The organism is Paenibacillus sp. CCS19, assembly GCF_033239625.1.
GTDB lineage: Bacteria > Bacillota > Bacilli > Paenibacillales > Paenibacillaceae > Paenibacillus_T.
Map to the genome: position 1 here is coordinate 1 of NZ_BTCK01000049.1, position 49,151 is coordinate 49,151.

37 protein-coding genes and 2 pseudogenes are annotated in these 49,151 nt (G+C 49.9%); 3 read left to right on the forward strand and 36 right to left on the reverse strand.

Annotation, left to right across the window (positions count from 1 at the left end):
- The 13 genes and pseudogenes from SBI19_RS24615 to SBI19_RS24675 form a co-directional block, all read right to left on the reverse strand.
- Window positions 1-1,076 (reverse strand): annotated as a pseudogene (locus SBI19_RS24615) (hypothetical protein); the annotation flags it as partial.
- Window positions 1,077-1,083: 7 nt separating this feature from the next.
- Window positions 1,084-1,641: a hypothetical protein gene (locus SBI19_RS24620; RefSeq protein WP_317972177.1), complete on the reverse strand. Its 558-nt coding sequence runs from the start codon at window positions 1,639-1,641 to the stop codon at window positions 1,084-1,086.
- Window positions 1,638-2,231, reverse strand: a complete 594-nt coding sequence (locus tag SBI19_RS24625; protein WP_317972178.1) for a hypothetical protein — start codon at window positions 2,229-2,231, stop codon at window positions 1,638-1,640. Before SBI19_RS24625 ends, SBI19_RS24620 begins: the two co-directional genes overlap by 4 nt.
- A gap of 15 nt (window positions 2,232-2,246) precedes the next feature.
- Complete coding sequence (locus SBI19_RS24630; RefSeq protein WP_317972179.1) at window positions 2,247-3,569, reverse strand: type IV secretory system conjugative DNA transfer family protein; 1,323 nt, start codon at window positions 3,567-3,569, stop codon at window positions 2,247-2,249.
- An 85-nt stretch (window positions 3,570-3,654) separates the two neighbouring features.
- Entirely contained in the window at window positions 3,655-4,488 is an 834-nt protein-coding gene (locus SBI19_RS24635; protein WP_317972180.1) for a hypothetical protein, read from the reverse strand.
- A 191-nt stretch (window positions 4,489-4,679) separates the two neighbouring features.
- A complete protein-coding gene (locus SBI19_RS24640) occupies window positions 4,680-5,120 on the reverse strand; it encodes a hypothetical protein (RefSeq protein WP_317972181.1) in 441 nt (146 codons plus the stop codon).
- A gap of 70 nt (window positions 5,121-5,190) precedes the next feature.
- Window positions 5,191-6,591 (reverse strand): hypothetical protein, encoded by a 1,401-nt coding sequence (locus SBI19_RS24645; RefSeq protein ID WP_317972182.1) that lies wholly within the window; start codon window positions 6,589-6,591, stop codon window positions 5,191-5,193.
- Window positions 6,591-8,249, reverse strand: a complete 1,659-nt coding sequence (locus tag SBI19_RS24650) for a CFI-box-CTERM domain-containing protein (protein WP_317972183.1) — start codon at window positions 8,247-8,249, stop codon at window positions 6,591-6,593. The genes SBI19_RS24645 and SBI19_RS24650 overlap by 1 nt, the downstream gene beginning before the upstream one ends.
- 17 nt (window positions 8,250-8,266) lie before the next feature.
- Complete coding sequence (locus SBI19_RS24655) at window positions 8,267-9,202, reverse strand: NYN domain-containing protein (RefSeq protein ID WP_317972184.1); 936 nt, start codon at window positions 9,200-9,202, stop codon at window positions 8,267-8,269.
- A complete protein-coding gene (locus tag SBI19_RS24660; protein WP_317972185.1) occupies window positions 9,202-10,308 on the reverse strand; it encodes a serine/threonine protein kinase in 1,107 nt (368 codons plus the stop codon). The genes SBI19_RS24655 and SBI19_RS24660 overlap by 1 nt, the downstream gene beginning before the upstream one ends.
- Window positions 10,302-11,150 carry an FHA domain-containing protein gene (locus SBI19_RS24665; RefSeq protein WP_317972186.1) on the reverse strand — a complete coding sequence of 283 codons (849 nt, stop codon included), beginning with the start codon at window positions 11,148-11,150 and terminating at the stop codon, window positions 10,302-10,304. Before SBI19_RS24665 ends, SBI19_RS24660 begins: the two co-directional genes overlap by 7 nt.
- Window positions 11,151-11,175: 25 nt before the next feature.
- Window positions 11,176-12,588 (reverse strand): vWA domain-containing protein, encoded by a 1,413-nt coding sequence (locus SBI19_RS24670; protein ID WP_317972187.1) that lies wholly within the window; start codon window positions 12,586-12,588, stop codon window positions 11,176-11,178.
- Window positions 12,567-13,886, reverse strand: coding sequence for a PP2C family protein-serine/threonine phosphatase (locus SBI19_RS24675; protein WP_317972188.1), 1,320 nt, complete (start codon window positions 13,884-13,886; stop codon window positions 12,567-12,569). The genes SBI19_RS24670 and SBI19_RS24675 overlap by 22 nt, the downstream gene beginning before the upstream one ends.
- Window positions 13,887-14,681: 795 nt before the next feature.
- Between SBI19_RS24675 and SBI19_RS24680 the strand changes: the two genes are divergently transcribed.
- A complete protein-coding gene (locus SBI19_RS24680) occupies window positions 14,682-14,903 on the forward strand; it encodes a hypothetical protein (protein ID WP_317972189.1) in 222 nt (73 codons plus the stop codon).
- Window positions 14,904-15,719: 816 nt separating this feature from the next.
- Here the strand turns inward: SBI19_RS24680 and SBI19_RS24685 are convergent.
- The 10 genes from SBI19_RS24685 to SBI19_RS24730 form a co-directional block, all read right to left on the reverse strand.
- Complete coding sequence (locus SBI19_RS24685) at window positions 15,720-17,201, reverse strand: recombinase family protein (RefSeq protein ID WP_317972190.1); 1,482 nt, start codon at window positions 17,199-17,201, stop codon at window positions 15,720-15,722.
- The gene (locus tag SBI19_RS24690) at window positions 17,198-17,365 is read right to left on the reverse strand and encodes a hypothetical protein (RefSeq protein ID WP_317972191.1); all 168 of its coding nucleotides are present in this window, start codon (window positions 17,363-17,365) and stop codon (window positions 17,198-17,200) included. Before SBI19_RS24690 ends, SBI19_RS24685 begins: the two co-directional genes overlap by 4 nt.
- 16 nt (window positions 17,366-17,381) lie before the next feature.
- Window positions 17,382-18,287, reverse strand: coding sequence for an ANTAR domain-containing protein (locus SBI19_RS24695; protein WP_317972192.1), 906 nt, complete (start codon window positions 18,285-18,287; stop codon window positions 17,382-17,384).
- A 462-nt stretch (window positions 18,288-18,749) separates the two neighbouring features.
- Complete coding sequence (locus SBI19_RS24700) at window positions 18,750-19,451, reverse strand: CPCC family cysteine-rich protein (RefSeq protein WP_317972193.1); 702 nt, start codon at window positions 19,449-19,451, stop codon at window positions 18,750-18,752.
- Window positions 19,452-19,510: 59 nt separating this feature from the next.
- Window positions 19,511-21,118, reverse strand: coding sequence for a hypothetical protein (locus SBI19_RS24705; protein WP_317972194.1), 1,608 nt, complete (start codon window positions 21,116-21,118; stop codon window positions 19,511-19,513).
- Entirely contained in the window at window positions 21,087-21,698 is a 612-nt protein-coding gene (locus SBI19_RS24710) for a hypothetical protein (RefSeq protein ID WP_317972195.1), read from the reverse strand. Before SBI19_RS24710 ends, SBI19_RS24705 begins: the two co-directional genes overlap by 32 nt.
- Before the next feature lie 97 nt (window positions 21,699-21,795).
- Complete coding sequence (gene rlmD, locus SBI19_RS24715; protein ID WP_317972212.1) at window positions 21,796-23,358, reverse strand: 23S rRNA (uracil(1939)-C(5))-methyltransferase RlmD; 1,563 nt, start codon at window positions 23,356-23,358, stop codon at window positions 21,796-21,798.
- Window positions 23,359-23,804: 446 nt separating this feature from the next.
- Window positions 23,805-24,728, reverse strand: coding sequence for a diacylglycerol kinase (locus SBI19_RS24720; RefSeq protein WP_317972196.1), 924 nt, complete (start codon window positions 24,726-24,728; stop codon window positions 23,805-23,807).
- A gap of 3 nt (window positions 24,729-24,731) precedes the next feature.
- Window positions 24,732-25,562 (reverse strand): sirohydrochlorin chelatase, encoded by an 831-nt coding sequence (locus SBI19_RS24725; RefSeq protein WP_317972197.1) that lies wholly within the window; start codon window positions 25,560-25,562, stop codon window positions 24,732-24,734.
- Between the two features lie 3 nt (window positions 25,563-25,565).
- Window positions 25,566-25,856 carry a YerC/YecD family TrpR-related protein gene (locus tag SBI19_RS24730; protein ID WP_110046527.1) on the reverse strand — a complete coding sequence of 97 codons (291 nt, stop codon included), beginning with the start codon at window positions 25,854-25,856 and terminating at the stop codon, window positions 25,566-25,568.
- A 545-nt stretch (window positions 25,857-26,401) separates the two neighbouring features.
- Here SBI19_RS24730 and SBI19_RS24735 point away from each other — a divergent pair.
- On the forward strand, window positions 26,402-27,055 hold the full coding sequence (locus SBI19_RS24735) for a hypothetical protein (protein WP_317972198.1): 654 nt from the start codon (window positions 26,402-26,404) through the stop codon (window positions 27,053-27,055).
- A 141-nt stretch (window positions 27,056-27,196) separates the two neighbouring features.
- Here the strand turns inward: SBI19_RS24735 and SBI19_RS24740 are convergent, their stop codons facing one another.
- The 6 genes and pseudogenes from SBI19_RS24740 to SBI19_RS24760 form a co-directional block, all read right to left on the reverse strand.
- Entirely contained in the window at window positions 27,197-28,720 is a 1,524-nt protein-coding gene (locus SBI19_RS24740) for an S-layer homology domain-containing protein (protein WP_317972199.1), read from the reverse strand.
- A 375-nt stretch (window positions 28,721-29,095) separates the two neighbouring features.
- Window positions 29,096-29,794, reverse strand: a complete 699-nt coding sequence (locus SBI19_RS24745) for a response regulator transcription factor (RefSeq protein WP_317972200.1) — start codon at window positions 29,792-29,794, stop codon at window positions 29,096-29,098.
- On the reverse strand, window positions 29,791-30,315 hold the full coding sequence (locus SBI19_RS29695; protein WP_483312333.1) for a sensor histidine kinase: 525 nt from the start codon (window positions 30,313-30,315) through the stop codon (window positions 29,791-29,793). The genes SBI19_RS24745 and SBI19_RS29695 overlap by 4 nt, the downstream gene beginning before the upstream one ends.
- Before the next feature lie 180 nt (window positions 30,316-30,495).
- Window positions 30,496-31,452 (reverse strand): annotated as a pseudogene (locus SBI19_RS29700) (histidine kinase dimerization/phospho-acceptor domain-containing protein); the annotation flags it as partial.
- Between the two features lie 195 nt (window positions 31,453-31,647).
- Window positions 31,648-37,275: an alpha-amylase family glycosyl hydrolase gene (locus tag SBI19_RS24755; protein ID WP_317972202.1), complete on the reverse strand. Its 5,628-nt coding sequence runs from the start codon at window positions 37,273-37,275 to the stop codon at window positions 31,648-31,650.
- A 107-nt stretch (window positions 37,276-37,382) separates the two neighbouring features.
- Entirely contained in the window at window positions 37,383-37,715 is a 333-nt protein-coding gene (locus SBI19_RS24760; RefSeq protein WP_317972203.1) for a hypothetical protein, read from the reverse strand.
- Window positions 37,716-38,103: 388 nt separating this feature from the next.
- Between SBI19_RS24760 and cls the strand changes: the two genes are divergently transcribed.
- Window positions 38,104-39,549, forward strand: a complete 1,446-nt coding sequence (gene cls, locus SBI19_RS24765; RefSeq protein ID WP_317972204.1) for a cardiolipin synthase — start codon at window positions 38,104-38,106, stop codon at window positions 39,547-39,549.
- 305 nt (window positions 39,550-39,854) lie between these two features.
- Here cls and SBI19_RS24770 read toward each other — a convergent pair whose 3' ends face one another.
- The 7 genes from SBI19_RS24770 to SBI19_RS24800 all read right to left on the reverse strand — a co-directional run.
- Complete coding sequence (locus SBI19_RS24770; RefSeq protein WP_317972205.1) at window positions 39,855-40,856, reverse strand: inorganic phosphate transporter; 1,002 nt, start codon at window positions 40,854-40,856, stop codon at window positions 39,855-39,857.
- Between the two features lie 21 nt (window positions 40,857-40,877).
- Window positions 40,878-41,489 (reverse strand): DUF47 domain-containing protein, encoded by a 612-nt coding sequence (locus SBI19_RS24775; protein WP_317972206.1) that lies wholly within the window; start codon window positions 41,487-41,489, stop codon window positions 40,878-40,880.
- 191 nt (window positions 41,490-41,680) lie between these two features.
- The gene (locus SBI19_RS24780; RefSeq protein ID WP_317972207.1) at window positions 41,681-42,760 is read right to left on the reverse strand and encodes a DUF3048 domain-containing protein; all 1,080 of its coding nucleotides are present in this window, start codon (window positions 42,758-42,760) and stop codon (window positions 41,681-41,683) included.
- A gap of 834 nt (window positions 42,761-43,594) precedes the next feature.
- A complete protein-coding gene (locus SBI19_RS24785) occupies window positions 43,595-44,413 on the reverse strand; it encodes an alpha/beta hydrolase (RefSeq protein ID WP_317972208.1) in 819 nt (272 codons plus the stop codon).
- 1,307 nt (window positions 44,414-45,720) lie between these two features.
- Window positions 45,721-46,986 (reverse strand): phosphoribosylamine--glycine ligase, encoded by a 1,266-nt coding sequence (purD, locus tag SBI19_RS24790; protein ID WP_317972209.1) that lies wholly within the window; start codon window positions 46,984-46,986, stop codon window positions 45,721-45,723.
- 192 nt (window positions 46,987-47,178) lie between these two features.
- Window positions 47,179-48,726, reverse strand: coding sequence for a bifunctional phosphoribosylaminoimidazolecarboxamide formyltransferase/IMP cyclohydrolase (purH, locus tag SBI19_RS24795; RefSeq protein WP_317972210.1), 1,548 nt, complete (start codon window positions 48,724-48,726; stop codon window positions 47,179-47,181).
- 134 nt (window positions 48,727-48,860) lie between these two features.
- Window positions 48,861-49,151 (reverse strand): hypothetical protein (locus SBI19_RS24800; RefSeq protein WP_317972211.1); only part of this gene is annotated, 291 nt, incomplete at its 5' end.

The window sequence follows — 49,151 nt, forward strand, 5'->3', positions numbered from 1 at the left end:
GGTTCTGGTTCTGGTTCTGGTTCTGGCTCCGGTTCCGGTTCCGGCTCCGGTTCTGGTTCCGGTTCGTCCGGTGCTTCGGGCTTGGCTTCCGGCTCCGGTTCGTTTTCTGGCTCGTCCGGATCTTCGGGCTCGGGTTCCGGCTCCGGTTCGTTTTCTGGCTCGTCCGGATCTTTGGGCTCGGGTTCCGGCCCCGGTTCGTTTTCTGACTCGTCCGGATCTTCGGGCTCGGATTCCGCCTCCGGTTCATTTTCTGGTTCGTCCGGATCTTCGGGCTCGGGTTCCGGCTCCGGTTCATTTTCTGGCTCATCCGGATCTTCGGGCTCGGGTTCCGACTCGGGTTCCGGCTCCGGTTCGTTTTCCGGTTCGATTTCAGGTTCGTCTGACTCCTCAGCCTCAGGTTCCGACTCCTTCTCTTCCGCGTCAGCCTCCTTTTCGTTATTCTCTTCCTCTAAACTTTCTAGATCATCGAATTCAGTGAAGGAATCCCCTTCGCCCTTGGACTCGTCCAGTGCATCATCCAGCTTATCGGACTCCTTATCCTGATCCATCTTCTCAGGATGAAGCCTATTATAGTCATCCTGAACCTTTTCTCTTTCCTGAATCTCTTTACTTAATTTGTCGAGCTCGGCCTGCTTCTCTTCCGGGGACTTCTTCTCCCACTCTTTCCGATAGTGCTCCTTACGGTTGTTTTGGAACCATTTACCAACCGGAGATTCTTTAGCCTGCCCATACATTATATTGAATTGATTTTTTAGATCATCTTTAATTGTTGTCCCAGTAAAAGCAGGAGAAAAATTCGTAAAGTGGTTAACCCCTTGATATATGGCGTCCGGTGCAAACTTCGCTGCCAAGTCCATTTTATCATTCATTACTTCCAGCTTATGCTCGGGCATTCTACTCGGGTCGTTGATCACTTCTTTCATATGCTCTGTTCTAGCTTTGAATGCCTCGGGTGAGCCTCCAACCTTAAAATCTACGATTTTATCATGAATTCGATTGGCTACACTGCTCTTGAGCTGATGCGTGGCATCGATCGTCTGCCTCACCACGCCTGCAATTCTCGCTTTTATATTCATCGATTAATCACACCTGCTGTGCTCGGTCTAACGATATAGAACCATTGCTGATCAAATAAGGAATAGCTTCGGCCAGCATCTTTATAATGTTCTCTCTCGGCAAACCGATCACTTCAACCAGCCTGTCAACTAGCACATTCAGCGAATAAAGCGGGTTTGCCATCCGCCACACGGTTACCGCTGCTAACGATAATGTATTGGAAGGCGCGTTGTGGAACTCGGTGAACTCAAATTCCTCGTTCCCTTTTGCAACAATACTTCCTTTCGGAATCGCGACATAATCCGTATAAACGGACAACGAGAGAAGCTCGCTCGAATCAATGATAAGCCCCTGCTTCTTGAGTGTACTCACACACGCCTTAATCTCATCCAATCCCAATTCCAGAAGCTTCGTGAACTCTTCCAGTGCATACGATGCAAAGTTCGCCACCTGCCACACTTTATAGAGAGACTCGGCCAATACGATACGTTCTCTAGCAATTTTTACACCGTACACGAAGCTTCCATCCGCCTGCTGGAACTTGCCCAGCCCTTCACCTATGCCGACTAGAATTGTCTTCATCATTGTACCCCCGATTCGATTGCGTCAACATACTCGAATCCCCATAGAGAAAGCTTGTGCAGCTCAATGCCATGCTTAAGAAGCAGCGCATACGCTTCATCCAATGAAATACCTCGTTGATCCATTAACGAATCTACGACCTCAAGCAGCATTACCCTACCGGCCGCCGCATTCCATACGTCGTACTGGTCCTTCGTCAATTCGTAGCTTTTTTGTGCACGGCTGTCCGAAATCAACCACTTTTGATTGGCAAACCCATGCGCGTAGCCGAATCTGGACACTTGCAGCGTTATTAGATTTCTATCCTCGATACCGGAGAACGACCACGGCATTATCAACCTCTTATCGATCATTCGTAGAACGATCTTTGGCAGATCCACTTTCGATTGTTTACTCATTTTCTCAGTAATCGCCGTCATCCACGAATTCAACGTTTCGAAACGATGCATTTGCCCCCAGATCGTATATTCGAAACCGTTCAGTTCAAATTCGTCGAAGCCATTGGATACAACGAACACTTTTACTGACCCATTGGACGGGAACTCTCCCAGTCCTCTACCCACACGCACATACGATTGGTCTTTGTCCATCATCTGAGTACCCCCTCGTTAAGATTTGATCATAGCCGGATAGAATAGGAATGGTTCACCGTTAAAAGGCGAGACGATGCACTGACCGACCTTGAGCTCTGTCAAATTCCAATCCTCAATTACATTACCGTCGATAACGCTTTCTTGAACCCCTTTATTTGCATTCGAGGAAGCATAAGCGATCATTCTTTGATTTCGGCCGTGACGATTGATAATGAACTTACGACTCGGCTCATCGAACAGCCGGAATGCGAACACCGTACCGAAGCCGGCGAGAATACTGTCAGCTAATGCATCCGAATACACATGCTTAACTTGCCCGATATTTTGTATGCCGGCGATAATGCGTACCCCGAGGGAACGCCCAAAGTTAAGAGCGTTATCCATATAGTTTAGTTTTGGGATTAATGGAAACTCGTCCAGTACGAAAAACACGTTGCCTCTGCAGTTCTCTTCCTTGGTTCCCAAAATATTTTTCATCGCGATATCCAAAATCATCGTATAGATCGGCTTCAACACATTGGAGCTAGAAATATCGTACTCTAGGAAGATCGCCCTGCCGCTGCGCTCCTGAATCGCTCGCGTCAGCGAGAAATTCCCAGCTTCCCGAAACGTACCATTGAATACTCCGAACAAGTTCTGGTACAAGTGCATTAAGAAAGATTGGTTCGTGCTCTGGTTGTTATCCTTGCTGATATAGCTTCGCACCCATGCTAAGTCCTGATGGTTCAGCAGCAGGTTGCGAATATGTGCATCCGTCGCTGATTTAACCCACTGGATTAATGTTGAATGATCCTCCGACGTTCCTTCCTTCTCCATTACTCTTACTTTGGCACTTAAAATGGCAGCGAACAAATCCCGTGCTCCTGTCGCAAAGATCGGCGCAGAAGAGCGCTCCATATCTTCTTTGAACAAAGAAGAGGCTATCTCCCAGATGACTTCGTCCCGTTTCTCTACCGGCGTCGCAAGTATATCCTGGAAAATATTCCATCTAACGAGTCCATTTACGTTATGGCTTTCGTTTGTGAGTACATAGTCACCTTCTCGGTAAAATTTTTTGAGATAGTCGCCCTTCGCATCGAAGAAGACGAATACGTCGTCCTTCGTTGCTCCACCGCGAATCCCCCGAACGACGTGATCCATGGACACCGTTTTGCCACTTCCAATCGCGCCGACAAATAATAGATGGCGATGCATCAGCTGTGGATACAGCATGACGCCGGATCGATCGGCACCTGGAATGCCGTAGTTGGCATTTGTTTCGTTCACCCACTTCACTTCGTTCGTCTTTAACGTTTGCAACTCCTGCCCGTTAATAACCAGATTCTTAATGAGACTCACGATATTGCCTCCTCAGCAAAAAAAAGAGCCCAATGAGTGAACAATGGACGTCTTTTTTCTTCATTCATTCGAATTTGTTGTTACATTAAACTGCTCTTGCTCCGCATTGCGGGCAGAACACGTCATCCTTTTCGTAAGTCGAACCACAGTCACACGTATTTTTACGTTCATTCGAGAACGTACTATTTTCCTGATTGTTCAACTGTTGTTGCTTATGGGCAGTATTCACGGTCGTATCCTTCACCTTGGACACTGTGTTCTTCACCGCATCAATGGTAGACGCGAATTGCTCACTTACCGGCACTGCTTCAAAGGAACCACTGGTCATCGGGATATTGCGCCACTTGTCCAGCGCATGGTCGCCCATGATCTGTACATCCTGAATTAGCGCACCAAGCTCGCGCAGCATCTGTTCAGTGTTGCGTCCAGGACCGGCAGCGGTAACAGTCATGAGCGCATCATTGCCCTTCACCCGGGAAAAAAGCGTGCTCTTCTCGACGGTAACGCTAAGCGCAGAAGATGTTTGAGCACCTAGAATAGATATGTACATAAGAATACCTTTCGACCTCAAGCCATTGTATATGCAGATCGCCCCGACGACAAGCATCAACCAACTAATGATAGATGAATTATTAATGGTCATGATAAGACCAATCAATCCGAGGATCGCGCCAAAAATGAGTAATTTGAAGCTGCGGTGACGCATCAAGCCCGCCATGACGCCCGTGACGCTATCGATCTTGGCGTCGCGGATAATGAGTCCAGATCCCGTAATAGATTGCGAGCTGCCGGTAAAGATGACTCGTCTGTTCGTGACGATCACAAAGCCTTCTGCTTTAGGAACGTCCAAAGCGGAGGCTTCATACTGACGGATCACAACCTCATTATCAGCCAGTACAATTCCTTGTACCATTTTCATTGAGTTACCTCCATTAGGTTATTTGAATATAGCTGTTTTTTACTATTGAATAGTAAAATAGTAACAACCATTCCTAATACTATAATGCTTGGAGTAGCGTGTAAATAGATCCCATATTTTTTATATTATAAATTTTCTCTAAAGACATTCTCCGTTACTTGCTGCAATAGAACAGGCTTACTGGAAATACGCTAGAGTATAAACCTATAAACTACATATCCTGCAGCAAGCAAAATAATGATGCCTAGACAGCCGCCCTTCCCGCCACCTTCATTCCCTCGTTTTGCTCGCGGCCTTACTGGAGCCACCGGTGGTCTTACTAGCGGCCTGACTGGTGGTTCTTCTTTACGGCGTCTTCCCGGCTTCATCGATACCACTTGTACATGCTGGTTAGTGGCACTCGATTTCCGTTTCGCTTCCTGTATGAAATACTGTAAATGGTCATTTGAAAGCTTAAATTTAAAGATTTTGTTGCAGCGGCCGTTTTCATATTCAAGGATACAAGCAAGATCTACCTCATGCTTATAGTCCCGATTAAATTGATCCAGACAATCTCTCAGTTGATTCGCATGGTATTCTCTGGTCTTATATTCAGTGGAATAATCAATATAGACAACTTCGTACCGGTTCAATGTTTTCTCCCCCTTGGTGCATAAAACAACCTCCCCTTTCCAGCAGGAGAAGAGGCGTTTATGCGCTTCGCTATTTTGAATTACGTGTTAGACAAGCGAGTTCCCAGGCCAGGTTCGTATTCGGATATGAGCCCTCATACTCGAATTGCCCGGTCAAACGTTTCCGAATGGACTCAATGGCCCCGAAGCCCGTCATCATTATGCGAACCCTTCCAAAAGGGGAGAACCAGTTTTCCAGCATGCCGTTGATACGGATTGCAATCTCTACTTCCTGTTCAGCTGTGACGGTTAAATATGAGCACCCTTGAAGGACTCCCGAAACCATCGGGCCAGCAGCACGAACGGATATTTGTTTATCTTCCTCAACGAAGGTTAGCTGCACCCTGACACCCGTATTCGTTACATCAAAAAGAACCGGATAGACGGATTGCAGCTTAAGAAGTGCACTCTGACGAGTAATGATTGTCACCCTCGGCAGTTCTTCTGGTGATGGCTCCTCGTCAGCCTCCACAATGTAAAGCTTTTGCCACTGATCATACTCTGCTTGCGAGATGTTCAGCATTTTGACAATCTGACCCTCTAGCCAGTCGAAGTAGGATGTTACGCCACCTTCCCATTGATGAATGGACTCCCCGTTAATCATGAAGTACATGGGGCGGACCATTACATCATTTAATACCGTAATGTAGGAACTCCCTACTTTCTCTACCACAATTTGGAATAAGCTGGCAAATGAGCGCTCTATTTTGGCGCCCGCAATGATGTGAGATTGATCTATGCTGAACACTTCAGACAGGAATTGCCCTAAGCGTTCCTTGCTAAAGGAAGGCTCAGCTTCCTCCTCTTTGTCCTCCACGGCATGATCTGGGCTCTCATGATCTGTCGTTGGTTCATCCTCATTCTTATCTACTTCAGCCTGCGTTTCAGATTCCGGTTGAATGGATTCTTCGTAAGCCGACTCCTGTACAGCACCGGTGCTTTCAAATTGCACAGTTGCGGGCAGTGACGCTTCCTCTTCACCATCTCCTAAGATACTTTCCAGCGGAGCTTCCGCATCGTAGTCATCCGTAGATGATTCATCCATTGGTTCGGTCTCTTCCGGTCCAACCCACTCGACCAGCAAGGGTATGGAAAAGATCTGATTATCTTGACTAATGATTACCACATCATAATAATTGGACTGCATGACGAGATCTTCTCTATTCAACAGCTTTTCGGATATGTAAAGCAGCTTAGAGTCGTCTTCATGTGTAAAAGGATGAATGATCCCTTCGGACGGAGCGGGACGCATTCGTGAACTCCACAGTATATCGTTATCAAGCCCGATTTGAACAAACCAGTCTTCCAAGCGGTCGGCAGAGCGAATTACTACCATAGCCTGCTTCAATTCATCCGCATCCCAACTGATCGCCGGTATTAATGTAATTTGATCTTCCAATCTGGCTAAACAAAAGTGAACCGAAACCGACATTATTCGTTCTCTCCTCTTGACGACGTTGTTTGAATTCCCAACAGCTTCTCGGGCAACACAAATAGGTATGAAAGACTAAACGCCGCAAAGTATAATGCAAGGCTGAGGTTAAACCAAAGCCCCCATACGCTTCCAGTCTCCTCTGACTGCTTTCGTACCTTTCGTGCAGACCACACGGACATATCGATAATGAAACGTACTATATGCTTGCGAACCGGCATCCCTCGCAACAAATGCGAGATCTTTGGACTTGTTCTCGCGTAATGCGCCAACAGATCACGGCCCCAAGAAACCTGCCTTAACGTATGATCGCGGAACCATCGCAGAGTGTCCAGATTTCCATGGGTTGCGGAACCATAGGCAGCCGTTGAAATAAAGCACCAGCCATCCTTTTTAGGAGGCTGCGGTTTCGGTACAGGCCGTGGATTAGGCCGTGGGGGTATAGGCCTTGGTTGTTCAGGTGTTGGCCGAGGTACAGGCCTTGGCGGTACAGGTCTTGGCTCTGGTTTGGGCTCATTCCTTGGTGCCGGATTAGGCCTTGGCTTCGGCTTAGTTTCCAAACCAGCTGCGGCTTCGCCCGTTCCCGACCTGAACGTCATCTCTTTCTTTTTGGCATTAAACTTTGCATTAACGCTCCCAGCCAGATCATGAAGATTTTTTTCAATCTTCTCCAAGTCCGTTAGTCTTTTTCCGGGGTCATGCTCGCAAAGCTTACAGATCAAATCATGGATTTCTTTTCCTTTTGGTTCCTTCATAATTTTCTCTTCTGACACACCATTGGGATATAAGAAGGATCCGTCTTTAATCATTTCCTTGGTGAATGCCGTATCCTCATACACCATTTGATGAATAATCACTCCAAGTGAAAAGGCAGCAATTTGTGCCGACGTTGCTTGCTTTGCCGACACCCAATCGTTTCGGTGATCTAACAATTCCGGAGCGGAGTATCCCTTACTCGTTCGCCAAAAATTAACGTGATTTTCATTTAGCGTGCCTTTCCCAGTCGTGTCACAAATGCTCCCAATCCCGATAAATCGGGGAATATCGTTTTTCAGAAGCAAAATATGTTCCGGATTGAAGTCTAGGAAGGCGTATCCATTATCATTCAATACCCGGAGAAACTGAAGAAGCTTGATGGCAATGCGGCCAACCCTTGTGAAATCCACTTCTTCCCGGCTTGAAGAAAATCTCATTTTTTTGGATTTAATTGTATTTGATAGCGGAGTACCCGGCAAAAAGTCCAAGATCAGGACGGGCTCTGAGTCCCTCAGCTCATCTGGAAGACTATCAACTGTATTTTGGGTTTTAAACCAATCGAGCGGCTCGGGCAAAAGTGGAGATACGATTTTATTCAAGATTCGAATCTGCTCAAGTAATACCTGGCGTCGCTCTTTGATGGCTCGCTGATTTGCCAGGTCTTCGGGCCGGTAGAAAACTGTTTTAATGATGACCGGGCGGCCGACCGTGTTATCGAAGCCTAGATGGAGCTTTGTCCGCTCCCCTTTACGCATCAGAACATTGTTAAACCATTTCCAGTTTGTCTTCGTTTTAAGATTCATATTATTAGGCGTAAACACGGACCATCTTTTCTTTAAGTCAGCATTGACGGCCTGGAGGGGCAACCCCTCCTTGTGTGCCTCGCTTGTTTTGAAGAACACGTTGATCTCCCTCCATGCTACTCCGGTATGTATTGAATCCCGAATCCCCGATTGCTTCCAATCACAATTTTCGTCTCTTTATCCACAAAAAACTGTTCGCATGGATATACGATAGCTCCATCTCTCCAGGTTCCTCTGGTGCATTCATCATGAACAGTGAATAGTAATCGGTTCCCAAACAACTGCAGTTTGGCATGCTGCCGTGACACAATTCTGTTCGTGTCGTGATCGGTTAAATCAACATGTGGGTAATGGAAGCGGCTGGTGCTTCTTCTTCCAATTTCTATGGTCTTATCTTTGACCGGATACCGCATAATGACTTTTCCGGCATAATAAATATTTAGATGCGCACCCTGGATTTCTTGGACCTGCTCCCGCTGCGTGCTTTCATCCAACGGAAGCGCTATTCCTTCATCCACTCCCTTAACTAACTCATGAAGCGGAAGAACCGCATCTGCAATTCTCCTCAGGCGTCCTGAAGCACGAACACGTCCTTCATAGGCGCCGACCCAGAAGAGACGTCCCGCAAATTGAATCTTCTCGCCTAAGCTTGAGAAGTCGCCGTCGTTGGAAACGACCAGGACTCCCTCCACTTCTCCCTTACGGACCGCCTCAAGTCCGACTTTCATTAACTCATCATCATCATCCCGGCTCTGATTCATAGCTTTCATCGCATCGGTCTTCTTTTTGCTGTTCACCCGTGTTACTGAAACGCCATAATTCGCCAAGCCGTCTTCCGGCCTTCCGAATCCCGGCTCATCGAGTACAAAAGCCTGCGTTCGAATTACCGTAATGCCCTTTTTGCTGTATTGGCTCGGTCTGGATAAATTTTGTTTGAGTGCTGTGAGTATACGCCCGATCTCATGTTCAATTTCGCTTACTGCACGGGCCTCTGTATTGTTCTTTATATTGATAAATAAATTAGCATAGTCTATTAATATAAGAAATTTCATTATCCAAACCTCTTTACTTGCTTGAAGCACTCGTAGATTTGACGAGTTACTTCATTCATCGTTTGATAACGTTCTTCCCGATTGGCTGTTGTCGCTCTCTTGATCAATACCTTCGTCGTTTCCGTCAACGGATACTTGTCCAAGTTTTTGTAAGGTATGGAGCCATATTCTTCAGTGAACTTTGCAGGATTGTCGCTAGTAAGCAAATGGTACACCGTTGCTCCTAAGGTATATATATCAATTCGTTGATCCAGCTTTGACAGCATGCGCATTTCCGGATTCATCTCGGGCGGCTTAAAGCCCCATGTGCCCGTGCCCGCACTGCCGAACCCTTGCCAATTACTGCAAGACCTGCCTTGTTTGTCATCCATCACGAGTGTCATGCCACCAAAATCGATCAAGGTCAAAAACATATCGTGTGTCAGCATAATATTCTCAGGCTTTAAGTCTTGATAGAGAAAATATAAGTTCTTCTTGTCGCGGTCACGTCTATGGAACCCTTCCAAAATCGTACAGAGCTCCAAAGCATACTGAAGCACCTCGGATTCCCAGAAGCGATAGTGCCCATACCCGCGCTCCTTGAGCAGCTCATCTATCCCATTCTCGATTAAATCTCCTAGATTTTCTCCATCAATCATCTGCATGATGATATAAGGCTCATTGTATGCCAGTTCACGATCATTCACCGTAAAGGTCTGGCCGTCAACATCCTTATGCGGGCCATAAATAAACGGCGAAAAATCATAAACTAAATCATTTACGTTAGGCATGCGCGACTCAGCCTTTTGCTTGAAGTTCAATAGGCAATTAAATTCAAACATTATTTGCTTACGGATCTTCTCAATCTTATCTTTTCGGCTCAAATCATCGGCATAAGAAAACAATCCCGGCTCCTTGTCATACCTGCGGGCTTTAACCAGCACTTTCCGCCCCAGAAGATGCGAGTCTTTGGCGGTAAAAATAATGCCAAATCCTCCGGAGGAAGACAGAATACCATCGATTTCATATCTCCCCCCTAATATGTGGGGGGCAAATAATCGATCTGTACCTTTGCTGAAGCTTAAAATGTTATGTCCTAATTCTTCTTTTACCCATTTGGCTACCACTGGCGTTCACCGTCACTGGCTGTTTTAAAGATCAACCCGTATTTTCCGCTTAAAATAATCCGATCATTGTGTTCGAGCGGAGCCTCTTGTCTTTCCAGCAATAGCTGTTTATTGACTTGCACGGTATTCTTCGTGGAAATATTCCGTACAATATAACGTCCTTGCTGCCTAATGATTAAGGCGTGCCGGCGGCTAGTAATACGTTCCGGATCAATGTCCGTATAGTCTACTTCAGGGTCTTCGCCGTTGCTTTTCCGCCCGATCAAAACTTCGTCATATTGCAGCGGTACCGTCTTGTAGATCTTCCCTTCAAAGTAAATCTCAAGACGATCACCTTCGTAGCCGGCGTAGACGTCGTCCGGTGTATGGCCGGCTGCACCGGACAGTGCTGAGTTATAACCTGCATCCCCACGGTAGATTATGCGGCCATCCTTGTCGATGATGTAGGACGGACCATCGGCAACCGATTGATCTGATTCCGGTTCGCTATCGATTGAGTAATTGCCGGTTTCTGATGGTTTCTGCTGAATATCCTCCTGATCGTCCTCTTGCCCGCCTTGTTGCTCGTCTTCTTTATTGTCTTCTTGCCAGTCTTCTAGTTCATCCTCTAATACGTCTTCTTGATCAACAACTTCTTGCTCCTCAGCCTTTTGTCCAGCTTCGGGCTCTTTCTCGTACAGAGTCTCCCACACTTTTTCTTTCTTAGGTTCCGCTTCTTCCACCGGATTGTCTACATAGTCCACTAATGCAGCGCCGCAATCGCAGAAGCCATCATGAAACTCTGGATTCGTTTCGTTATAAATTCGTCCGCAGCCTGGTTTTACACAACGTTTTAAACGCACCTAAACTCCTTCTTTCCGCTATATGTTATCTGCCAAAGATGAAATCCTCATCTTCCTCATCGAGCAATGGCGATATTTCTCCGCTATCCGCCGCTTTACTTGAGGTGCTGTGTGCCTTATTCAAATCACTCAGCGTGATTTGTCCCGTTTTCTGGAATTTACTCAACATTTCGCGATACAATTTAGCTTCCTCGACCATACCAAGGGACATGTACTTATCAATAATTAACTGGTATTTCTGACCTGCCTCACCATTCTTGCTCTTCTTAAGCGCATCCTCCGCTTCCGTCAGCAAGCGCATAATCTCTGCCTGCGAGTAGCCACTTTCGACCTCTCCGTTCCTTCTTTGAGCAAATTGGGATTTATCTCCGAATTCAACGGCAATCGACTTTTTGGTAATTTCCTTATCGGAAGTAATTCCCGGAAGATAGTAGGTCGCTTCGGCCTGCATAAGGCGGAACATCCCGTTATATCCCTCTTGAGGAGGAACCGTAATGAGGAAGAAATATTCATATCGTTGATGCGTTTCGACCTGTCCCAGCTTTAACGTAACCGTCCGGTCATCTTGCGGCATACGAACCTTACCGAGGTACATATTCTCAGGAACACCGCGATAATGCTCCGTTACTCGGACCTGCGGCGAAAATCTCAAATGCAGCTCCAGATTTGTAGCCAGAACGTCCTGGCTTTTCTCGAACAGCTCTGTGAAAATCCGTTCCGCATCTTCCGGTGTTTCAATCAAGTTTGTGCGCCCTTTCGACGGGGCCGCGATCCGGTTAATAAAAGCCAGGTTAAAATCGTCACCGATCCCCAAGCAGTCGATGGTAATGTTATATTCAGCAAGCATTTCACCTTCGTGTATACCAGCTTCCTCTGTATCCCCTACCGGATTTCCGTCTGTTAAGAAAATAATTTTCTTCGGACGGCTTCCGGGTATATCCTTCAGTAGTACGCGAGCTTCTCGCAAGGCACCTGAAATATTCGTATTTCCTGAGTACCGGCGACACTCTTCCAATTTTTGAAGCATTTCTTTTTGCTGATTCTTCTTATAGCCCTTGAAGATAATATGGGAGTTATCCTCGTAAGCAACGAGCGAAAGTGTATCATTATCTCTTAATTTGGGCAGCAGCTTCTGAACCGCCGAAATCGCACAATCGAGTTTGGAAGTACCTCCGGTTACAATGTTGCGCAGTTGTCCCTCAATCATCACCGTTTGCCCCGTTGATACGACTTCCCCGGCAATGATGTCCCTCATGGATCCGCTGACATCCAATACAAGACAAACATCCGTACCTAATTCGGTTGGAACATTATCTTTCTTCATTCGGATCTCGTCACTCGGGTGAATCGTTAATTTCACTTTGACCTGACGTTCTTTATTATCGTTTAACAAATACGGTGTGTTCAGTTCGGGTTTCAAAACCAGCTCATTTGCCATGTAATTTCCTCCTTAGCAGCCTTATAGGTTTCAAGTTGCAAAATAACCGCTGTAATGTTATCTCCACCGCCATTGAGATTTGCAAGCTCTACAATTTTCTCGAGGGCATTCTGGAGAGGGGACTGCTCCTTTGCAAAATCATACAAAAGGTTATCAATGATCTCATCAACCTTCCATACATCGTTCTGATGCCCGATCGGATATAGATAGTCCGTTACTCCATCGGAGCAAAGAAACAGCATATCCCCTATATCCAGCTTTACCTCGTTCATCGTAAAATCGATGCTTCTTGGTTTTAGCGGCTTTTCAGACGAATCCGCCATTCCCAAGTATGCAATTAGACTCGATTCATCCTCCGAATCGTACACCTCGGACCATTCTATCCCCTTGGATAAACTGTCATTGATTATATTCTGATCGGCATGCAGAAGCTGGAGACCGTACTGCGGCGACCATTGATAGATTCTGCTATCCCCGATCGAAATGGTATATGCCGTATTTCCAATCACTAGCGCAGCCGTACACGTGCTTCCCATCAACTCGGAAGGTGCTGCCCTCACGTCCTCTGGAACTAGCGTATCTGTATGCTGCACAATCATTTCGTTCGCCTGTCGAATAAACTCGGTTAGAAAGCTTTCCACCTCTTTCTTTCCCGATAGTTCTGCGCTGTTTTCCTGCCACAGATTTCTTGCAACATCGATTATATATTGCGCTGCAAGCGACCCTCGTCCATATTTCGCTGTGGTAATGCCATCCGCTACGACTACAAGTGCTTTCCCTTTATCCTGCAGAAGGATATACCGATCTTGATTGACATCATCAGGATCTTTCGCACGCGCTCTCTTCTGAACACCATCGTCTGTTATGGCTTGTATGTTATAAATAACATTCGGATAATCCGACGCCCCCCAGAAGGATTCCAGTCTGCCATGGTAGTCATTCATTTGATCCGCTACACTTGAATAACGTCCGGCCGGAGAAATATTCGTCGATTTACCTGCCCAGGTATGTAAACTAACAGGAATTTGAGATTTCATCTGCAGCAGCTGATGTGCGGTATACCGAAGCTCCGATAAATTCGATATTCCGCGTATGCGCCCTTGAAGTAGCGATACGAACAGCATCCCCAGCAGCATTACATCCGAAGCCTTCGTGACCGGCTCTCCATGTAGAACCTCAGGTGCAATATATTCGAATGATTCGGCATCCCTAACCACTTCTTCAGATATATATAGCGGCCTTGTCAAACGGTAGACCAACGAGTTGACCTGATTGCCATCCATCCAAAAGTCCGACAAATCCATTCTTCCCAACACATTTCCGTCGGCATGAATCGATTGAATAATGCTTCCGACTCTTACTACGATCTGGTGTACGAGACCAAAGGATAGCTGCTCCTGCTCTTCCAAAAAGGATTGAAGCGACTTCTTCCCTTTCGGAAAATAACAAATATAACGCTGCTCAATCTCCTTTATATAAAGCGGAGGCTCAATATCAGCGGAAGGCTGCACCTTGCTATTTGAGTATGGATGGTATGATGCAGTAACAATATCGCAATCTAGTGATGCTTCTTTCCATTTATTCTGATATGTAATCCACTCATCTGTAGTCCCACCAATCAGTCTTCCGCAAAATTCGCAGAATTCCTCATCTCCCCCTACTTCTCCACAATGCTGACATAGTACTTGGGCCATATTCAAAACCCTCCTTTCGTAGCCATTTAGACCTAAATAGGAAATTGTATGTATACAACAATAATACCAGAACTTAAAAATATAGAGTGTTAAAATACTTAAATATATGCTAAAGATTTTAATGTCAAAGGCACGCGACTAATCTTAAACTATCCTGCCCGGTCGTATTATGAGGTCACCAGATCTTTCTGGTCGACCTCCTTTTTTTGTAAGATTGTGGTAGCCAGGGATTGAGCCTTCATGCCAGTAGGACTCGGATCCCGAGAGCTATTCTGTTCGTCCCCCCTACTTGTTTAACCATGCTTAGGCTAGTTGGGGCTCGCCCCCGAATCACATGAGATAATGTAGACGACAAGAAAGTTAGGGGTTACTGGATAAAATATAAAAAGGAGTAGTTACATGAGTCCTGTCATCGGTCTGGATGTTTCTATAGGAGAAAGTCATGCTCAAACATTTAATGATCGAGGAATTACGCACGGAAAGATCTTTCGATTTGAGCATAACCTCGAGGGGCTGGCGTCTTTCCCAAACTATGTGCAGGATCTCGAATCCTTTACTGGACTACGTCCGGCAGTAGTATTAGAAGCAACCGGCCACTATCACAGCCCTGTTTCTAGATGAGCATCAATACTTGTATATCTTCATTAATCCCTTGATTCTCACATCAGGCTAAAAAACTAATTTATGCAATATCAAACGGATATTGCTGACGCATACCAACTAGGGGAATTGTTCTACAAAGAAGAGTTGGAGCCATACAAAAAACGGGGACAATTCATGATGAGTCTGCGCTATCTGACAAGGCAGCGACTCTTTAACGGATATGTATGTGCAAGCGAAGCTGCTATTTCAAGCAGTCCTTGATCAGTCTTTTTAGAATACCGAGGTGGTTTAGAGACCTCTACTCGAAGGTATCCCTTCGTTTCCTGGCTCTTAATCCTACATCTTCTTCGGTGTTTACCAAATCGGTCATGCTCTCAGAACAGCCAATCAAGCTGCAGCTGACAAATTTGACCAGATACTCGAGTTCAAGAAGAAGACAAAGTAACCCATCACACAAATGGAGACGGATGAAGAACATTGAAGAGTTTTACGGAAGAAGTGGTGGATGATGAAATAACCCGCTATGTACGAATCAAAAATGGCAGATAGTAGTTGCATAAAAAATAACCCGCTGGCCGTAATGGTCAGCGGGTTATTAGTATACAACAAAGATTTCTTTTGATGCTAAATTGTAATGTTTAATATCTCATTACACCACTTTTCACATCAAATTCACATCAACAGCGCCGATATGATACAGATTTTTCACTTTCTATAATCTGTATTACATCACAAATCTCTCTATAATAAAGGCTTTTTTACGTCTGTATTACTCCCTTTTCATCCACACCACGCACTCCACATGACTTGAGTGTCGGTCACTGAATTTATGGCTTAAAGAAAAGCAGAGGGAAGGGCAAATCTGTAACGGATTTGCGGTATCCCATCTGCTGTAACTTCGATTCTTTCAACCAACCTATGAAGCAAATCGGAAGTAAGGTCCTTTAATTTCATGAACCTTTGCAGTTCTTCCTTCATCCGAGCGACCATAACGTCCAATCCTTTGGTCTGAGCCATGTTAGATAGTGTAGACTTCTTCAATTGAAGTTGTTCGATGCTGCTGTTAATGTCATCAGTAACATCCTTATACTCAGCCTCAGTAATTTTATCTGATGCTAAGAGTCTGATTAATGCTCTCCGCTCATCGTTTAGCTTCTGAAGCTGTTTATCTACTGCATCTAATTGCTTAGTAAGCTGTTTCCTTGATGTTGTTGCCTTTGCCTCAACCCGCTCCAACACGTCCCTTTGATTCAAGGCTTCCGTCCATGTACGGATATCTTCAAGGATGATAGACTTTAGAACCTCTTCCTTTATGGTGTGCTGTCCGCATACATGTTTGCCATGTTTGAGATGAGTTCCACACACATAACCTTTTCGGTTCTTCAAATACCAAAGGCTCTGACCACAATCTGCACAGTAAGCAATATTAGTAAAGAGATGCTTTTTGCATTTAGGCCGTTTCTTCTTACGACTTTCCATGTGCCTCTGTACAGCTTCAAAGTCTTCACGGGAGACAATAGGAGCATGAGCATTGGGAATAATTACTTGAGCATCTTTAGCAACCTCAGTACGCACCTTATTCGTTACACTAAGCGTTGTTTCCCAACAAAGAACGAGGTCACCAGTATAATGAGGGTTAATTAGGATTTTCTTGATAGTTGTTCCTTGCCAGTAAAGCCCTGCATTTACTTTATCAGCAACTTGAGAAGGAGTAGGAAAGCCTTCTTTGGTCAAGGTTCTAGCGATTGAATCAAAGCCTTTTCCCTCCAAGTAAAGCCGATACACCCGTCTTACTACGTCAGGCGTTCCATCATTTCTGATGAATAGTTTCCCTTCCTCCACAGTGTAACCGTAAGGAGGAATAGAACCCTTAAACTTGCCTTTTTGAGCCTGAGTGCGTAATACAGCTTTAATCCGCTCACTTGTTCTCTGTGACTCTTGCTCATACATCCATGCATAAAGCCCAAACATACTACGGTTGCCTTCGATAGTGTTAACGGCATTATCAAGTGTTATGATATGAGTGCCACTTCTTTCTGCCATATCTTTTATCTCGTATGATAGCTTTCCGTTGCGAGCCAAACGAGATAATTCTTTGGCTAGAATGACATCAAACTTCCGTTGTTTTGCGTCCTCTATGAGTCTTTGCAAATTCGGACGTTTGTCAGTAGTTCCACTTTCAACATCTTGATAGATTCCGTATAACTCCCACCCTTTTTCCTCAATAAAATTAAAGAAGAGGGATTGTTGATTATCAAGGCTTTTCTTTTGTTCTTCTTTATCTGTAGAAACACGAATATATACTGCACATCTCATGATAAAATCCCTCCTTTATCACAAGATGCATCGGTGTCAGCATCTTCATTATACTCGTTTTCGTTAAGTTCTTCTAATACCCTTTCAATTTCGGAATCAATCAACGGTAGAAACAAATCTAAGAAGGACTTACCTTCTTCTGCAAAGATTCTGATAGCTGTCATAGTAGCCCCTCCTAGATTAGTTTATAGCCGAATAGCTAATTTCAAGTGGACTTAGTATAGTAGCTTGAGGGCTCGTCTCAAGTAATTTCATACGATTACTGAATGTTCCCTGATTGTATAGTCGTTTCATCGTTGCATACCCAAATGTTTTACCCAGTGAGGTAAAACCAATTAGCGTTTCAGCTACTTGCACACTTTTCAGTGATTCAAGCCATTCAATAGTTAGTTCTTGAGTTCCACTAAATACAAGGTGCGGACTGATTTTTCGAGTTATAAAGACAAAGAACTCCTTAGTAAGCAAATGTTTTGCACGCTTGTCCATCGAGTATTCTCTCATTTCGTGTTCGGAAGGGGAAACCTCCATTCTCAAGATACCTTTCGCCTGCTCAATTACACTCGTTGTTGCATCTTTTCTTCGCCGTTCTTTCTCCTTGTCATAAAACATGATTCTGCCGCTATTGTTCTGCCAAATGACCGTTTCTGTTTGGTTATAAGTGACGGTATCTCTTCTCGGATATTTCATTAGAGAAAGTTGAAAGAGATAATCCGTAACCTTACTTCCGACACTAAAGTTCCAACAAACATCAATCCGCTTTACTTTCCACTCACTTCGGTCAATATCAACTCGTAATACATTGCGTAACTGATGGGATAATAATGTAAAGAAAGCATCGATATCCTTCGTTGTTAGAAGGGTTATATTTTCATCGAATAGGAATTTAGGAATAGATAATTCTATTTCAAGGACTAAGGTAGTGGAGTTATATTTCACAAATGGAATCTTATTACAAGCGAAGGTATAGACATCCGTAAAGACTCCCGTATTCTTATCAAGATACGTAGTTACTTTTGCTTCAAGTGATTCAAGAACGATAGACTCTATAACAATACTCTCAGCTTTTAATCGAACTGTATCAAACACAACAAATCTCTCCCTGTAAAATCAAAATTTTGTTAGTAATTTAAGGTGTTACAGGAACTCGATTGGTGTGCACAGCCAATTGGTCCTTACACTAAGAGTGGTCGTGATATGCATGCGATTAGTTGCGATGCACTTCGTAACCTTCTCACCGTATCTATCGTGGCGACTATGCATTGTGTTGCGATTAGTGCATTTTTATTTTAATTTCACAAAAACGTGAGAAAGCGAAGGTAGGCTAATTACACCGTTTAATGATGGTAACTAACCATTTTACAGTTCTCTCAAGTACCGTCACTTAAAGGAATAGGTTATAATTTTAGAGCATTATTGTACGCACAAGAATTTCAGAAAAAATAATACTGGGTCGATAATGGTTACACAGGCTAATGATGCGAATTTGTGTTTAATCGACACCCACCCCCTCCAAATAAAAACGCCTCAGAGATAGTCTCTGAAGCGTAATTAGTTACAAAACATATTTATATCATCTAAAGCTGAATGAGCATGCCCTCTAACAAACTTACTTTCATCATTCAAAGCATCATTAATAAGTGGAATAATTAGTTCCTTATTAACCGCTCTGTGTATTCTAGCAATATGACCAAAACATAAAATTGCTATTCCTCTTATATTTTCGTTTTTGTGCTGACTATATCGGACCATAAGGTCTTGTACAAACTCTCCATCATCTGCATTTAATGCTAGGGAAAGCAAGCCCTTTACGATTGTATCAGGGTCTTCGGAATTAATTAGGTTTATTGTTTCTTGATTTCTCTCTATGTTATTACTGTATCGTTCTGTACTTTCGTGGACAATATTTGCTAATACATTTTCAAGAGAAACAATCTCATTCCATATTTGTTTAACAGAATCATTGCTAATAGTTTTCAACTTATCAAATTCAATAATCAGGGCCTTCTTAGTTAATATTTCTTTTTCTGACTGTCGTAGAATGTTCCTTTTATCTCTGTACATTGTGTAATTCTTTTTAAAATTATTCCTTGCCTCCATTAAAGAGTAATCTGCATTAGGACCGCCCCAAACTTCATCTGCATGAGGGTCATCTTGACCGTCATCCTCCCAATCACATAAACAACAAATCTCCCAACCCCGTCTTTCTTCTAGTGTGGGATATCCACAGCAGGGACAATTAAATCGGTTCATGTAGCATTGACCTTTCTTTTATCAATCTTGCCATCACAGACAGTGTTAATATCAGAGAATTAACTTATAGTTAACTCTCTCGTTACAATCTTTCTTAAATCATTTATAAAATGTCTATCTCTCACTACAGAGGAAGTAGATATTAACTCCCACCATAGGGAGTTTTCATAACAGAACGATTCATTTGATTCCTCTTGGCGATTTCCGACTCTCCAGTTTTCCCCTATTGTCAGCTTATCTTTAAACCTAACAACCGAGGTATAAATTGCATCACCATCTATTACATATTGTCCCAAAGTGTTTTTTACCTCCACATTACATGGATAAGCAGCGACAGCATGAATATCATTTACTACATCTTCATACAAATGTTTCAACTCATAGAGTGCTGATAGGTCAATCACTATTGTTGCTACGTATGATTCCCGTCTTCTTGGCAAATCAATAAAATCATACGCATATCCTAACAAGGTTTTGATTTCTTCTTCTTCGTTGGAATAAGGGCTTGCTAACCCCGCTTCTGACAATTCATATCTATTACAAATCCATACTGCAACTTTTCTAATAAGCAGAGTACACGTATCTATCCGATTAAACGCTCTTAAAAGTAAAGAGGAAGAAACTATTGAAACTGCATATTTATCGGAAATTGGAGAAAGAAAACCGGAATTGTTGTTTATTAAGGTTTCTAGTATGTCTGCTGTTTCCTCTGCTAGTGATACCTCTTGTCGTTTAATTTGAAGTAAACCAAGAAGACCTAAAACCTCCATTAGTTGTGAACATATTACCGGATAAGCTATGAAGGATAAAACTCCCCTAGTATGTTGATAGAAAACTGACTCCTTCTCTCTATAGGATTGTCTGATTGGCTCGATAAATCTAATTGCATTAACCATAAAATGGTCCTCTGCCAGTCTTAAACAATCTTTTGACCACTTTGGTATAGACCCGATATCATGCAACGCATGTACCATTGCTCGTACTGGCAAAAGACTGACGTATGTTGCCAGAGCTAACCTATTTGTATTTATTAACTCATGAGTGAATAGTGTACACTCTAAAATTACTCCGAGAAAGGAACGTTTATCCTTAGATAAACATTTATCTATCCATCTTCGAGAATATTGCTCTAATTCCTTAAAATTCGACTCGTCTTTCTTTAGTTTGGACAGCATTTGTAATAAATCCGGTGTTTCTTCAATCAGCCCTAAAGGACTAATTCCACCATTAACCATCATCTCTATTAAAGTGTCGATATCCCATACTTTAAACCCTATTTTTCCTTCAGATTTACATCTATCATTGTATTGTTGCGCAGATACGGTAGCCCCACCAACGAGTCTACCCGTTGTAATAAGAATGATTTCTCTTTCTAACTCTTCATCAAATGAAGGATGAGAGAGAGGGTTAATTCGTGCCTCTTCGATTTGCCATCTAATTTGACCCCAATCAGCAAGTCCGATGTTTCCACCTTTTGATTGAAATACATATTGAACTGTCTTTTCACCTTCTATTTTTTTCGCTATAAAATCCTTTCCGAACTCGAAAGCACCATGAGTGAAATGAATGTCATGGAAACCGTTCTTCAACAAGATGCAAAGAAGGGGGATGTCAAATTGCCTTTCGTTCAATGTTTCAATATAACTTACGAGTACGTTTCTTAGCAAAGAAATCATCCCTCTTCCGTGAAATTAGCTCTTCCATTTGTTTTTGTTGCTCTTCGCTCGGTGGGTTATCTTCAAGAACCTTCCGCATGTTGGGATGTATGAACAGCGTAGGCATGTTCGGACTACCATCATCATTAAAAGTAATCTCTATTTTCTCCAACAATTCTAAGAACAAGTCGAATGAGAAGGGTTGCCCTCTACCATCTACCACCTGACCGCTAGCATCACATACTTCCCCAATAAATTGAAAAATTTGAGGGACGAGCGATTCGATTCCGGAGTCGGATGCTTCATCAATACTTGTCATCAAAGCCTCAACATCAGTCCTCAAAATCACATCAAATGGTATATTAAACTTCATTTCAATTTTTGCAGGTTCTTTGTCTAACATAACTTCATCAGTACTTGTCCGCATACGAGCAGGCCCTTCATGACTAACTGTCCCTATTCCGGACAATAGTTCATTCTTTAACGACATGAATGACCTAGTGGTATCTTGGAAGTAATTTATAAAAGCATCTTCATATTCAGGAAGTGCGGTAATAATCTTTGCTTCGTGTTTTAAATTTGGTTTTTCCATAACTGCACCACCCAATATAAATTAATACCATTATACATTTTCTTCCTACAAGAAAAATAGCCCCTCATTAGAGGAGCTAAAACACCGATGCATCTATTCAATCGATTCTTACCAGTAGTGAACAACACTCCACATGCACCGTATGCGGGAACATATCCACCGGCGTCACTTCCACCGTCTTGTACCCACCATCCTCGAGTACTCTCAGATCCCGTGCCAGTGTAGATGGATTACACGACACATACACAACCCGCTCCGGCTTCATACGGATGATCGTATCCAGCAGCGCTGGATCACAACCCTTGCGCGGTGGATCGACAACGATAACGTCAGCCGCAATCCCTTCCTCGCGCCAGCGCGGAATAACGACTTCAGATGGCCCTGCCTCGAAGTCTGCGTTCTCAATCCCGTTCAGCTCCGCATTCCGCTTCGCATCTTCGATAGCTTCTGGCACAATCTCAACACCATATACGCGACCAGCCTGACGAGCGAGGAACAACGAGATCGTCCCGATACCGCAGTAAGCGTCGATCACCGTCTCTTTGCCCGTCAGCCCTGCGTAATCAATCGCTTTCCGATAGAGTGCAACTGTCTGTGCCGGATTGACCTGGTAGAACGAGCGAGCAGAGATCGCGAAACGAATGCCGTCGAGTTCATCATAAATAACGTCGCTGCCCCAAAGTGTGCGGGTCTCATCGCCGAAGATCACGTTCGTGTCGCGCGTATTAACGTTCTGCACGATGCTGTTCACTTCTGGTAGCGCGGTACGAATGCCCGCGACCCATTGGTCCTTGTTCGGGATATGCGTTCCGTTCGTGACGAGGACGACCATCAACTCGCCTGTGACGAAACCTGTCCGAACGACAACATGGCGAAGCAGGCCGCGGCCGCTCTCTTCTTCGTAGGCCGTGATGCCAAGCTCCGTACCGATGCGCTTAATATGACGCACGACTTCGTCGTTGCGCTCATGCTGGATCAGGCACGCATCCATATCAATGATGCGATGGCTGCCCTGTGCATAGAAGCCTCCGATTAGTCCGCCTGCGGCGCCATCCTCAATATCGGCAATGGCCATGCCGATCGGCACCTGCGCTTTGTTCCGGTAGCGCCAAGGCTCGTCCATACCTACAGTCGGGTGAACGACAACGGAGTGAACCTGACTAGTCACTTGAACCTGACCACCAACCTGAGCCTCAGCACTCGCACTTAGCGCACTTCCACTCGCTTCACTTCCACCAATCTCATCCCCAACAGCCTGCGCATCAAACTCCTTCACACGCGGCTTCGCAGCTTCGCCTTCCACATGCAGCTTGCCGATCCGCACGAGATTGTCCACGACATGCTGCCGCTTCCAGCGCAGCTGTGCTTCGTAGCTCATATGCTGCAGCTGGCAGCCGCCGCATTGCTTGTAGATCTCGCAAGGTGCGCCGACGCGGTCGGGGCTTGTCTCGATGAGCTCGAGCAGCTTGGCGTAGCCGTACTGCTTCTTCACTTTCATCACGAGCACGCGAGCTTTCTCACCTGGCAGTGCGCCATGCACGAACAGCGTGAACCCGTTCGCACGGCCAACGCCTTCGCCATCATGCGTCAGGCCAATAATGTCGACGACGTACTCTTCATTCTTCGATACTGGAGCATCGACAACCGCCGCCGCTGACATCCGTTCTCCATTACGCCCGCCATTGCGTCCACCGTTACGACCATCACGGCGACCTTCGCTTCTCTCGAATCCCCTACCAGTCTCCGCACTCTGGCTCCGTCCGCCGAAGCCCTTTCCCGCTTCCGTGCTCCGGCCTCGTCCGCCTGCTCCGCCAGCCGAGCCTCCAAACCTCTTATTCCCTGCCGCCGCAGACGGCCTGCCCTTCTTCGTCATCCGTTTCAACACTCCGCTCTACTAGCATCATCTCACCCGAGTAGGGTGCATATATACAAAAACCGCCATCCTCCGCACAACCGCATCAGCGGTCACCGCGCGGCAGGATAGCGATATTACACTAACACGCCATATTCCATTGTACCTCAACATGCGCCGATTAGGCATTCCCAATTGTTCTCGGATGCTTAGCATCGCAATTACTCTCGGTTTGCCCCTCACCCTATACATTCTTACCGATAAGTCGAAGTCCCCGACTCATCGACAAAAATATTCAAGTGGCTCGGCAGCAGCGAGAACGTGCACGGCAGCGTGCCGCCGTATTCACCATCGAGGTTAAGCTGCACATAATCCGCCGTCGTCACTTGCAGATGATCCGTCCGCAGGTGCACCACATGCGGATCGTTCAGATGCTCCCCGCGCAGCGCCATCGTGGCGATGCGGATAAATTCTGGCAGGTTGCATTTGCGCAAAATAACAACGTCGAACAGCCCGTCATCGAAGCTCGCCTCCGGCGCCAGCTTCTCGAAGCCTGCGACGGAGTTGCTGTTGCAGATGAGGAACAGCATGATCTCCTCGTGAATCTCTTCGTGACCGCGCGCTTGAATGCGCAGCTCGGTCGGGCGAAGCCGGGTCATTTTCTCCAGACCCTTCATATAATAGGCGAGCTGGCCGATCATCGTCTTCAGCTTGCTCGGCACCTCATAGGTCAGCTCCGTCAGGGAACCGCCGCCCGCAATATTAATGAAGTAACGGTTATTCGCCACGCCGACGTCGATCGGGCGCGAATAGCCTTCAATAATGAGATCGCACGCATACTCCCAGTTTCGTGGGATACCCAGTGCTCGCGCGAAGTCATTAGTCGTCCCCAGTGGCAAAATGCCCAGCGGAGGCCGGTTCGGCTTATCCGCCAGCCCGTTGATCACTTCATACAGCGTGCCGTCACCGCCCGCTGCAATGATGAGATCGTAGCCGCGTTCAGCAGCATCCGCTGCCGCGAGCGTTGCATCGCCTGCACCTGACGTCGCATGCGTGCTCGTCTCGATACCGCCGCGCTCCAGACGCTGCAGCAGATCTGGCAGACGCCGCTTGATTTCTTCCCGCCCGGAGGTCGGGTTATAGATTAATCTTGCCCTTTTAATATTACCGTAAGACATGCCTTACACCTCCAACCCGCGCAGCCAACCAAGTGACTGCCGGACCATCCAACGTGCCACTGCAGAGTCAGGCAGCAGCGCTTTGCCGTTATACCGATAGTTGTGCCCCGTCAGCCTTGACGGAATAACTGTCTTCGTAAAATATCCACTGCTGAGGAACAGAGGCGCCACCAGCACCGTCTCCTGCGGCTGCTCTTCGAGCATTGCAGCGAGCACATCTGCCGCCTCATTCGGCAGCAGCATCGCAGTCCGCGCGCGAGCAAGCCCGCCTAGTGCACGCACCTGTTCTGCCAGCATACGCATGCCGTGCTCATACCGTTCATAGAACGCCGGTAGATCATTGCCGTGCGCAATCAGCAGCAGCGATTCCTTGGACGGGTTGTCCGACAGCTCCTGCAGATTGCTCCACAGCCGCTGTGCGATCTCTTCATCCGCGTCGATCGGCGCGCCCATCGTTACCCGAATGCCGTCCGGCACATGGAAGGGTTCCATGTCGCCTTCATAGTCAGGTATAGCACGCGGGAACCCGAACGACTGCGAGATATCTTCCACGTGCGTGCTGCCCGAGGAAATAAATAAAGGAAGCACGAAAAGGTCGGTAACGCCAGCGGCGGCCAACCGATCCACACCATCTTGAATGAGTCTGCCTTCTACAAGCTCGAGATACGAAGCTTCGAACAACACTTCGCTCGAGACCTCCGACTTCAAGTTGCTGCCCTCTGCAGCAAGCTGATGAGCAACCGCGTCGGCCGCCTCTTGCGCCGATTCGTCGACGAGCCTTACCCATTCAGCGAGCCGCGAGCCGTGACTGATAATAAGAATGCCTGGCTTCATACGTTAGCGCCCCAGACGCTCCAGCGTCATTTTGTACCCGTCGTTGCCGTAATTCAAGCAGCGCTTCACCCGCGAGATCGTCGCCGTGCTCGCACCCGTCTCCGCTTCGATCTGGCTATAGGTCTGGCCTTTGCCCAGCATACGTGCCACTTCGAGCCGCTGCGACAACGATTGAATCTCGTTCACCGTGCACAAATCATCAAAGAATATATAGCATTCCTCTACTGTCTTCAGCGTAAGAACCGCCTCGAACAGCTGGTCAATCGCTTTATCGTTCAGCTTCTTCAGCTGCATGTGCGTCACCCCTATAAGGTATGAGAACTAATCTACTCAATTGTAAAGCGTACGTTACACATAATCAAGCGCTAACGCATTCACGCTTTAACGGACGGAAGGACCTAGCTTCGTGGTGAGAAAACCTTTATCGAGGCCTTTCGAAGATGAGCGACCGCGTTTAGAGGTAGGTTTTATCGCCAATAAGAATCTGTTCTTTCGAGGGACTCGAAAACTTATTGATTCTTATGTGGTCAAAAGCAGTCTTTTCGAACGACCTCTACAAATAAATGTTCAAAAAGTTCGGTTTTCAGCACCAAGAAGGTTGGATCAAGCGGGGAATGAGGATCGGAGCGTAGTGTAGTGCTACGTGAGAACCGGAAGTCACAGCTTCATCCAAGATTCGATGCCGAATATGCTTCTTGTGATGCTTCGTGATGAGAAGCGGACTTTTTGAACGACCTATCGAAAAATAGTGCCAAAAAAGGGCATTCGTCCAGTCCATATGTTCGCCTATGCCATACACTGTACTAAGCATTAGTCTATCGACAAAGGTTGTGATCGACGTGAACGTGCGCAATGGCCTGCCTCCAGGCTATCCGCCGCAGCCCTCCTACGACCCCTACGCTAGGCAAAATTCGCCCTTCCCCGGCATCAACGATCCTGGACCTGGACCGTTCGGATTCGGGGGCGGCTTTCAAAGCGGGGGCGTGCCCGGTGGTCCGGCACCCTCTCATAAGACATCTGGCGCAGCAGCAGAGAACCTGTTAGAGGGCGCCGCCAAATCTTCGCTTCCCGTCGTCTCCAATGCGGCCGAACTCGCCGAGATTGTAGATCCAGGCGGGGGCAAGCCGGCGAAGAAGGACAAAGAGAAGGGCGGCCTCTTGGGCGGATTCTCGCTCGACAAGATCGGTGAGCTCAAAGGGGTAGTCGACCGTCTGGGCGGGATTGACGGCATCCTCAACTCCGTGGGCAAGATGCAGAAGGTCGTTGCCAACTTACAACAGATGGCTCCGCTAATCAAGGTGCTTGCGGGATCGTTCAAGAAGGAATCCAAGTCTTCGCAAAAGTCTTACGACGATGATGATGACGTCATCGTCAGGCCGAAACGCCGCAAGCGGCGCAAACCAGGCGGCAAAGGCCGCAAGCCTGCTGCTCCTGGCGCCGCCATGAAAGGCAGCGGACCACGTCCGCGGCCAAACGCGAAGAAGACCCGTTGATATCGGGTCTTCTTTGGCGTTTCCGCGCACGCACAAACAAGAGGCTCAGCATCTGCCGAGCCTCTTGGTATATGAACTCTCCACTATCCCAACACATATTGTCGTACTTCGATCTTACACGATCACTTCGTACTTACTCGCTTACTTCGCAGCCAGCGTAACATCGCTTGTCGTTACTGCCCATTCGCCAGCCGGCTTCACCGTGTAAGTGACGCCGTCCTTCAGCTCGCCGCCGTTCTGGACGTCGAAGATGCCTGTCGCGCCTTTGCGCGTCTGCACCCGGTACTGTGCAGCCAACTTCGAGCCGTCGGAGCCCTCAAGCGTTACCGAGCGGAACGCGAACATCTCGTCCCCCGGATCCTGCGACAGCGTAACGGTCAGCGTCTTCGCATCCGTCAGCTGTGCCGATGCGATTGTCAGTGGAGCAATCGTCTGTGCTACGAACGAAGGCTGCTTCACCGTGAACCAGTCTGCGGAGACAATATACTTAACGCCCGGCTGCAGCGTCGTTCCCGCTGGCAGGCGGAACTTCGGCTCCTGCTTGCCGTCCGTCGATTGCGTGTAGCCAACATAGCCAACTGTAATCGGCGCGCCGCCTTCCGGCGTCAGCACAGCCGTCCGATTGCGCAGCGACGAGATGATCTGCAGCGGCTGGCCGTTATGCTTGTTGCCTTCCTCCAGCACGATCGCGTCAGCGCCGCGTCCGCCTGCATAAGCAGAGATGACATAACCATAGTCAACGACGCCGTCCGACAGCAGCGCTTCAACCTCGAAGGTGTCATTCGCCACTTGGCGTGTATCATTGAAGCGGATCAGCTCGCCGCTGCCCGTGAAGGATACTGTCTGACTTCCTTTGTAAGTCAGCGTGTAGGACTTGCCCTCTTCCAGCTTCGTGACCGGTACGATGTATTGGTTTACGGAGCCCGTCTTCAGCCGCGGCTGGTTCACGATCGTTACGCCGCCGTCGAACTTGAACGTCTCAGCCGATTTCTCGATCGTCTCGTCGTCCAGCGTCATCGGCTGGTTCATCGTCACTTCAAGCGCGATGCCGTCCAGCGCGCGAACCGATACGATACGGGCATCCGCCGCACGTACGGATTGTTCCGCCTTCACGAGCAGGCGCGCCGTTTCGCCGCGCGTTGCGTTGGCCTTACCGTCCGCTACGCTCGACAGCCAGCTCGTCAGCGACAACGTGTCCCGCTGCAGCGCCTTCGCTGCCATTACTGCCAGCTCGTTTTCAGTAACAGGCTGGTTCGGGTTGAACTTGCCGTCCTTCACATCGATCAAGCCATTGGCGATTGCCGTATTCACATACGATGCGTACCATTTGCCGCTATGCTCGGAGCCTAACGAAGCAGTCGCTCCATCGACCGGCTTCAGCCCAAGTGCCAGCACGAGCAGCTTCGCCGCTTCGGCGCGCGTAACCGGCTGGTTCGGGCGAACGGTGCCATTCTCATACCCTTGCATAACGCCTTGCGCCGCCAATTGCTGTATCGCTTCACGAACCGCCGCATCCATGGCTTCCGCCGAAGCTTGCGTTGTCGTAACCGCTGATGTCGCTGCCGAAGCGTAGCCCGGCACGATTGCCGCCGCCGATATCGCTGCCGCGAGCGTCCATACCGCTAGTTTGCGTGGTTGTTTCATCCCTTGTGCTTTCATCGTCATTGTCGTTTCCTCCCATGCGAGATTATGATGAGCGCTGAGCGCCTGCATGCCGCTTGCTTGCATTCATCATACCGCCGAGGGTTGAACGATTCTGAAACACCCGATTAACTTTTTATAAACAAGCCGATAACTTTTTGCGAACGCGTTCGAGGCGATCCAAGCTCACCTATCTATCGCGAACTCCCCCTTCAGACCCTATCTGCGCAAGAATGCCTCTATCCGCGACCGATACTCCGATCGGTGCTAATAGAGGCATTCCAACCACAACTATCTTTCGCGAACTAACGGTCACCGGCCCTAATCAGCGCAAAAACGCCTCTACCCACCGCAGGCCGCAAGCGCTCCTGCTGCAGATAGAGACGTCGAATTACAACCCTACACCGTAAACCGATAACCCGCTCCCCATACCGTCTCGATAAACTGCGGATTGGACGGCACTGCCTCGATCTTCTCCCGTACTCGGCGGATATGGACCGCGACGGTTGCGATATCCCCAGCGGAGTCGAACCCCCACAACCGCTCGAACAGCTCTTCCTTGCTGAACACTCGGTTCGGGTTCGCCGCCATGAAGGCGAGTACGTCGAATTCGCGTGCCGGCAGAATCACTTCTTCGCCCCGGACATAGACGCGTCTCGACGCCTTGTCGATGACCAGCTCGCGCACCTTGATCTGATCCTGCTCTGACCCAGCAGCTGCGGCGCGGCTCGCGAATCGCTCGTACCGAGCGAGATGCGCCTTCGCTCTGGCGATCAGCTCGCTAGGGCTGAATGGCTTCGTGATATAGTCGTCGGCGCCAAGGCCGAAGCCGCGTATCTTATCAATCTCCTCATCGCGAGCAGACACGATCAGAATCGGCACATCAAGCTTGTCCCGAATGGCGCGGCACACATCCAGCCCATTAGTGCCCGGCAGATTCAAGTCGAGCAGTATCAAGTCATAGCTGCCGGACAACGCCATCGCCAGCCCTTCCGCTCCGTCATGCACCAGATCAGCCGCGAATCCATGCAGTTCAAAATAGTCCCGTTCCAATTCCGCGATCGGCTTCTCATCCTCGATTATCAAAACCCGTTTCATTCGCCGCCACCTGCTCTCCTGTCTGCACGATTTTCTGCCAGCGGCAGTCGAACCCGTATCGTCGTTCCGTCACCTACTCGGCTCTCAGCCTCGATTGTTCCTCCGTGGCCCTCAACGATCTGCTTCGCGATCGCCAGCCCAAGCCCGCTGCCGCCTGTCTGCGTATTCCGCGCATCATCGCCCCGATAAAATCGTTCAAAAACATGTGGCAACACGTCGCCGCGAATACCCGCCCCGTTGTCTTCAATTTCGAAAACGGCCGCATTTGCCGGCAGCACCTCAGCCCCTGCCTGAGCTTTAGCCTGAGCTTTAGCCCCCGCACCAGCAGCAGCAGCAGCGCCCTTACTAGCCTGATCATCGCGGGAACCGCCGACTTCAACTTGCCCACCGGCTCCAAGCGCACCTGCCCCAGCCTCGATCCCGACCCGCAGCGTGATCCGCTTATCGTCCTTGTCCATAAACTTTACGCTGTTCTGGACCAAGTTATCGACGACCCGCTTCAGCTTGGCGCGATCCGCCATGATTATCACCTTACGATCCAACGCTCCCGCCGAACCTTCGGAATCCGCCACGCGAACATACTCCACTTTAATGCCCTGCTCCCCAAGCTCGAAGCCGGTTTCTTCCGCCGCATCCTGCGCGAACGCAGCGAGGTCAATTCTTTCAAACGAATAAGGCTCCCGCTTGAGATCCAGCTTCGAGTACAGCAGCAGCTCGTCGACGAGCCGCCCCATGTCCGTCACCTTGTCATGAATCGTGCCGACATACTTGTCCAGCTTCTCAGGCGTGTTCGCCAACCCATCTTGAATGCCTTCCACATAGCCTTTGATCGTCGCGATCGGCGTCTTCAGATCATGCGAAATGTTCGAGATCAGCTGCTTCCGATTGTCCTCATACTGCAGTTGGAGCTGAATCGATTCATTCAATCGGCGCCGCATCTCTTCGAACGTCATGCTGAGCTGTCCGATCTCGTCGCGCGACTGCGGCTTCAATTCGAACTGCAGGTCGCCTTGCTTGATCTGCTCGGCTGAGCGCCGGAGCACATCGAGCGGCCGAACGATCGAACGCGTCACATAGCGGTACAGCAGCAACCCCGTCAGCAGGATGACCGCCAGCAGCACGACAATGAGAATCGGCAGCATCGTCCGCACGATTTCGGTCCAAGGGCTGCGCTCCCGCATAACATACAAGCTGCCGTGCTTTCCGTCAGGGAACGCGAAGTCGAATTTGGCATAGGAGAAAAACCGATTGCCGACGTTCAGCGTGCTCCGAATCGCATTGTTCGCGGCATCATAGACCGGAAGGGCTTCGCCCATCTTCGGCTCTGCGAGCGAAGGCGACGCATAGGTGATCGTATCGTCCTGCCGGACGAAGAGGCCGGCTTGGACCATTTTCAACTTAAGGTCATAGGACGCCAGCAGCGCCTGGTCATTCAACTGGGCAGGGTCCTGCTTGGCGAGATATTTGAGATCAAGGAAGATCGACTCCTCCTCGTCCGTCAACGGATGTATCGAATAATGGATGTTATAAAAGCTGCTCATGCTGCGCATATCGCCCGTAATCGCCACCGAGCTTAGGAACGCCGTCAGGACGAACAGCACGATCGCAACGGCCACCACAGCCGAGAACGACAACAGGAGCCGAATTCGGATGGACATACCGTCCTCCCCCTTTCTGAGGGTTAGTATACCGCAACCCCGCAAGCGTGCACAAAGAAAATTGCAGCCGCCCCTATGTTCACCTTATCCACCAGAAGAGCGCTTCCGTTATCTCCACACATAGCAAAAACCCTCCCGAAGCGCATCGCTGCACACCTCGGAAGGGCTTTCCTCAATCAATCCTCTTGTTCAAAATTACAGCAGTCCAGCCGCTCGCAGCATCCGTGCGAACACCGTCGCGACTTCAGCGCGCGTCGCATGGCTGCCAGCATTGAAGTTATGCTTCGTATCGCCTTGCATGAAGCCCTCGCCTACGATGTAGGCTACCGCTTCTTCCGCCCAAGCTGCGATGCTGTCGCTGTCCGTCAGACCAGCGAGCGCATCGCCGCTGCCCTCGCCGGCAGCAGGCAGACCGAGCAGCACAGCTGCGCGTGCAAGCATGACCGCCATCTGCTGACGCGTGATTGGCGCATTCGGCGCGAATTGATCCGCCGTTAGGCCGTTCACCAGCTTCAGCGCGAACGCATTAGCCACATCGTCTGCGTACCATGCACCCGATGGCACATCTGCGAACGACGGCGCTTCACCGCCAGAAGCAGCGGCCAAAGCATCCTTGCCTGCTTGCTGCAATGAGATTGCTCGAATGAGCAGTGCAGTGAATTCCGCACGCGTAATCTCGCCTTTCGGATCGAAGCTTCCGTTCGATCGGCCTTTGATCATGCCCTGCTTGCTCAGCGCTTCAATATCCTTCTGAGCCCAGTGGCCTTGCACATCCGGGAACGTCACTTCCGTACCGGAATTACCATTCCCCGTCTCCGAGCCATTGCCATTCTCGCTGCCGGCACCCGTTCCATTACCATCCGTTCCGCCCGTACCTGAACCGGATCCATTACCCGTACCCGTTCCATTCCCATTACCGTTACCGTTGCCGTTTCCATTGCCACTGTCGACAGCCTCACGCGTAATGGTCATCGTAATCGTCTTGGTTGCTTGGCTCTTGCGACCTTGGTCCGTATACCAAGTCTGCGCCAGCGTCTCTGCCGTCGGCTCGATATGCAGAACGAATGTGTTCACGCCTACTGCTAGCGGAAGCGACTCCAGCTCTACGTTGCCGCGCGCATCCATTGCGCCGCTTGCGATCGGCTGACCGTTGATCGTGAAAGCAACGCCATAAGGCACAACCGCCTTCAGCTTCGCGCTTGATTCCGTCGTCGTGTACGCGATATCCTCGCCGAACGATTGGCGTGGCATCGTGATGATCATCGGCATATCGACCCAGCGCAGCACGTAGTCGTCGACCATCATCTGATTGCCGCCTTGATTCTGAATCGTCAGACGCATATTCGTATCGGTCGAGCTGTAGGCCCAGTTGCCGAAGTCCGTCGTGTCGTTCGCGCTGCGGATATGGCTGGTGAATGCCTCCGTCTCCCATGTGCCGCGCGTATATTTGTACTCGACGCTTTTACCCGCCATCATCTTGAACTTATACTCGACCACGTCGCGGTTCGTCGCTCCGCTTGGCACCGTCAGCTTCGTGCCGCTCGAGTTCCAGCCGTTCAGCTCTCCCGACGCGACGAAGATATCATCCGTTGCCGGCGTATACGATGGCAGATGCAAGCGCAGCGTTACATCGACCATAACCAGCTTCGGCGTAACCGCTTGCGTTACCGACAATGCACGATTATATGCTGCATCGAAGGATGTGACGTAGTACACATAGTTCTTATCATTGCTTACGGCAAAATCCGTATAAGACACCGCATCCGCACCCAAGCTCGCCACACGTTTGAATGCAGCGTCTCCCGGCGATTGACGGAATACCTCGTGTCCAACCGGCGCCTCGAACGGTGCTTCATTTTCACCCGCAACAGGCTGCGTCCAGTTGAGCTGTACGCGGTTCGATTCTACCGTAATCGGCAGCAGCACCGGCGCCTTAGGCGCTGTCGTGTCGCTCGTATTCGCCAGCGCGTTCAGCGACTGTTCGCTCGACTGCGAGAACGACTCGCCGTTATTCGCCGACACTTTGGCGTAATAAGTGAATGCTCCTGCCTCTGTTGGTTCAAAAGCAGCCCAATACACTTTCTCGCCGCTTGCCGTATCCGACAAGTACCGCAGCTTCGTCTCAGCCGCCGTCGACGCTCCGCTCGCCGCGTTATAATAGACCAGCTTCGCGATCAAGCCTGGCGCTTCTTTACCAGCCAGCGCCGGATCATTCGTCAAACCATTCGCTGCAATCGTTACTTTAATCTGATCGGTTTTGCTTCCTACACCGATCGTTACGTCCGGCGCCGTCTGCGTAATCGTGACGCTATCGATGACGTAAGCCGGCAGTGCCGATACCATCGCGCTCATCACGCTCTCGGACGTACCATGAACAGCTGTTACCGCATAATAGTACTTCGTACCGTTCTTAACCGACGTATCTGTGTACGTTGCAAGTCCGCCTCCAGAGCCTGCCCCGCCCGCTGCCGGCACATTGCCGATCAGCGTCACATTGCCGCCTTCGATTGCTGCACGGTATACATTGTAGCTCTCCGCGCCTTCCGTATCATTCCACGTCAGCGTTACAGTTCCATTGCCGCCCGCAGCAGTCAGCCCTTGCACTTCCCCTGTCGAGGACAGCGCCTGATCAGATACCATCATGTAGCCCGTCAGCGCTGGAATCGTCAGCTCGATTACGCCGCCTGACACTTCAGCCGTCGCCCCGGAGCCCAGTGCATCCGTGAACGTCAGTCCTTGCGGCAGGTAACCTGCGACATTGGCTTGGATCGTCTGCGCCGTCTCGCCGCGGTTGACGATAACGAGGCCTGCTTCTGTTGCATTCTTGCGTGCATAGGCAATGACGTCGCCTTGCGCATAAGCCGTCTTCAGATCGCCTGTGCTGAATACATCATGATCATGCCGCACATTCGCAGCCGTCTGATACATATCGAACAAGGAAGCATATCGGCCTTGGCCGCTGTATGCACCGTTTGTATCCTGCACGCGTTCCCAAGGGAACGCTCTTCTCGAATCCGGGTCCTTCGTGCCTGTGAGACCAACCTCGTCGCCGTAATAAATCGTTGGCGCGCCTGGGTAGCCCAGCTGGAACAGCGCCGTCAGCGCTTGACGCTTCAGCGCGAGATCGCTCGCGTCGCCTGCAACGACGAGATGCTGCTCCTCCCAATCCGGATGGTCCAGCTTCGTAATGCTGCGCGTCGTATCGTGGGAATCGACGAGGTTGAGCATCGACTGCCATGCCTGCTCCGGATAGTCCTCGCGAATCGACTCCAGCGCTTCGTTCATCGCCGCTGCATCGCCGTTGATCATGAACCCTTGCAGCGCTCCGCGGAACCGATAGTTCATAACGGAGTCGAACTGATCGCCCAGCAGGAACTTCGTTGCAACGCCCCACTCTTCGCCGAGAATGATCGGATCGTCGATGACGTCGCCATTCGCATTCGTTCGGCCTTCTACCGACTTCACCGCTTCGCGGAACTTCGCCCATGTGCCGCTCGATACGTCCGGCGCTACGTCGAGGCGCCAGCCGCTTGCGCCAAGATACTCCCAACGCTGCGATACCGTGTTCAGCATCGCTGCCGCTGCTTCTTCCTCGCTCTTGCCGCTCAGATCATGCCCGATGACCTCGTCGCGGTAATTCACATTGTTCCATTCGTGCTGACCTTCCAGCGCTTGCGTATCTCCTTGCTGCGGCTCGACCGCATCCATGACCGGCAGTGAATCGTAGCCCCACCATGCATCATATTTGTAACGATAATGGCCATCTGCATCTGCTACTTTCTCATTGAGCACCGTGAACCACGTCGTATACGTAAAATCTTCCGGATACGCATAATGCTTACCCGTCAGCGGGTTGATCTGAGCCGTGAACGAATCGATCACTTGCTGCTCCGCATCCTGCTGCGTCTCGCCGCTGTTGACCAGATTCCACACTTTCGCCCAATACTCGTAAGCGCCGATCTCCGGATATTTCTCATAGCGGTCAAAATAAATCGAGTCATCGCCCACATGGTTGAACACGCCGTCCATGATCAGGTGAATGCCGCGAGCAGTCGCCTGCTTCGCGAACTCGCTGAACACGCGGTCCGACGCGATTCTCGTCGCCTCGTAATCCAACCCCGACTTCGGATCGCCAGCTGTGTTATAGACAGGCTCGCCGAACATGGGGTCTAGATGCTTGTAATCCGTTGCATCGTATTTATGGTTCGAAGCCGCCCATGCGACCGGGTTGAGATAAATCGCCGTAATGCCGATCGCCTGCAAGTAGTCCAGCTTCTGCCCGATGCCTGCAATGTCGCCGCCATAGAATTCGTTCGACCATACGCCATCGGACTTCGCATCCGGATAATATGGCTTATTCTCCGGCGTAGTTCGGTCTGGATTCTCCGGCGCATCCGACCAATCGCCCCACACCTGACCCGGCGTCGGATCGTTCGGCACGCCGCCGTCGAAGTATTGGCTCTTCGTCGTCGTAATGGTCGCATCGCTGCCGTCCGCATCATCGCGAACGCCGCGAACGCCATCGACTGCTTTCGCACGGTTGTTCGTCTGGTCGCCGTCGAAGAATCGGTCAACGAACAGCTGATACACAACCGCTTCCTTGATCCAATCCGGTGTCGCGTAGCCTGCTTTATACACGGTCAAATCATAAGGCAGCGCGCCTTCATCCGCCGCTGCGCCTACGCCGCCGCGAACGCCGTTATCCCCGTACTCCACCTTCGAGCTGCCGTCGATCAGAATGAACTTGTAGCCCCAAATGCCATAAGGAGCCAGCTGCTGCTTCGGAACAACCGCTTCCCAATAATCTTTGCCACCTGTCGTTGTCGTCTTCGCCATATCGAACGTGCGGGCGAAGCCTGTGCCGTCCGTCAGCTCGACGCGTGCGAGCTCAACGTCTCCTGCCTCCGCTGCAATGCGGAGCGTCAGATCTTGCATGCCTTCTTCGATTGCGCCGAACGGTTTCTTGTATGTAACCGATCGGCTGTCGAACACGATCGCATCCTTGTTGATCTGTCCGTCGAAGTCTTGATCCTTCGGCTTGTAATTATGCGATAGCTTCCCAGCCGCCACATCAAGCGTAAAGGTAACGTCCGATGGATCCAACACGTTCACGACCAGATTGGAACCGCCTTTGCCATTGGATCCATAGTCGACCGCCCAGCTGTTCCCCATCGTTACCTTCGCTTCGTAATTGCCTGCCGGCAGCGTGCGCTGCAGCTTGAATACGGACCCGTCGAAGTTGTAGTCGACGAACATCTGCTGCGCGGATTCCGGGCTCCACTCATTCTCTCCGAAAACCTTCTGGATGCTGCCCACAAGGCGAGGCCAGTTGGCCAGCTGCACCGTTGGCACATACTGCGGCAGATTCGTTACGCCTGGCAGGCTGATGCGCGCCTGACCGAGCTCCTCATTGATATAGAAACGAACCTCCGTCTTCTCTGTACCAGGCACCGTCAGGCTGAAGTTTCCGCCTGCGTTGCTGAACCCGTCCCATGTCTCGTTCTTCGTCAGCTTGAACTCGTAATTGCCCGGATCAAGCGTGAGCGCAAACATATAGAATCCGCCAACCAGATGCTTGAATTGGTTAGCAGCGTCTTTCTCGTTCCATCCATTGAAGCTGCCTGTCGCGTACCAGCGCGTTGCGCCGCCCGGCTGGCCGGCCCCGTAATTCGGATCAAGCGGCTGTATGGTTCCGCCGCCTGCACCGCTTCCGCCATCATCCGCATACGCTCTTCCGCTAGACAGTGCAGCGCCTGCGAAGCACTGCACGAGCACCACAAGACAAATGACGAATAAATAGGCCTTCTTCGTTCGATGTCGCATCAACTGTGTACCTCCCTGAAATCGTATTCACTTCGGATCGTGCCGATCGTTTACGCCTTTTCTTCCGCTGTCCCTCACACCGTTCAAACAAACCCTAATGCTGTACTTTATTCCGCACCCTTGCCAACGGATTGCACTGCGCTTAGCTGGAACACATCTTTCCGGCTCCAGACTCTTGGAACATCCCGCGACTCAGCTCTCCGGCCTTCTGGCTTTCGGACAATTAAGCCTTCCAACCTTCCGCGGCGCCAGACCTTCAGACTTTGGACCTTCAGGTCTTCCTGCTCCGGCTTTCTGGCTGGCTTCGAACCTTCTGGCTTCGAACCTTCCAGCTTCTCCAGCCCTCCGCCCTTCCAGCTTTCCGACCTTTCAGCCTTCCAGCCTTTCAGCCTTTCCTGCAGCCTGGATTTTCCCGTCTTCGCGCTTATTCCGTTGTGCAACTTTTGTGCAAACGTTTGCACAAAACGCACGAATAAACGACTGACGCTCAAACCCTAATTCGGACAGGAATGAGCAGACAATCGACAATGAGTGACAGCATTCTTAGATACAGCAATGGATTTGGAACGATAAGCCAACTAATGATTACGAGGAAGAGCATCGATCATGCTGTTGAGGAAACGAAAGAAAAGATGGTAACGTTTGCACAATTAACGTGAATCGATCATATCACCGTCTTGTAAGCGTTGTCAACAGACGATTTTGAATAACCTGACAGCTTCGCTCCAATCGACGTATCATTCTTGACGCCTTTACCGAAAATAGGTAAGATGCAATGTGCAACGTTATTCATGCTATTCATGCATTATTCACAGGGAGCATCAACCAATGACTTGGAACTCCGATCTTACCTTACTCTTATTGCCTATCAATATATTGCTCGCGATCGTTGTGGTCTTCATGGAACGGCGCAACGTTGCGGCCACTTGGTCTTGGCTCATGGTGCTGCTGTTCGTACCGGTGCTCGGCTTCGTGCTCTACATGATCCTGGGCCAAAATTTGCGCCGACGCAAGCTGTACCGCTTCAGCAAGCGCGACCAGACCGCGCTGCTCTCGCTCGTCGCTGAGCAGGAGCAGCTGCTGTCCGAAGGCTGGCTCGGGGATGAAGACGGGACGACCGCTGCGCACCGCAAGCTGATCGAGATGAACGTATCCAGCGCTCGAGCTCTGCTCACGCTTCATAATGAGATCGACTTCTTCACGGACGGTCTCTCGAAGTTCGAGCGGCTGCTGACCGACATCGCCGAAGCGAAGCACAGCATCTATATGCAGTATTATATTTTCAACAATGATGAGTGGGGCCGCAAAATCCGCGATGCGCTGATCGCGAAGGCGCAAGAAGGCATTCAGGTGCGGCTGCTGTACGATGATATCGGATCCCGCAAGCTGAACGCGAAGTTCTTCAAGCCATTCGATGCGGCAGGCGGCGAACGTGCTGCTTTCTTCCCATCCCGCATTCCCTACTTGAACTATCGGATCAACTACCGCAACCATCGCAAAATCGTCGTCATCGACGGTCTTATCGCCTACACGGGCGGCTTCAATGTCGGCAACGAATATGTCGGCCTCGACCGTCGATTCGGCAATTGGCGCGATACGCATATCCGGTTGATCGGCGAAGGCGTCCCATCGCTTCAGCGGCTGTTCCTGATGGACTGGAACCTTGCGACGAATCAGAAGATTCAAGGCTTGCCCGGACCGCTCCGGCTGCCTAACACGAAGAACAGACTGCCGATGCAGTTCGTCGCCGGCGGTCCGAGCAGCCAGTCGTTCCATATCGAGAACGCGCTGCTCAATATGATCCATTCCGCCAAGCATTCGATTCTGCTGCAGACGCCGTATTTTATCCCGGACGAAAGCTTGCTGAGCGCGCTCCGCGTCGCCGCCTTGTCCGGCGTTCAGATTCACATTATGCTGCCGAAGCTCGCGGACCACATGTTCGTTCATTGGGCTTCGCGCTACTATGTCGGCGAGCTGCTCAGCAATGGCATCAAATGCTACCTCTATACGAACGGCTTCCTTCATGCCAAAATGATGGTCGTCGACGGCCAGATTGCCAGCGTCGGCACAGCGAACTTCGACATTAGGAGCTTGAAGCTCAACTTCGAGGTGAATGCGATCATCTACGATCAGCCGACCGCGCAGCGCCTTGAAGAGATTTACTGGCGCGATGTCGAGGACAGCGAGCCGTTCACGCTGGAGGATTACAACAACCGTTCGGCTTGGAGCAAGTTCAACGAGTCGATCTCGAAGCTTGTCTCTCCGATTCTATAAGCTGCCAGCCTCTTAACCTTTCGCTCTAGCGCGAAGCCGATAAGAGAGGAAGCTGCCTTACGGTTGTAGCAGTGCTTATCCAGGCCCTTATACCCCTTTTCCTAACGATAAGGATTGTATGAGGGCCTATTTACTCCTCTGAGCCTATTCACGCGCCTTCCCTCGCGCTATAGCCTCTCTCACAACCGTTATACACGAATTCCTTCCGTTTAGAGCGGAATAGGCGCTGTGGCAGCCGTTGCAAGCAAGATCCAACATACCAAAAAACCGTGCTGTCACCATAGTGACTGAGCACGGTTTTATTTTTAGAGGAACAACCATTTAATGACTTGGTACACGCCTGCCGCAACAATCATCGAGATCGGAATCGTAATGATCCACGATACGACGATCTTGCCTGCTACGCCCCACTTAACGCTGGAGAAGCGCTTCGCGCTGCCCACGCCGAGAATGGCCGACGTAATGACGTGCGTCGAGCTGACAGGGAATTTCGTAATCGTTGCAGTCATGATTACGCCGAATGACGTAATGTCCGCCGCGAAGCCGTTGATCGGCTCGATTTTGAAAATCTTCGTTCCCATCGTCTTAATAATCTTCCAGCCGCCGATCGACGTGCCGAGTGCCATCGCAATGGCAGCCGACAGCTTGACCCACAGCGGAACGCTGTCCGTCTGTTGGATGTTAGCCGACATAAGCGCGAACACGATGATACCCATCGCCTTCTGCGCATCATTCGTACCATGAGCGAACGATTGGAGCGCGGCTGTCAGGATCTGACCGGTCCGGAATCCTTTGTTCAGCTGATGCGGACTCTGGTTCGCGAATATGATTTTGAACAGCCACATCACAACGAAACCAATGGAGAATGCAATGATCGGCGATAAAATAAGACCTTGTACGATACTCGTGAAGCCGCTAGCATTGATGCCGTCGAAGCCTTCCGCCGAGATGACGGCACCCGCAAGGGAGCCGATCAACGTATGGGAGGAGGACGAAGGGATGCCCAGCGCCCACGTCAGCAGGTTCCACAATATCGCCGATATCAGCGCGGCAATGACGATCTGCTCCCCGTGTTGCAAGGTCAACGGATCGGCCACCTTGCCGCCGATCGTCTTCGCCACCCCTGTGAAGGTCAATGCGCCGACCAGGTTCATCGTTGCCGCAAGCATAATCGCTATACGCGGCTTAAGCGCCCGAGTCGATACGGTCGTCGCGATTGCATTGGCTGTATCATGAAATCCATTAATAAAGTCGAAGCCAAGCGCTAATACTACTACGATTGAGAGAATTACATAAGTTGTATCCATCCGTTATCGCCCTGCCCCTCGTTAGCTGTTACGCATAATGATTGATTCGAGGGTGTTAGCGACGTCCTCGCAGTAGTCGGTCGTTTGTTCGAGCCGTTCGTAAATTTCTTTCCGTTTAATGAGCTCGATCGGGTCCTTCACGTTGCTGAACAAGCTTGTGATGCTTACCCGCAGCAGATCGTCTGCTTGGTTCTCCAGCTCATTGATTGCAATGTTCGGTTCACGCATGGCCAGCAGCTTCTTCTGCGTCAACAGATAGATCGCCTTCTTGATCTGGTGTGAACAGCGTACGATGTTGTCCGCGAACAGGGAGATATACTCGTCATGCTCCTTGATCTGGTACATCTCGAAACGGGAAGCACATGCTTCGATGCCGTCGAGCACATCGTCGAGCGATTTGGTGAGTGCCATAATGTCCTCGCGCTCGATTGGCGTTATGAACGTTTTGTTGAGTTCTGTCAGAATCGTATGCGTGTATTTGTCGCATTGTGTCTCGTAAAGCTTCATCTGCTTGGCGAATGCACTCACATCCTGCAGCTTCGAGACGTTATCGCCGAAATATTCCACAGCAACAACGAGTGTATCTGCCATCTCCTCTAACGTTCTAAAAAAGATATCTTTCTTCTTGAACATGCTCGATCTCCTTCGTCGATTCGGAAAGTGTATTACGTAACGCGCCGAATTACTTGACCGTTGTATATTTTAACACGGCCGAATGGCATATGTTAAGTTTTCGTAAAGGATTTAACATTCCGATAACAAAACTTTTTAACTTTTTATGATTGTTGCGTTACTTTTGACAGTCTTCCCCGAATCGACAAGTTTCACCCATATGCCAAATGTTTCTCGAACGACGGATTATTCGGAACGATGTGATAGTAAGTATGGCCCGGAAGCAGCGGCAGTTCCTTGCCGTCCTTCATAATGCGGATCACATCCGTTCCTTGACGCGTCCATTCGCATGCGACCGCTTGTCCATTCTGGAACAGGACGGCTTTGCCGCCGGAAGTCAGATTCACGCTAAGCCGGCCGTAATCGTCCAGCGTCTTATGATCTGCGCCGAGCACGATGACGTTCGCTGCGGACAGCTGTTCATTATTGTTCTTATCGATATGCGATTCGCCGTTGATCGAGCGCATATAGAGACCTTTGGCCGCATCGTAGGCGTAGCTGACTTTGTAGTCATCGAGCATGAAATGAATGTCGATGCTCGTTGCCGGACCGTCATATGTACCGGCTCCTTCAGCGGCGAAAGGCAGCATCGGAATCGTCACTTCGGTTGCGTACTTCTTCTTCTCTGCGCCGGCGCGCATTTTGGTCAGATCGGAATACAGGTTATGCGGCGCTTTACGCGTTTTATCTCGCCAATAGTATGGGCCTGCGTTCGTAATCTCATCGAGATAGTCCTTGCCATGATGCTGCAGCAGATCATAGGCGTCCGTACTTGCGCCAGCATGCACGATAACGGACTTATAGGATTCCCCAATGTCGATCAAATAAGGACGGATGCTGCGAATCGGACCAATCGGGTCCGTGAAGGATGAGCTCTGGAACACGGCAATCAGCCGGGTAATGCCGCCCTCGGCGAGCACTTCCCATACGATATCGGCCTGCGTCAGGCCGGACTGCGGTCTTGCGGCTTTGAAATTGTTCACGCTGACGGCGATCGGCCGCTGCTTCAGCTCTTGATCAGCCGGGAGGCCGGTCAGCGGTGCAGTCAGTGTGGATACGGGAGCAGGCGGCTCCGAGGTCGGGTTCGTCTCTGTTTGGGTATCGGTTGTGGACGGTTCGGTTACGGCTGGTTGTGTTGGTTGTTCCTCTTTGCCGCCTGATCCGCAAGCGGTCAATCCAAGTGCAGCGGCGAGCAGCAGCGCCGCTATTCGATGCGTGCGTTTCGTCATCATCCTTCGCAATTCCACCCTTCGCTTCTTGTAATGCCAGTTCAAAAAGTTCGGTTTTCAGCACCGAGAAGATTGCGAGAACCTGAAGGAGGAGGAACGGAGTGTAGGCAAAACCTACATGATACAAGGTTTCCAGCGGAAACCTGCATCGGAAGCATAATCTCCGGACTCCAAAGGTGAACGCAAGCTTCGACGTCGAATAACCTTTCTGTCTAACTTCGTGATCAAAAGCGGACTTTTTGAACTTCCTCTTGTAGGCAATAACACTCTCTGTTTCCATTTAACCACAAATGTGGACAGCTTGTCTCGTCGAGGGGCAGGTTCGATTTACGTGAGGTACAGGGGTTGCATCGTGCACAACAACCCGCGTCTATGGCAAGTTCTGTGTTAGAGAATGCATAGCTTCGCACCATTGCTTGTTTAGCGGTTGGGCACTCCGTTGTAATTCGTACAACGGAATTGAGGAAATTGTCCTTCTTCTCGTGCTTCTGCTGCATTTCATGCAACAGAAATGTCGCTCATCCGCGCTGATTGAGCTATATTGCCGGATTAGGCCTAGTTTCTGTTGTACAAAATGCAACGGCGAGGAATGGAGAGCCGCGTTAATCGGATTCTGCTGCACATATTGCAATGGCGCTATCTCCAGAACCTCCATCAGTTCGCCGAGGGATGGGGTAATCGCCTCAGTTGATGCATTTTTTCAGATTAAGACATATCTCTCGATCCCTCGGTACTCCCTTGTCTCGACTTATCCATCATAAGCGCACCAAAAAGCCGCCCTCGATATCGAGGACGGCTCTTTGAAACCCGTTTAATAAATGCATGAAACTAATCTCTCTATATACTCCAATGATGCCATTCTTCGTGGCGGCGATCCAGCCCGGTGAGCCAGTTGCGCGTCACGTTAATCGCTTCTTCCTGGTGTTTGCGCGTCGAGTACGTATGATTCGCTTGGAAAATGATCTCTTTGTCGCAAATCCCGTCACTCCGCGTCCAGAACACCTTCTGATACAAAAAGCTGTAGTCCGCCGGGATAACGTCGTCGCTAGTGCCATGAACGAGCAGTACATCGCCACCGAAGCGCTTGGCTTCTTGGAACGGCTGGTGCTCCTGCAAGGAGTTGAAGAATGCCGGCTTGAGCGAGTAGCCCGTATAATCCGTGCTGCCCTTCTCAATCGCTTCGTCATAACCGGCACGGCCTACAATACGAACGATGTCATTGAATGGATAAGCTACTGGCGACCAGAGCACAAGCCGCTTCACCCTACGATCCCGCACAGCCGTCAGCAGTGCAGCCGCTCCGCCCAACGAATGTCCGATTAGTACGACCCGCTGCAGATCGACCGCATCCATCGAGGTGACGTAATCAATCGCCGTACGCGTCTGCGCAATCATCGACTCTAATCCGAGATCGCCGTAGTTGCCATCGCTTTCGCCGCTGCCGCCATAGTCGAAACGCAGAACATACGAGCCTGAAGCAGCGAGCGCTCTTGCCGCCTTCACGAACAATCGATCTACGCCGATCCGGTTGCCCACGAAACCGTGGCATATAATGATCGCCTGACTCTTGCCCTCCGAAGCACCTTCTCCCGTCGGATAATGTAACGTCGCCGTCAAATTCAAATCCTCATGTTTCAGCACCAATTGTTTCTCCATGTCGCCACCTCCGCCAATCCGCTTGTTCATATCGTTCCTAACTTTAGCTTGAGCCATTTGTCTGATCATCATTTCCGTTTATTTTTATTTATCTATTATTCCTACCCGTATAGTATGAATTAACTGATATCAGAATAACACCCTAATCCATCGTTGTCAACGGCAAATGGATAGGTTTCCATCGGACGCTCATACTAACGGTACTAAAGGTTCAATTCAGGGAGGTACCGCTATGCCTGCATGGATAGATTGGCTTACGGATCATTGGATTTCAACAGCACTCGTGATTGGCTTGATAGTTGCAGTCGTTTATGTGTTCTCCAACCGCAACTCCTTATTCTATAAGGAGTAACAGGGGCTTCGCCCCTCGGACCCCGTCAGGAGGACAAAGGGGCTTCGCCCCTGGAACCCCGTCAGGAGAAGAAAGGGCTTCGCCCCTTATACCCCATTTAAACCAATTTTTCTACCCACCTAAATCCTCCCTGCTAGGGAGGACCCCCGGGGTTTCCAACCCCGGGACCCCGGATTGGGTCGGTGGCGCAACTAAGGCGAGTGGAAGATACGGCGTGCTTAGAGACGTGTGCCCCTTTGGGGCACAACTCTTGTTCGAGCAGTTCAAACACAAAAGTGCGAACAAAATAAAAGCCAGCAGTCCATATCAGCTCACTAGAGCTGGTCCAGACTGCTGGCTTTTTGTTGAACAGACGTTGCTCAGCAACGTTTCTTTGTACGCGCCGACCAGAAGCTGTGACCCGTAGGGTCGTGCGACATAGAACACAATAAATCTCGTAAGACCATTCGAACGGACCAAAAGCCAGCAGCCCTCATCAGCTCATTAGAGCTGGTGCAGACTGCTGGCTTTTTGTTGAACAGACGTTGCTCAGCAATTTTTCTTTGTAAGCACCAACCAGAAGCTGTGACCCGTAGGGTCATGCGACATAAATTGCAGTAAATCTCGTAGAAGCATTCGAACGGACCAAAAAGCCAGCAGCCCTCATCAGCTCATTAGAGCTGGTGCAGACTGCTGGCTTTTTATTGAACAGACGTTGCTTAGCAATGTTTCTTTGTAAGCACCAACCAGAAGCTGTGACCCGTAGGGTCACGCGACTCTTAGCAAGTAGTAAATTGCACGCGCCTCTGTTCGGCCACCATCCCCTTCCGGGGTCCAGGGGTTGGAAACCCATGGGGCCCTCCCTTGCAGGGAGGGTTTGGGTGGGTAGAAAATCTTCATTTGACCTTGGATTATAGAGAAATTCGACCTTGAATTATAGAAAAAACGGGGTGCTAAGGGGCGGCACCCCTAACTCCTAGCGGAGCGCCTTCATCGCGATATCGGTACGCGAGTGAGCACCTTCGAACTTGATAACGCTGACTGCTTCGTACGCGCGCGTACGAGCTTCAGCGATGTCGCGGCCGCGGCCGACTACGCCGAGAACACGTCCGCCGCTCGTTACGAGCTGGCCGTCCTTCGTTGCCGTACCAGCGTGGAACACGAGTGCGCCTTGCGCTTCTGCGGCTTCAATGCCTTCGATAGTGCGGCCTGTTGGATACGATGCCGGGTAGTTTTCCGATGCCATAACCACACATACGTGAGCTTCGTCGCTCCACTCGATCGGCAGGTCAGCAAGCGTGCCGTTCATCGATGCTTCCACGATATCGAACAAAGGCGTCTTCAGGCGCGGCAGTACAACTTGCGTCTCTGGGTCGCCCATGCGTGCGTTGAACTCGATCGTCTTAACGCCGTTCTTCGTCATCATCAGACCCGCGAACAGAACGCCACGGAACGGACGACCCTCGCTAACCATCGCTTTCGCCGTTGGCTTAATGATGTTCTCGATCGCTTCGTCGATGATCGACTGCTCGATGTGCGGCAGCGGCGAGTACGTACCCATGCCGCCCGTATTCGGGCCTTTGTCGTTATCGAACACTTGCTTATGGTCTTGCGCTGGCGACATCGCGCGTACCGTCTCGCCGTCAACGAACGCGAGGATCGACATTTCTTCGCCCGCCAGGAACTCCTCAATAACGACACTGTTGCCGGAGTTGCCGAACACCTTGTCCAACATCATCGAACGGAGTGCTTCTTCCGCTTCTTCGAGCGTAGCTGCAACCGTAACGCCTTTGCCGGCAGCAAGGCCGTCCGACTTCACAACGATTGGCGCTTCCTGCTGACGCAGGTAGGCGAGCGCTGTTTCGAAGTCCTTGAACGTCTCGTATTTCGCCGTAGGGATGTCGTACTTTCTAAGCAGGTTTTTCATGAAAATCTTGCTGCCTTCGATCTCTGCCGCATTCTTGCGAGGACCGTAGGTCGGAATGCCAGCCTCTTCGAAAGCATCAACGATGCCTGCTGCAAGCGGGTCATCCGGACCAACGAACACCAGATCAACTTGCTTGTCCTTCGCGTATGCGATTAGCTCATCGAACTTACTCACTGCGATTGGCGCGCATTCCGCCAGTTGTGCGATACCAGCGTTGCCCGGTGCACAGAATACTTCCTTCACTCTCTCGCTCTTCTGAAGCGCCCAGACGATCGCGTGCTCGCGTCCGCCGCCGCCAATAACTAGAATCCGCATGGGTAGGATAGCCTCCTAAAAGTTTTTGCGCAATATCATGGAATACACTTCCTGCAAGCAAAAACTTGCATCGAAAGCATACGCTCAGTAATCTCTCTTCACAATCGGGTTACCAAAATGAACGAATGGACGCCATGCCGCGCATAGCGTCCCTCCGTATGTCCTGCTCCGTTAGTGAGCTTTGAATGTATCCTAGTGCTTGAAGTGACGAACGCTCGTGAACACCATCGCGATGTTGTGTTTGTTCGCTGCGTCGATCGACTCTTGGTCTTTGACCGAGCCGCCTGGTTGGATGATTGCCGTGATGCCAGCTTTAGCAGCTGCTTCAACCGTATCGCCCATTGGGAAAAATGCATCGGACGCCAGTGCAGCGCCTTGTGCGTTCTCGCCGGCTTGCTCGATTGCGATCTTCGCTGCGCCGACACGGTTCATTTGACCAGCGCCAACGCCGATCGTCATGTTGTCCTTCGCAAGTAGAATTGCGTTGGATTTCACGTGCTTCACAACTTTCCAACCGAACAACAGCTGCTTCAGCTCTTCTTCCGTTGGCTTGCGATTCGTTACCACTTGCAGGTCCGCTTCCGTCAGGGAGTGAACGTCGCTCTCTTGTACGAGCATGCCTCCGTCAACCGAAGTTACGAGCAGCTCTGGCTTGCGCTCGCCAGCAGCTTGCAGTTCGCCGAGCTTGAGCAGGCGGATGTTTTTCTTCTTCGTCAGAATTTCAAGCGCTTCTGGGGAGAAGTCTGGAGCGATAATGATCTCGAGGAAGATCTCGCTCAGCAGTTGAGCCGTATCAGCGCCGATCGTACGGTTCGCCGCAACGATGCCGCCGAAGATCGACGTTGGATCTGCTGCGTATGCTTTTTGGTAAGCCTCATGGATGTCAGCACCGATGCCAACGCCGCAAGGATTCATATGTTTAACAGCTACAACTGCAGGCTCGTTGAATTCCTTCACGATTGCCAGTGCAGCGTTCGCGTCATTGATGTTGTTGTACGACAGCTCTTTGCCATGCAGCTGCTCTGCCGTTGTGATGTTGCCTTCTTGTGCAAGCGGCTTGCGGTAGAAAGCAGCTTTCTGGTGCGGGTTCTCGCCATAACGAAGGTCTTGTACTTTCTCGTACGTTACCGTGTACTTCTCAGGCATTGGATCGCCGAGCAGCTTGGACAGGTAGTCGCCGATGAGGGAGTCGTATGCCGCCGTGTGACGGAATACTTTCGCAGCAAGACGTTTGCGTGTTTCGAGCGTCGTGTCGCCGCCAGCCTTAACTTCTTCCAGCACTTTCGCGTAGTCGGCTGCGTCAACAACGACCGATACGAAAGCGTGGTTCTTAGCTGCGGAACGAAGCATCGTCGGGCCGCCGATATCGATGTTCTCGATCGCGTCTTCGTACGTTACGTCAGGCTTAGCAATCGTTTCTGCGAATGGATACAGGTTAACGATTACGATGTCGATGTAGTCAAGGCCCAGGTCTTTCATTGCTTGCTGATGCTCTTCGCTGTCGCGAACAGCGAGCAAACCGCTGTGAACAGCTGGGTGCAGCGTCTTAACGCGGCCGTCAAGAATTTCTGGGAAGCCCGTTACCTCGGAGATGCCGATTACCGGTACGCCTTCTTTCTCGAGCAGCGTCTTCGTACCGCCTGTCGAAATGAGTTGAACGCCCAATGCTGCAAGCTCACGGGAGAAGTCTACGATACCTGTTTTGTCCGATACACTAATTAACGCTCTGCGAATAGCCAATTTCATGGCCCTCCTTATTAATCTTCATATATCGCAACGATGCCTTACGCACCGTTATCGTCTTAATTCTGCTTGCTCACTGAGGTGCGACGTATTTGCTGGTGCTCATGCGCTCATTAGGTGCATTTCTGCACCTAATCCAGCCTCACGTGGCGCTTTGGCACCAATAAGGTGCATTTCTGCACCTTATTCAGCCTCACGTGGCACTTTGGCACCAATAAGGTGCATTTCTGCACCTTATTCTGCCTCACGCGGCGCTTTCGCGCTAATAAGGTGTATTTTTGCACCTTATTCAGCCTCACCACGGCGTTCACCGCCAATATGGTGCATTTCTGCACCTTATCCCGGCTCACCGTGGCGTCCACCGCCAATATGGTGCATTTCTGCACCTTATCCCGGCTCACCGTGGCGTCCACCGCCAATAT

Coding starts and splice junctions, on each gene's coding strand:
- SBI19_RS24685 (WP_317972190.1), bottom strand. CDS start 17,201: ATGAGATGTGCAGTATATATTCGTGTTTCTACAGATAAAGAAGAACAA.
- SBI19_RS24670 (WP_317972187.1), bottom strand. CDS start 12,588: ATGGCAAATGAGCTGGTTTTGAAACCCGAACTGAACACACCGTATTTG.
- SBI19_RS24725 (WP_317972197.1), bottom strand. CDS start 25,562: ATGAAGCCAGGCATTCTTATTATCAGTCACGGCTCGCGGCTCGCTGAA.
- SBI19_RS24755 (WP_317972202.1), bottom strand. CDS start 37,275: ATGCGACATCGAACGAAGAAGGCCTATTTATTCGTCATTTGTCTTGTG.
- SBI19_RS24775 (WP_317972206.1), bottom strand. CDS start 41,489: ATGTTCAAGAAGAAAGATATCTTTTTTAGAACGTTAGAGGAGATGGCA.
- SBI19_RS24635 (WP_317972180.1), bottom strand. CDS start 4,488: ATGAAAATGGTACAAGGAATTGTACTGGCTGATAATGAGGTTGTGATC.
- SBI19_RS24655 (WP_317972184.1), bottom strand. CDS start 9,202: ATGAAATTTCTTATATTAATAGACTATGCTAATTTATTTATCAATATA.
- SBI19_RS24720 (WP_317972196.1), bottom strand. CDS start 24,728: ATGTCTTACGGTAATATTAAAAGGGCAAGATTAATCTATAACCCGACC.
- cls (WP_317972204.1), top strand. CDS start 38,104: ATGACTTGGAACTCCGATCTTACCTTACTCTTATTGCCTATCAATATA.
- SBI19_RS24745 (WP_317972200.1), bottom strand. CDS start 29,794: ATGAAACGGGTTTTGATAATCGAGGATGAGAAGCCGATCGCGGAATTG.
- rlmD (WP_317972212.1), bottom strand. CDS start 23,358: ATGTCAGCGGCGGCGGTTGTCGATGCTCCAGTATCGAAGAATGAAGAG.
- SBI19_RS24730 (WP_110046527.1), bottom strand. CDS start 25,856: ATGCAGCTGAAGAAGCTGAACGATAAAGCGATTGACCAGCTGTTCGAG.
- SBI19_RS24680 (WP_317972189.1), top strand. CDS start 14,682: ATGAGTCCTGTCATCGGTCTGGATGTTTCTATAGGAGAAAGTCATGCT.
- SBI19_RS24625 (WP_317972178.1), bottom strand. CDS start 2,231: ATGATGGACAAAGACCAATCGTATGTGCGTGTGGGTAGAGGACTGGGA.
- SBI19_RS24690 (WP_317972191.1), bottom strand. CDS start 17,365: ATGACAGCTATCAGAATCTTTGCAGAAGAAGGTAAGTCCTTCTTAGAT.
- SBI19_RS24620 (WP_317972177.1), bottom strand. CDS start 1,641: ATGATGAAGACAATTCTAGTCGGCATAGGTGAAGGGCTGGGCAAGTTC.
- SBI19_RS24700 (WP_317972193.1), bottom strand. CDS start 19,451: ATGAACCGATTTAATTGTCCCTGCTGTGGATATCCCACACTAGAAGAA.
- SBI19_RS29695 (WP_483312333.1), bottom strand. CDS start 30,315: ATGGCGGATCGCGCCAAGCTGAAGCGGGTCGTCGATAACTTGGTCCAG.
- SBI19_RS24785 (WP_317972208.1), bottom strand. CDS start 44,413: ATGGAGAAACAATTGGTGCTGAAACATGAGGATTTGAATTTGACGGCG.
- SBI19_RS24780 (WP_317972207.1), bottom strand. CDS start 42,760: ATGATGACGAAACGCACGCATCGAATAGCGGCGCTGCTGCTCGCCGCT.
- SBI19_RS24740 (WP_317972199.1), bottom strand. CDS start 28,720: ATGACGATGAAAGCACAAGGGATGAAACAACCACGCAAACTAGCGGTA.
- purD (WP_317972209.1), bottom strand. CDS start 46,986: ATGCGGATTCTAGTTATTGGCGGCGGCGGACGCGAGCACGCGATCGTC.
- SBI19_RS24645 (WP_317972182.1), bottom strand. CDS start 6,591: ATGTCGGTTTCGGTTCACTTTTGTTTAGCCAGATTGGAAGATCAAATT.
- SBI19_RS24770 (WP_317972205.1), bottom strand. CDS start 40,856: ATGGATACAACTTATGTAATTCTCTCAATCGTAGTAGTATTAGCGCTT.
- SBI19_RS24710 (WP_317972195.1), bottom strand. CDS start 21,698: ATGGAAAAACCAAATTTAAAACACGAAGCAAAGATTATTACCGCACTT.